The organism is Dyadobacter koreensis (genome assembly GCF_900108855.1).
In the GTDB taxonomy this organism is placed as follows: domain Bacteria; phylum Bacteroidota; class Bacteroidia; order Cytophagales; family Spirosomataceae; genus Dyadobacter; species Dyadobacter koreensis.
Genome location: NZ_FNXY01000008.1, coordinates 112743 through 170413, shown reverse-complemented (window position 1 = coordinate 170413; position 57671 = coordinate 112743). Strand labels below are relative to the sequence as shown.

At 40.5% G+C, this 57671-nt stretch carries 61 protein-coding genes (1 of these 61 only partly in view); 34 read left to right on the top strand and 27 right to left on the bottom strand.

From position 1 onward, the window contains the following. Positions 1-177 carry the end of a 4'-phosphopantetheinyl transferase family protein gene (locus tag BMY70_RS24150; protein ID WP_090339270.1) on the top strand. Its footprint begins 459 nt before the window's first position, so only the last 177 of its 636 coding nucleotides appear in the window; the start codon falls outside the window, past its left edge; its stop codon occupies positions 175-177. On the opposite strand, the gene BMY70_RS24145 is transcribed toward BMY70_RS24150, so the two are convergent. After that, a complete protein-coding gene (locus BMY70_RS24145) occupies positions 174-1028 on the bottom strand; it encodes a transglutaminase-like domain-containing protein (protein ID WP_090339267.1) in 855 nt (284 codons plus the stop codon). The two genes, BMY70_RS24150 and BMY70_RS24145, sit on opposite strands and share 4 nt — an antisense overlap. A 213-nt stretch (positions 1029-1241) precedes the next feature. On the opposite strand from BMY70_RS24145, the gene galE reads away from it, so the two are divergent. The 7 genes from galE to BMY70_RS24110 all read left to right on the top strand — a co-directional run bounded on the left by galE (position 1242) and on the right by BMY70_RS24110 (position 8213). Then, positions 1242-2261, top strand: coding sequence for a UDP-glucose 4-epimerase GalE (gene galE, locus BMY70_RS24140; protein ID WP_090339261.1), 1020 nt, complete (start codon positions 1242-1244; stop codon positions 2259-2261). After that, positions 2258-3313 carry a dTDP-glucose 4,6-dehydratase gene (rfbB, locus tag BMY70_RS24135; protein ID WP_090339828.1) on the top strand — a complete coding sequence of 352 codons (1056 nt, stop codon included), beginning with the start codon at positions 2258-2260 and terminating at the stop codon, positions 3311-3313. Before galE ends, rfbB begins: the two co-directional genes overlap by 4 nt. A gap of 99 nt (positions 3314-3412) precedes the next feature. Beyond that, positions 3413-4279, top strand: a complete 867-nt coding sequence (gene rfbA / locus BMY70_RS24130) for a glucose-1-phosphate thymidylyltransferase RfbA (protein WP_090339258.1) — start codon at positions 3413-3415, stop codon at positions 4277-4279. 94 nt (positions 4280-4373) lie between these two features. After that, complete coding sequence (locus BMY70_RS24125; protein ID WP_090339255.1) at positions 4374-5018, top strand: O-methyltransferase; 645 nt, start codon at positions 4374-4376, stop codon at positions 5016-5018. 35 nt (positions 5019-5053) lie between these two features. After that, positions 5054-7279 carry a LysM peptidoglycan-binding domain-containing protein gene (locus tag BMY70_RS24120; RefSeq protein WP_090339252.1) on the top strand — a complete coding sequence of 742 codons (2226 nt, stop codon included), beginning with the start codon at positions 5054-5056 and terminating at the stop codon, positions 7277-7279. A gap of 15 nt (positions 7280-7294) precedes the next feature. After that, a complete protein-coding gene (locus tag BMY70_RS24115) occupies positions 7295-7891 on the top strand; it encodes a DUF3109 family protein (RefSeq protein WP_090339249.1) in 597 nt (198 codons plus the stop codon). Beyond that, positions 7848-8213 (top strand): MGMT family protein, encoded by a 366-nt coding sequence (locus BMY70_RS24110; RefSeq protein WP_090339246.1) that lies wholly within the window; start codon positions 7848-7850, stop codon positions 8211-8213. Before BMY70_RS24115 ends, BMY70_RS24110 begins: the two co-directional genes overlap by 44 nt. 72 nt (positions 8214-8285) lie before the next feature. Here BMY70_RS24110 and BMY70_RS24105 read toward each other — a convergent pair whose 3' ends face one another. The 4 genes from BMY70_RS24105 to BMY70_RS24090 all read right to left on the bottom strand — a co-directional run bounded on the left by BMY70_RS24105 (position 8286) and on the right by BMY70_RS24090 (position 11809). Then, positions 8286-8684 carry a hypothetical protein gene (locus BMY70_RS24105; protein WP_090339244.1) on the bottom strand — a complete coding sequence of 133 codons (399 nt, stop codon included), beginning with the start codon at positions 8682-8684 and terminating at the stop codon, positions 8286-8288. A 239-nt stretch (positions 8685-8923) separates the two neighbouring features. Beyond that, positions 8924-9502, bottom strand: coding sequence for a hypothetical protein (locus tag BMY70_RS24100; protein WP_090339242.1), 579 nt, complete (start codon positions 9500-9502; stop codon positions 8924-8926). Between the two features lie 270 nt (positions 9503-9772). Next, positions 9773-10261: a GtrA family protein gene (locus BMY70_RS24095; RefSeq protein WP_090339241.1), complete on the bottom strand. Its 489-nt coding sequence runs from the start codon at positions 10259-10261 to the stop codon at positions 9773-9775. Between the two features lie 90 nt (positions 10262-10351). Beyond that, positions 10352-11809, bottom strand: a complete 1458-nt coding sequence (locus BMY70_RS24090) for a sodium:solute symporter (protein WP_090339240.1) — start codon at positions 11807-11809, stop codon at positions 10352-10354. Positions 11810-11916: 107 nt separating this feature from the next. On the opposite strand from BMY70_RS24090, the gene BMY70_RS24085 reads away from it, so the two are divergent. Genes BMY70_RS24085 through BMY70_RS24075 form a run of 3 tightly spaced genes read left to right on the top strand, consistent with a single transcriptional unit; the run spans position 11917 to position 13579 of the window. After that, positions 11917-12192 (top strand): ATP-dependent Clp protease adaptor ClpS, encoded by a 276-nt coding sequence (locus tag BMY70_RS24085; RefSeq protein ID WP_090339239.1) that lies wholly within the window; start codon positions 11917-11919, stop codon positions 12190-12192. Between the two features lie 35 nt (positions 12193-12227). Continuing rightward, entirely contained in the window at positions 12228-12842 is a 615-nt protein-coding gene (gene recR, locus BMY70_RS24080) for a recombination mediator RecR (RefSeq protein WP_090339236.1), read from the top strand. Between the two features lie 26 nt (positions 12843-12868). Further along, positions 12869-13579, top strand: coding sequence for a superoxide dismutase (locus tag BMY70_RS24075; RefSeq protein ID WP_090339233.1), 711 nt, complete (start codon positions 12869-12871; stop codon positions 13577-13579). A 66-nt stretch (positions 13580-13645) separates the two neighbouring features. Here the strand turns inward: BMY70_RS24075 and BMY70_RS24070 are convergent, their stop codons facing one another. Then, positions 13646-14992, bottom strand: a complete 1347-nt coding sequence (locus BMY70_RS24070; RefSeq protein WP_143072157.1) for a tetratricopeptide repeat protein — start codon at positions 14990-14992, stop codon at positions 13646-13648. Positions 14993-15193: 201 nt separating this feature from the next. Between BMY70_RS24070 and BMY70_RS24065 the strand changes: the two genes are divergently transcribed. Continuing rightward, complete coding sequence (locus BMY70_RS24065) at positions 15194-15739, top strand: TlpA family protein disulfide reductase (RefSeq protein WP_090339230.1); 546 nt, start codon at positions 15194-15196, stop codon at positions 15737-15739. A 78-nt stretch (positions 15740-15817) separates the two neighbouring features. On the opposite strand, the gene azu is transcribed toward BMY70_RS24065, so the two are convergent. Both azu and BMY70_RS24055 read right to left on the bottom strand, forming a co-directional pair. After that, positions 15818-16390, bottom strand: a complete 573-nt coding sequence (azu, locus tag BMY70_RS24060; protein ID WP_229209754.1) for an azurin — start codon at positions 16388-16390, stop codon at positions 15818-15820. Between the two features lie 24 nt (positions 16391-16414). Further along, on the bottom strand, positions 16415-17017 hold the full coding sequence (locus tag BMY70_RS24055; RefSeq protein WP_090339227.1) for a hypothetical protein: 603 nt from the start codon (positions 17015-17017) through the stop codon (positions 16415-16417). A gap of 103 nt (positions 17018-17120) precedes the next feature. Here BMY70_RS24055 and sucD point away from each other — a divergent pair, with 103 nt between their 5' ends. From sucD to porN, 8 genes are all read left to right on the top strand, one after another. After that, positions 17121-17999 carry a succinate--CoA ligase subunit alpha gene (gene sucD / locus BMY70_RS24050; protein ID WP_090339224.1) on the top strand — a complete coding sequence of 293 codons (879 nt, stop codon included), beginning with the start codon at positions 17121-17123 and terminating at the stop codon, positions 17997-17999. A gap of 63 nt (positions 18000-18062) precedes the next feature. Beyond that, complete coding sequence (locus tag BMY70_RS24045) at positions 18063-19244, top strand: DUF4271 domain-containing protein (RefSeq protein WP_090339222.1); 1182 nt, start codon at positions 18063-18065, stop codon at positions 19242-19244. Positions 19245-19286: 42 nt separating this feature from the next. Further along, positions 19287-20069, top strand: a complete 783-nt coding sequence (locus BMY70_RS24040) for a uroporphyrinogen-III synthase (RefSeq protein WP_090339219.1) — start codon at positions 19287-19289, stop codon at positions 20067-20069. A gap of 135 nt (positions 20070-20204) precedes the next feature. Beyond that, complete coding sequence (locus BMY70_RS24035) at positions 20205-21179, top strand: PorP/SprF family type IX secretion system membrane protein (RefSeq protein WP_177197127.1); 975 nt, start codon at positions 20205-20207, stop codon at positions 21177-21179. 373 nt (positions 21180-21552) lie between these two features. Continuing rightward, entirely contained in the window at positions 21553-22623 is a 1071-nt protein-coding gene (porK, locus tag BMY70_RS24030; RefSeq protein WP_090339218.1) for a T9SS ring complex lipoprotein PorK/GldK, read from the top strand. Positions 22624-22739: 116 nt separating this feature from the next. Next, on the top strand, positions 22740-23555 hold the full coding sequence (gene porL / locus BMY70_RS24025; protein ID WP_090339215.1) for a type IX secretion system motor protein PorL/GldL: 816 nt from the start codon (positions 22740-22742) through the stop codon (positions 23553-23555). A 93-nt stretch (positions 23556-23648) separates the two neighbouring features. Next, positions 23649-25241: a type IX secretion system motor protein PorM/GldM gene (gene porM / locus BMY70_RS24020; protein WP_090339213.1), complete on the top strand. Its 1593-nt coding sequence runs from the start codon at positions 23649-23651 to the stop codon at positions 25239-25241. Between the two features lie 48 nt (positions 25242-25289). Then, positions 25290-26327, top strand: coding sequence for a type IX secretion system ring subunit PorN/GldN (gene porN, locus BMY70_RS24015; protein WP_090339821.1), 1038 nt, complete (start codon positions 25290-25292; stop codon positions 26325-26327). A gap of 193 nt (positions 26328-26520) precedes the next feature. On the opposite strand, the gene BMY70_RS31500 is transcribed toward porN, so the two are convergent. Both BMY70_RS31500 and BMY70_RS24005 read right to left on the bottom strand, forming a co-directional pair. Next, a complete protein-coding gene (locus BMY70_RS31500; RefSeq protein ID WP_177197126.1) occupies positions 26521-27120 on the bottom strand; it encodes a hypothetical protein in 600 nt (199 codons plus the stop codon). Between the two features lie 119 nt (positions 27121-27239). Continuing rightward, positions 27240-27905, bottom strand: a complete 666-nt coding sequence (locus BMY70_RS24005; RefSeq protein ID WP_310590659.1) for a DUF4230 domain-containing protein — start codon at positions 27903-27905, stop codon at positions 27240-27242. Between the two features lie 50 nt (positions 27906-27955). Between BMY70_RS24005 and miaA the strand changes: the two genes are divergently transcribed. Then, the gene (miaA, locus tag BMY70_RS24000) at positions 27956-28876 is read left to right on the top strand and encodes a tRNA (adenosine(37)-N6)-dimethylallyltransferase MiaA (protein ID WP_090339204.1); all 921 of its coding nucleotides are present in this window, start codon (positions 27956-27958) and stop codon (positions 28874-28876) included. 50 nt (positions 28877-28926) lie between these two features. Here the strand turns inward: miaA and BMY70_RS23995 are convergent, their stop codons facing one another. From BMY70_RS23995 to BMY70_RS23975, 5 genes are all read right to left on the bottom strand, one after another. Then, positions 28927-29232, bottom strand: a complete 306-nt coding sequence (locus BMY70_RS23995) for a rhodanese-like domain-containing protein (protein ID WP_090339202.1) — start codon at positions 29230-29232, stop codon at positions 28927-28929. 29 nt (positions 29233-29261) lie between these two features. Next, complete coding sequence (locus BMY70_RS23990; RefSeq protein ID WP_090339200.1) at positions 29262-31136, bottom strand: T9SS type A sorting domain-containing protein; 1875 nt, start codon at positions 31134-31136, stop codon at positions 29262-29264. Beyond that, positions 31114-31911: a PASTA domain-containing protein gene (locus BMY70_RS23985; protein ID WP_090339198.1), complete on the bottom strand. Its 798-nt coding sequence runs from the start codon at positions 31909-31911 to the stop codon at positions 31114-31116. The genes BMY70_RS23990 and BMY70_RS23985 overlap by 23 nt, the downstream gene beginning before the upstream one ends. Positions 31912-31980: 69 nt before the next feature. Further along, on the bottom strand, positions 31981-32574 hold the full coding sequence (locus BMY70_RS23980) for a riboflavin synthase (protein ID WP_090339195.1): 594 nt from the start codon (positions 32572-32574) through the stop codon (positions 31981-31983). Positions 32575-32791: 217 nt separating this feature from the next. Then, entirely contained in the window at positions 32792-33826 is a 1035-nt protein-coding gene (locus BMY70_RS23975) for a PD-(D/E)XK nuclease family protein (RefSeq protein ID WP_090339189.1), read from the bottom strand. Positions 33827-34026: 200 nt separating this feature from the next. Here BMY70_RS23975 and hisB point away from each other — a divergent pair, with 200 nt between their 5' ends. From hisB to BMY70_RS23955, 4 genes are all read left to right on the top strand, one after another. Further along, the gene (hisB, locus tag BMY70_RS23970; RefSeq protein WP_090339187.1) at positions 34027-35151 is read left to right on the top strand and encodes a bifunctional histidinol-phosphatase/imidazoleglycerol-phosphate dehydratase HisB; all 1125 of its coding nucleotides are present in this window, start codon (positions 34027-34029) and stop codon (positions 35149-35151) included. A 368-nt stretch (positions 35152-35519) separates the two neighbouring features. Beyond that, a complete protein-coding gene (locus BMY70_RS23965) occupies positions 35520-35795 on the top strand; it encodes a hypothetical protein (protein ID WP_229209753.1) in 276 nt (91 codons plus the stop codon). 130 nt (positions 35796-35925) lie between these two features. Further along, a complete protein-coding gene (can, locus tag BMY70_RS23960) occupies positions 35926-36570 on the top strand; it encodes a carbonate dehydratase (RefSeq protein ID WP_090339181.1) in 645 nt (214 codons plus the stop codon). A 45-nt stretch (positions 36571-36615) separates the two neighbouring features. Further along, positions 36616-38193: a SulP family inorganic anion transporter gene (locus BMY70_RS23955; protein ID WP_090339179.1), complete on the top strand. Its 1578-nt coding sequence runs from the start codon at positions 36616-36618 to the stop codon at positions 38191-38193. A 76-nt stretch (positions 38194-38269) separates the two neighbouring features. Here the strand turns inward: BMY70_RS23955 and BMY70_RS23950 are convergent, their stop codons facing one another. The 8 genes from BMY70_RS23950 to BMY70_RS23915 form a co-directional block, all read right to left on the bottom strand. Beyond that, a complete protein-coding gene (locus BMY70_RS23950; protein WP_229209752.1) occupies positions 38270-38749 on the bottom strand; it encodes a hypothetical protein in 480 nt (159 codons plus the stop codon). Positions 38750-38769: 20 nt separating this feature from the next. Beyond that, the gene (locus BMY70_RS23945; protein ID WP_090339174.1) at positions 38770-39210 is read right to left on the bottom strand and encodes a hypothetical protein; all 441 of its coding nucleotides are present in this window, start codon (positions 39208-39210) and stop codon (positions 38770-38772) included. A 55-nt stretch (positions 39211-39265) separates the two neighbouring features. Continuing rightward, positions 39266-39808 (bottom strand): RNA polymerase sigma factor, encoded by a 543-nt coding sequence (locus tag BMY70_RS23940; RefSeq protein WP_090339171.1) that lies wholly within the window; start codon positions 39806-39808, stop codon positions 39266-39268. Between the two features lie 236 nt (positions 39809-40044). Continuing rightward, positions 40045-41001 (bottom strand): transketolase family protein, encoded by a 957-nt coding sequence (locus BMY70_RS23935; protein WP_090339168.1) that lies wholly within the window; start codon positions 40999-41001, stop codon positions 40045-40047. 67 nt (positions 41002-41068) lie between these two features. Then, positions 41069-41926, bottom strand: a complete 858-nt coding sequence (locus BMY70_RS23930) for a transketolase (RefSeq protein WP_090339166.1) — start codon at positions 41924-41926, stop codon at positions 41069-41071. Positions 41927-42053: 127 nt separating this feature from the next. After that, entirely contained in the window at positions 42054-42512 is a 459-nt protein-coding gene (gene bcp / locus BMY70_RS23925) for a thioredoxin-dependent thiol peroxidase (protein WP_090339164.1), read from the bottom strand. Positions 42513-42514: 2 nt separating this feature from the next. Next, positions 42515-44467 (bottom strand): M23 family metallopeptidase, encoded by a 1953-nt coding sequence (locus BMY70_RS23920; protein WP_090339161.1) that lies wholly within the window; start codon positions 44465-44467, stop codon positions 42515-42517. A 31-nt stretch (positions 44468-44498) separates the two neighbouring features. Then, positions 44499-45110, bottom strand: coding sequence for a fumarylacetoacetate hydrolase family protein (locus tag BMY70_RS23915; protein ID WP_090339158.1), 612 nt, complete (start codon positions 45108-45110; stop codon positions 44499-44501). Positions 45111-45433: 323 nt separating this feature from the next. Here BMY70_RS23915 and BMY70_RS23910 point away from each other — a divergent pair, with 323 nt between their 5' ends. From BMY70_RS23910 to BMY70_RS23900, 3 genes are all read left to right on the top strand, one after another. Next, positions 45434-46060, top strand: a complete 627-nt coding sequence (locus BMY70_RS23910; protein WP_090339155.1) for a C40 family peptidase — start codon at positions 45434-45436, stop codon at positions 46058-46060. A 120-nt stretch (positions 46061-46180) separates the two neighbouring features. After that, on the top strand, positions 46181-47404 hold the full coding sequence (locus tag BMY70_RS23905; protein WP_229209751.1) for a hypothetical protein: 1224 nt from the start codon (positions 46181-46183) through the stop codon (positions 47402-47404). Next, the gene (locus BMY70_RS23900) at positions 47401-49059 is read left to right on the top strand and encodes a DUF8832 domain-containing protein (protein WP_090339154.1); all 1659 of its coding nucleotides are present in this window, start codon (positions 47401-47403) and stop codon (positions 49057-49059) included. The genes BMY70_RS23905 and BMY70_RS23900 overlap by 4 nt, the downstream gene beginning before the upstream one ends. A 78-nt stretch (positions 49060-49137) precedes the next feature. Here BMY70_RS23900 and BMY70_RS23895 read toward each other — a convergent pair whose 3' ends face one another. After that, a complete protein-coding gene (locus BMY70_RS23895; protein ID WP_090339151.1) occupies positions 49138-49794 on the bottom strand; it encodes an HAD family hydrolase in 657 nt (218 codons plus the stop codon). Between the two features lie 344 nt (positions 49795-50138). Here BMY70_RS23895 and BMY70_RS23890 point away from each other — a divergent pair, with 344 nt between their 5' ends. Next, positions 50139-50600 (top strand): hypothetical protein, encoded by a 462-nt coding sequence (locus BMY70_RS23890; RefSeq protein WP_090339148.1) that lies wholly within the window; start codon positions 50139-50141, stop codon positions 50598-50600. Positions 50601-50612: 12 nt separating this feature from the next. Then, positions 50613-51089, top strand: coding sequence for a hypothetical protein (locus BMY70_RS23885; protein ID WP_090339145.1), 477 nt, complete (start codon positions 50613-50615; stop codon positions 51087-51089). A gap of 72 nt (positions 51090-51161) precedes the next feature. On the opposite strand, the gene BMY70_RS23880 is transcribed toward BMY70_RS23885, so the two are convergent. Next, positions 51162-51632: a Dps family protein gene (locus BMY70_RS23880; RefSeq protein WP_090339142.1), complete on the bottom strand. Its 471-nt coding sequence runs from the start codon at positions 51630-51632 to the stop codon at positions 51162-51164. A 244-nt stretch (positions 51633-51876) separates the two neighbouring features. Between BMY70_RS23880 and ispF the strand changes: the two genes are divergently transcribed. Together ispF and BMY70_RS23870 are read left to right on the top strand one after the other, a co-directional pair. Continuing rightward, the gene (gene ispF / locus BMY70_RS23875) at positions 51877-52365 is read left to right on the top strand and encodes a 2-C-methyl-D-erythritol 2,4-cyclodiphosphate synthase (RefSeq protein ID WP_090339139.1); all 489 of its coding nucleotides are present in this window, start codon (positions 51877-51879) and stop codon (positions 52363-52365) included. 86 nt (positions 52366-52451) lie between these two features. After that, on the top strand, positions 52452-53597 hold the full coding sequence (locus BMY70_RS23870) for an amidohydrolase family protein (RefSeq protein WP_090339136.1): 1146 nt from the start codon (positions 52452-52454) through the stop codon (positions 53595-53597). 104 nt (positions 53598-53701) lie between these two features. Here BMY70_RS23870 and BMY70_RS23865 read toward each other — a convergent pair whose 3' ends face one another. Beyond that, positions 53702-54820, bottom strand: coding sequence for a tetratricopeptide repeat protein (locus tag BMY70_RS23865; RefSeq protein WP_090339133.1), 1119 nt, complete (start codon positions 54818-54820; stop codon positions 53702-53704). A 146-nt stretch (positions 54821-54966) separates the two neighbouring features. Here BMY70_RS23865 and BMY70_RS23860 point away from each other — a divergent pair, with 146 nt between their 5' ends. Both BMY70_RS23860 and BMY70_RS23855 read left to right on the top strand, forming a co-directional pair. Next, positions 54967-56211, top strand: coding sequence for a M16 family metallopeptidase (locus BMY70_RS23860; RefSeq protein ID WP_090339130.1), 1245 nt, complete (start codon positions 54967-54969; stop codon positions 56209-56211). 77 nt (positions 56212-56288) lie between these two features. Continuing rightward, positions 56289-56609, top strand: coding sequence for a hypothetical protein (locus BMY70_RS23855; RefSeq protein ID WP_090339129.1), 321 nt, complete (start codon positions 56289-56291; stop codon positions 56607-56609). A gap of 11 nt (positions 56610-56620) precedes the next feature. Here the strand turns inward: BMY70_RS23855 and BMY70_RS23850 are convergent, their stop codons facing one another. After that, positions 56621-57541 carry a glycoside hydrolase family protein gene (locus tag BMY70_RS23850; RefSeq protein ID WP_090339127.1) on the bottom strand — a complete coding sequence of 307 codons (921 nt, stop codon included), beginning with the start codon at positions 57539-57541 and terminating at the stop codon, positions 56621-56623. Positions 57542-57671: the final 130 nt, after the last annotated feature.

The window sequence follows — 57671 nt, the reverse complement described above, 5'->3', positions numbered from 1 at the left end:
TACAAATTATACGGAAAAAAGAAAATCAGCTTCAAAAACTCGATATATATTAAACCGTTTAATAATTCGCAGACGCTCATTCAAGGTGAGTTGACGGACGACGACGATGATCTTAAAATTCATTCACCAATTCACGTGCGGTGGTTTGAAGATTATTGCCTCGCCGTATCGATTTAAATACTATCGTCGTCAAATGTTTCCAGCGTTGAGCGAAGAATATCTTCGATTTCTTTTATTTTCTCCTGCTCTCCTGTTTTTTCGTAAGATAAGATCAGGTTTCGAAGCACACGTTGAATAATTTCCAGATTTGTGCAAGGATGGTAGAAAATATCTTTCGGTTTGATGTTCAGCTGAGCGATATAATGATCAATATCTGTTTTGGAAAAAATAATTCCGCGGTTGAATACATTGATATAAAACTGCGTGTTCTCACTTTTGTAAGTCAACACAAACAAATTCGGGAGATTTACACCATATACCGGCAGTCCAAGTTTTCTCGCGATCAATAAATAAATAACACACAAAGTGATCGGATTTCCCCGGCGGTTTTCCAGCACTACATTGATCATCGAGTTCGACGGCGAATGAAAACTCTTTGTATTTGCCGCAAAATTCATCGTCCCAAAAAAAATGCTATTGATCCTTTTAATCTGATCAATCGGATTCATTTCTTCCTGAAACTGTATCCAGATATCATAGTAAAGCTGCTCAACCGTAGTTTTAAGGTTTTCCAGCGATAGTTCAGGATAATGATATGTTGATAAAATCCACATCCCTTCCAGCAAATCAAGACCACCGCCATTTTTCCAGGCCTGAAGTCTTTCGTTCATGATGCTTAATTGAAGCTCATGAATCAGTTCTTCCAGCTTCCGTTGAAGAATTGGGTTAAAGCTTTCCTCCCATTCTGTTTCCAGAAAAGGAATGACGTTTCCACCTAATGATAAGATCTTCCCCTCAACGTGCTGTATTACTTCATGATCCTCGTCATCAAGTAAAGATATCAGCGCTTTTATTTCTCTCTTGTTCATTTTTTGTCGAATCTGCTTTTAACAACCAACGGATAAATAAAAACATTTTTTTTTTATGGACGTCAAATTTTCTACTTTTGCCCGGAAAAAAATTGTATTTTGAATAGGTGTTTTTCAATTAATATTCATTCAAATTATAGTTTTAGGAGTGCTAGATGAATCTTTACAGTACAATTTTCAAACTTACCACCTATTCTATTTAAGATCATTCCTATGAAAATTCTTGTTACCGGCGGAGCTGGTTTTATAGGTTCACACACTGTTGTAGAGCTGCATGAAGCGGGATTCCAACCCGTTATTCTTGACAATCTCTACAATTCCAATAGCGAAGTACTCAACGGAATTAAAGGCATTACGGGAAAAGAATTCCCCTTTTATCAAATCGATTGTAATGATATCGAAAAAGTAAAAGCTGTTTTTGAAAAAGAAAAATTTGACGGAGTTATCCACTTCGCGGCCTATAAAGCTGTTGGCGAATCGGTTGAAAAACCGCTAGACTATTACGAAAATAATATTCTTTCGCTTCTTGTGTTACTTAAAGTAATGAAGGAATATAATGTCGACAAATTTGTTTTCTCATCTTCATGTACCGTTTACGGGCAACCTGATGATCTGCCAGTAACCGAGAACACACCTCGCAAACCTGCAACATCACCTTATGGAAATACTAAGGCTATCGCCGAAGACATTATCAGAGATCATGTTCATTCTGCACCTGGAATCAAGGCAATTTCGCTTCGCTATTTTAACCCGATCGGAGCACACAAAACTGCATTGATCGGCGAACTGCCCAATGGCGTTCCAAGCAACCTTGTTCCTTTTATCACACAAACTGCGGCCGGACTCCGTAAATCACTGACTGTTTTTGGAAACGATTACGACACCGCTGACGGCACTTGTGTCCGTGATTTCATTCATGTGGTAGATCTTGCGAAGGCGCATGTAAAGGCACTGCTTCTTTTGGATGAAGAAACAGAAAAAAATTATTATAACGTATTTAACGTAGGAACTGGACAGGGTTATACCGTTTTAGAACTTATTAAAACCTTTGAGAAGGTAACGGGCGAAAAATTAAATTACTCAATCGGGCCCCGCCGTGAAGGTGATGTGGAGAAAATTTACGCGCAATCAGATAAAGTTAATTCCATTATGAAATGGAATGCAGAAAAAACCATGGCAGATGCACTTCTTGACGCGTGGAACTGGCAATTAAAAATTACACAAAAAAAATGAAAAAAATATTAATTACTGGTGGTGCCGGTTTCATAGGTTCACACGTAGTACGCAGATTCGTAGTTCATCATCCTGAATACCATATCTACAACCTTGATGCCCTGACTTATGCAGGTAACCTGGAAAATCTTCGTGATATAGAAAACGCTCCGAATTACACTTTCGTAAAAGGTGATATTGTTGATGCTGAATTCATTGACAAGTTAATTTCGGAGAACGACTTTCACGGAATAATTCATCTTGCGGCCGAAAGCCACGTGGACCGTTCCATCTCTGACCCGATGTCGTTTGTCATGACGAATGTCGTTGGCACCGTCAATTTGCTAAATTCTGCAAAGAAAGCATGGAAAGAGAATCTATCAGACCATAGATTTTATCATGTTTCTACGGATGAAGTATATGGTGAGCTGCATGATCCGGGAACATTTTTCACGGAAACTACAAGTTATGACCCACGGTCTCCGTATTCTGCTTCAAAGGCATCTTCAGACCACTTTGTCAGAGCATATCACAATACATACAATCTTCCGGTTGTTATCTCAAACTGCTCCAATAATTACGGACCAAATCATTTCCCGGAAAAACTTATTCCGTTAATGATCCATAATATTTTGCAAAGCAAACCGCTTCCCGTTTACGGAAAAGGCGAAAATGTTCGTGACTGGCTTTTTGTGGAGGACCACGCAATCGCGATTGATACCATTTTCCATAGCGGCAAAAACGGTGAAACTTATAACATCGGTGGTCATAACGAATGGAAAAACCTTGATCTGGTTCTTCTATTGTGCCGTGTGATGGATAAAAAACTTGACCGTGCGGAAGGAGAGACCGAAAAACTTATCACCTACGTAACAGACCGCGCAGGGCATGATTTGCGTTATGCGATCGATGCTACTAAACTTTCAGAAGAATTAGGGTGGAAACCATCGCTTCAATTTGAAGAAGGTCTGGAAAGAACTGTTACGTGGTATCTGGATAATCAGGAATGGTTAAACAATGTCACCTCAGGCGAGTATCAAAAATATTACGAAGGTATGTACTCCACAAGATAGATTGTAGATTTGAAATCAGTGACCTTGAAGTTTCACATTTTAAACTTTAAGGTCGCGGAGTCATTCCGACAAGAGCTATACAAACATTGAAAGTTAAAAATGAAAGGAATTATTTTAGCCGGCGGATCCGGCACAAGACTTCATCCGCTTACTTTGGCCGTTAGTAAACAGCTTATGCCTGTTTACGATAAACCAATGATTTATTACCCGCTGTCTATTTTGATGCTGGCCGGAATCCGAGAGATTTTGATCATTTCGACGCCACACGACCTGCCTCATTTCGAAAAACTTCTGGGTGACGGAACCCGTCTTGGATGCTCGATCAGTTATGCAGTGCAGCCTAGTCCTGACGGGCTTGCACAGGCATTCATTATCGGTGAAGAGTTCATTGGCTCAGATAAAGTAGCTTTGATTCTTGGAGACAATATTTTTTATGGATCAGGTCTTTCTCAATTGCTTCAGTCAAATAATGATCCGGATGGAGGTGTGATTTTCGCATATCAGGTTCACGACCCCGAACGTTATGGTGTGGTTGAATTCGATAAAGATTTCAATGCGCTCTCAATAGAAGAAAAGCCGGAGACGCCAAAGTCAAATTACGCAGTTCCCGGTTTGTATTTTTACGATAACGATGTTGTAGAAATCGCTAAAAGTATTCCACCATCACCAAGAGGTGAATTGGAGATTACGGACGTAAACCGCGTTTATCTTGAAAAAGGAAAATTGAAGGTCGGCGTTTTAAATCGTGGAACCGCATGGCTGGATACAGGTACTTTTGAATCTTTGATGCAAGCCGGACAATTTGTTCAGGTAATTGAAGAGCGTCAGGGTTTAAAAATCGGATGTATTGAAGAAATAGCCTATCGTATGGGCTTTATCAATGTTGAACAATTAAAAGAAATTGCCAAACCACTGGTTAAGAGCGGATACGGAAAATATCTTCAGGGCCTGGTTGCTCATCTTTGATTTATAAAAAATAAGCAGTTGGTCGTTTGAAGAGTAAAAACTTCGAGGCCAACTGCTTTTATCGTTCATAATACTAAAAAAGCTCATTCAAAAAATGAAGTTTCTGGCTGAGGAAATAGAAGCATATTCCGAAACTCATACAGAGAATGAAAACGAATTGCTCAAATCTCTAAACAGAGAGACGCACGCGAACGTACTCAATCCACGTATGCTTTCCGGGCATCTGCAAGGCCGTTTTTTATCCATGATTTCCAGGATGATACGCCCTGAAAAAATTTTAGAGATCGGCACTTATACAGGCTACTCCGCGCTTTGTCTTTGTGAAGGGTTATCAAAAGATGGGAACCTGATTACTATCGATATTAATGAAGAGCTCGAAACGCTGACACGACGTTATATTGACAAGTCTGATTTTGCTAATCAGATTGATTACATCATTGGAAATGCGGTTGAAATTATCCCTACCCTCGACCATACTTTTGACCTTGTATTTATGGATGCGGATAAAATTAACTACATTTCGTACTTCAACCTTTGTCTTGACAAAGTGAGACCGGGTGGGTTTATTCTTGCAGACAATGTGCTGTGGAGCGGCAAGGTCTTCGATAAAGAATTAAAAAAAATTGACAAGGATACTCAGGCGTTAATGGATTTCAACAAAATGGTACAGGAAGATAATCGTGTATCTAATATTTTATTACCAATCCGTGACGGACTCATGATTCTTCAAAAACTGTAATTCACAACATCAAACAAGCCAAGCTTTCACTTTTTATGAACAGAATTCATAGCGCATACTTTAAACTGACCACACTTATACTCTTGATTTTTGTTCAGGTAAATCTGGCAAAAGCGCAAAGTCCTGAGATTCCACCCAGCGTCTTATTTGGTGGAATAACCGTAAAATTTGACCGCAATGCTCAAAATCTGATCGAAGAGGATATCAGAAGTCTGATGTCAAACAAAAAATTCTGGGAAGAAAAACTTGACAGGGCGATATTATATTTCCCTATCGTTGAAAGCATATTGATGGACGAAGAAGTTCCTATCGATTTTAAATATTTGGCAGTTCAGGAAAGCTCATTCAAACCAGATGTTGTTTCAAGTTCAAACGCCGTCGGGTTTTGGCAATTCAAACCGGAAACAGCGATTGAATTAAATTTGAGAGTTGATAAGGACATAGATGAAAGAAAAAATATCAGCTCATCAACGCACGCCGCTGCATGGTATCTGAAAAAAAATAACCAACAGCTTAATAACTGGGTATCAGCTTTATATTCATACTATCAGGGAGTTGGCGGCGTGAAAAAACTTGTTCCAGCCAACTGGGCATATGCGCGTGAAGTTGTTTTGACTGGAAAAACGGATCGTTATATGCTTCGTTTTTTTGCACATAAAATTGCGCTCGAAGCAGGCCTCGACCGGTACCGCACGAGTAACAATATGGTACTCATCGAGTCTGAATATGGAAAAGGTAAGACATTTGCAGAAATTGCAAAATATCTTGAAATTTCAGAAGGCGATTTAAAAAGTTACAATCGTTGGGTAAGCGATAATAAAATCCCTACTGACAGAGAATATTTATTAACGGTGCCGGTTACAACTAATCAGGTAGCTTTCGTTCGATCGAAACTATCTTTACCGGAGCAAACTCAGCCTGCCGAAACTACGTCAACACTTGCTTCAACAGGTTCTACCGCTGATGCAACTGGATTTCCTAGCCTGAAAAAATCCGGAACACCATCTAATGACAAAGGTGGTTATTCATTTTTCGAGATCAACGGACTGCCAGGTATAGAAGCACGCGCCGGGGATACCGATAAATCACTTGCGAGCGCAGGTAAACTGAGGCCGGCAAAATTCAGAAGATTTAACGATTTGACCGTTGATATGCCTGTAATTCCGGGAAATATCTATTATCTGGCAAAGAAAAATAAAAAAGCCGCCACTCCATTTCACACTGCCAAAACCGGAGATTCCTGGCAGAGTATTTCGCAGCAATACGGCTTGCGTCTGGTAAACCTTTTGAAATACAACCGGACGATCAGCAAAACGTATCCGATACAGACAGGTCAGGTAGTTTGGTTGAACAAAAAACGCCCGAAAAACCAGCCTATTGAAGTTATCAAACAGAAACCTGAGGACAAAGTTACTGAGCCTGCGATTGCATCCGCGCCAGCGAAAACTCAGCCGTCTGCAACCAATGATATTCCTGCTAATGCGGCTGGGCGTAAGAAATATACGCCTGTATTGGTTGATAAAGGTCAGAGCAGTATTGCAAAAGAAAATCAGGCATTTCAGCCAGGTGTAACTCCGGCTGCTCCCGCGAGCAGTACTCCTGTATCAACAGTCGATGTTCCTGTCGTAGCTTCCACGCCATCATCTAACACAAATGACCGCGTGGTCATTATTACCCAGGATGGCAGTGATGGCTCTTTCAAACCAGCTGATGAACCCAAAGCACCCACTGCGAAGCCTGCTGCTAAACCGGCTCAAAAACCTGTTGCGAGAAGATCTGCTGACGCTGATTTATTTTCGACGCCATCTGAAAATGCTTCCAGGATACCTGCCAATACCCAGCCTGCGGCATTTGATAACCCATTACCTCCGGTGAAAGAAAAACCAGCTGTTACTTCGGCACGAGAAACGAATGTATTTCATACCGTTGAAGCAGGACAAACGTTTTACAGCATTTCAAGGCTAAATAATCTTACAGTAAAAGAATTGCTTGCGCTTAATAATCTTGACGATGTTGTAAAATTGAGTGTCGGACAAAAATTAATTGTTAAAAAAGCATCCGGCGTTGCTTCAAGTTCTAAGTCTGGATCGGATGTTACAAAATCTACAAATACATCCGGGCCCAGAACACATACTGTCGCTGCCGGCGAAACACTTTTCCGAATTTCACAAAATTATCAGGTTAGCGTTGATGAAATTCAGAAACTGAACAAACTTTCCGGCAACACTGTTAAGGTTGGACAAAAGTTGAAAATACCATAAAACAAAAAAATTACTGTGATACTTATTGATAATACATGCATCAGCGATGATATTGAGGACCAGTTGTTTGTCTGCAACATAGACAAATGCAAGGGTGCATGCTGTGTGGAAGGTGATTCGGGCGCTCCCCTGGATCCGGAAGAGCTGGAAATTCTCGATCGGATTTACAGCCAGGTTGAGCCTTATCTGACAGAGGCAGGAAAAAAAGTTATCGCAGAGGAAGGTACATACACAACCGATTTCGACGGAGATTATGTAACTCCGGTGATCGACGGAAAGGAGTGTGTATATGCTATTTATGACGAGCGAAAAATTCTGAAATGTGGAATTGAGCAGGCATACAACGACGGAAAAATTGATTATAAAAAACCGATTTCCTGTCATTTGTATCCGATAAGGGTAACGAAATACGAACAGTATCATGCCCTGAATTACGATCGTTGGGAGATTTGTAGCCCGGCGTGCAGTTTCGGACAAGAACTGGGAGTTCCACTTTATCAATTTCTTAAAGAACCATTACTCCGTGCTTATGGAGTCAAATGGTATAATGAGTTAACAAGAGAAATAGATGAGCGCAAAGAAGCCAGAAAAAATTCGGGAGCCAAATCCTAAGAATGACTTTTTTGACAATGTGTACGATGTAGTCAGGCTTATTCCACCCGGACGCGTAACATCGTATGGAGCAATTGCGGCTTATCTCGGTTCCAAAAGAGGCGCAAGGATGGTCGGCTGGGCTATGGGAAACAGTTACACCCAGCATAATGTACCAGCTCACCGCGTTGTTAACCGAAACGGGTTGTTAAGTGCAAAACATCTTTTCGAAACACCGACGGCGATGCAGGAACGACTGGAAAGCGAAGGAGTAGATGTGAAAAATGACGTAGTCCAGAATTGGCAAAAAACATTTTGGGATCCGGAAAAGGAATTGCTTTAACGCACAGATATAAACGAAACGTCGCTGTCAGGATTCTGGCAGCGACGTTTTTTGTTCAGGGTGAAAATTCTTTTACAAAACAATCAGCTTACTCGTAGTAGATGAGATTTCCACCGTTTTGGTGACCTTTGTATTTTTTCCCATCAAAACGAAATAGTAAGTTCCTTCGTTCATACCTTCCATATCAAATACTCTGCGATAAAGACCATCGCTATTTTTTCTCAATACTTCGTGATAGATAATTTTTCCAAAATTGTCACGCAGAACGATGTTCACATTTGCGTCAGGAATTTTATCAATAGCAAGTTTTACTTTACTGGTGTTCGCAACTTTGTAGAGCGAGGCACCGAACGCTGCGGTAGCTTTCGTTTCTTTTTTTTCTGTTCCTTCCTCTTTTGCATACGTGAAAGATAAAGTTGACAGAGCTAACGTCAGAGACAGAACTAATTTGGAGATTGATTTAACTTTCATGGCTAATTATTTTAGAGATTTTTGCCATGCCCTATCGCATGGTTGATTCTATACTAAAAATACTTATGCCAAATTTAATTTCGTTGTGCCAGACCGCAATACGCCAACAACAATCTTCTGATTATCAATTATTTAATCAATATTCAGAACCAAATAAGTCACTCAACGTTCGTCAAATAACTGTTCATAACCGAACAAAATTTTCCGATAACGAACATTTTTTATCGTATGTCGTACTCTTAAATCTTGTTCTTGCCTCTGCTCTCATTTGCAATTTTCTGGATCATAGGTAATCTGCTTGCCGGGATTAGATTTTTGTAGTCCCAAAAAGCAGAAACGCAGACAATTTTCCACTGCCCGTCAATCTTTTCCATAAGTCTGACTTCCTTGCTGTGGTGAAAATTCTTCTCCGGTTTATCACTGTTGAATTGGTCCCAGGTGAGGTAAGCAACGTTGTCGCCATAAAACTTATACATCATATTCTTCCGCTCTACTTTGGGGTGACTTGACAGCGGCTCGGGATTCTCGGATATATATCGTCCGATCTGTTTGTTAATATCCGTCCAACCTACATTGGAATCAAACGTACCGTCGTCGTTACTCCATGCCTGAAACGCATAATCCGTTTGGGCATAATTGGATTTCCATGCTTCGTAATCTCTGGCGAAAAAGGACTGAGTTTCTTTTTCAATAGTCGCGTTGATCGCTTTTTTTTCATTCTCAAGATTTGCAGCTTTTGCAGCCTCATCTTCTTTGGGATCTTTCGAACACCCAAAGCAAAATAAACTGCCAATTAGAACTAATGATATTGCTTTCATAGTCTTGAAATTTAAATTGTTAATATTTAAGCTACGGTTCTCTGATACGCTTCATTTGCTATTCAACTTTTTATAAATTTTGTAAAATAAATCACCGATCACAGAAAGAAAGTTACAATAATTATAGAATTCAAACAAGATAAAAAATGCTTATTTTAACTACTAAAAGTTACTATTAAAGAGAAGATTAGTCAACTTGGAAGGAAGCGGCACAGATAACAGATACATAAAATTGGCAAGGCTCAATTCTTGCGCACGACGATAAAAAAATCATTTGCTAAGCAAACTTTTCAATCTGTCGTAAAAACCCGTATCGTGAAAAGTAAATTTTTTATGCAGGATGTAATTGCTTGAAAAACTGATCCCCATGCAGGCGAGCTGGCTGAATAATTTATTGACATCCACCAGTTTTATCGAAAACGGAATTCTTATTTTATACTGCCCAACTGTCAGCAGTGTCAGTTGATACAAAGCATCTGACCCATATACCGTGATACAAAATGACAATACAGTAACTAACGAGAACTTCACCATCTCCCGGTGACTCTTCGATTTGTTTTTAGTGTTAAAGGCAAAAATTTTGGTAAGAAAAAAACCTGCTACGGACGCAACTAAATAACCCAAAGTCAGAGACTGAACATACGTAATTGCAAACCAGTCTTGCGCCAGTGTACCAATAATCAGCTGGATCAGGGCGCCGGTTGCCGCCACCAGAAAATAGGCAAAGATATCCCTCGTGTTCAGTAAGTTATTTTCCATCAGGCTAATATAAGGAAGCCTCCTAAAAGGCTTGAGACTTTATTTAAACTGCAATTGCTTCCAAAAACAAGGAGCAATTGCAGTTGATAACTATGCAAGGCGTTTTGCCTTCGAATCTGTAAGTAGCCAAAGCCCTATGAAGGTGATCAGACCATTGATGATCAATCTTTCAAATCCGAATTTATAACCATTAAACCACTGTTCAGAATGGTCGTTTATATAGTATGTAAGAATCGGCGCAATAATGCAGACTAAAGGGACCCACCGATCCAAAACCGGCCGTTTCAGGAATAATCCAAAAGTAAAGAGCCCTAGCAACGGCCCGTAAGTATAACCCGCCAGGTCAAAAATAGCCGTAATGACTTCCTTATTATTCATCCTGTTGAAAATAAGGATTACAATATAAAACAAAACGGAGAATCCGATATGCACCCAGAACTTGATACTCGAACGCTTTGCTTCGGGTTTTTTCTCGATTTCCATAAAATCAATGCAAAAAGCAGTTGTTAGTGCTGTCAGTGCAGAATCGGAACTCGCGTAGGTAGCAGCGGTAATCCCCAGTAAAAACGTGATCCCAACAGCTAAACCCAAGTGGTTCAAAGCTAGCATAGGATAAAATTCATCTGTCCTGGCTGTTACCGGGATACCTTTCGCTGACGCATATACGTAAAGTAACGCACCAAGCGACAAAAACAAGAAATTCACAACGACCAAAACTGCGGTAAACCAGAACATATTCTTTTGCGCTTCCCCAATATTTTTGCAAGTGAGATTCTTCTGCATCAGATCCTGATCCATCCCAGTCATCACAATCGCGATGAAGACTCCTGCAAAAAATTGTTTCCAGAAGTTTTTGGAATCGTTAATTTCCCAGTAGAAAATTTTCGAGTAGCCACTGTTCTGAACTGTATTCCACACATCGGAAATCCCATGAAGATCGAGTTCCTGAGAAACCAGCACAATGGTTAGGATAACTGCGGTAATAAGGAAAAATGTTTGCAGCGTGTCTGTAACGATAATCGTTTTTACCCCACCTTTGAAAGTGTAAATCCAGATCAAAAGAATTGTAATGGCAACTGCAACTTCGAAAGGGACACCCAATGGTTTAAACAAAGCCAATTGCAGGACCTGCGCGGCGACATATAAACGAACGGCAGAGCCGACAGTACGAGACAAAAGAAAAAATGCCGATCCAGTTTTATAAGACCAAAAGCCAAAACGCTGTTCCAGATATGAATAAATGGAGATCAGGTTAAGTCGGTAGTACAACGGCATGAGCACGGTACCGATAATCAGGTAACCCAAAATGTAACCGATAACAACTTGGAAATACGAAAATTGTATGTTAGCTACCGCTCCGGGCACGGATATAAATGTAACACCAGACAAGGAGGTACCGATCATACCAAAAGCCACTAAATACCAGGGAGACTGACGATTAGCAGTAAAAAATGTATTGGTATCCGCGCCGCGTGAGGTGTAGACAGACACCGTAATGAGCATTGCAAAGTAGACAACAAGAATTATTAAAGAGACATAGGGATTCATTCACCAGCAGGTTTTAGGGAAACTTGAATATTAAAAGAGGTAATAAAAGGCTTCGAATAATCTCCACTTTTGATTAGATTTGCTAAACAAACAGAAATTTGGTTGTTATGCAAGTGCTTATAGATACAGAAACGGAAATTCTGGAAAAAACGGTAGAAACCGATATAAAGAAACTGGTGGTTTATAACGATGACGTTAACACATTTGACTGGGTTATAGATACTTTAATAGAAGTTTGCAAACATACAAGCGAGCAAGCTGAACAATGTACGCTGATAATTCATTATAAAGGTAAATGCTCCGTGAAAGAGGGCGAATTTGATGAACTGACAGGTATGAGGAATGAAATTTGCAGGAGAGGTATTTCAGCAGAAATTCATTAATCATAAACCGCCGGTTACTTACTTTATTTCTACACATGAATTATCCGTCCCGTCTTATTGAGGATGCAGTCAGTGAAATTTCCCGACTTCCAGGAATCGGTAAGAAAACAGCCTTACGTTTGGCTTTACACCTGCTCAAACGTGATGAACAACAAACCCGCGGACTTTCGGAAGCGCTTTTGAAAATGCGCACTCAGACTTGTTATTGTGTAAAATGCCACAATATCTCCGATGAAGCTTTATGCAACATCTGTAAAAATCCAAAAAGAGACACCTCCATTATTTGTGTAGTCGTGGACACACGCGATGTTTTGGCTATCGAAGCTACGAGTCAGTTCAAGGGCTTGTATCATGTCTTAGGAGGTATCATTTCGCCTCTTGAAGGGATCGGACCGTCGGATCTGAATATTGATTCTCTGCTGAAAAGAATTGAGGAAGCTCCTGCTGATGAGCGCGTCCAGGAAATAATCCTGGCGTTGAGTCCAACGATGGAAGGTGACACGACTGCTTTTTATTTACAAAAGAAACTAAAACCTAGCGAAGTCAAGGTTAGTACAATCGCCCGGGGAATCCCGATCGGGGGAGATCTTGAATATGCTGACGAAATAACACTTGGACGCAGTATCGTCAGCCGGGTGGCTTACGATTGATTGTTTATTTAAAAATCATATGAATTATGAATAGAACAGATTTTTTGCGCACCCTGGCCGGAAGTACTTTGGCTGTTGGTGCAATTGCTGATTATGCATTCGCGGAAACTACATCAGGAATATTACTTGAAACTGCCCCTTTTAAACAGGCTCCCCTACCGTATGATTTCGGAGCATTAGAACCAAGTATCGATAAGCTGACAATGGAAATTCACTATGGCAAACATCATGCTGCTTACGTGAAAAATCTGAATGACGCCATTAAGGGCACTGAATATGAAAAAAAATCACTTGAAGAAATAGTTAAAGTTGCAGGGAAGGCTCCGGCAGCGATACGCAATAACGCTGGCGGACACTGGAATCATACTTTTTTCTGGGAAGTGTTAGGTGCAGGAAAAGGTGCTGCTCCAAAAGGTGCGGTTGCGGATGCTATAAATGCACAGTTTGGTTCTTTCGACAAATTTAAAGAGGCATTTGGTAAAGCAGCAACGACTCGGTTTGGCTCTGGCTGGGCGTGGTTAACTGCGAAAGGCGGGAAATTAGAAATAAGCTCTACTGCCAATCAGGACAACCCTTTAATGGATATTGCGGAAGTTAAAGGAACGCCCGTTTTGGGGCTGGACGTCTGGGAACATGCCTATTACCTTCACTACCAAAATAAACGCCCGGATTATATCGCAGCATTCTGGAATGTTGTAAACTGGGATAAAGTTGCTGAGAATTTGAAAAAAGCATAATATAAATCAAGGGTTGAGAATAAAGACATTTTTCTATTCTCAACCCTTTGTATTTATCCTCAGTCCTTAATTGCAATAGGTACTGATCACTTTGTACGAGGGCATATACCCTAGTTCTCCTGATTTGCTCAGATCAAGACAGCCTTCATTTACTTCTCCGAGACTGTGTTTGATAATTCCTCTTAGATAAAAAGCTTCCGGAAAGTTTGTTTTTAATTTAATAGAACTGCTGAAATCCAGCACTGCCCCCATTTGATCTCCGATCGACGATTTGATAAGTCCGCGTGAAAAATAGGCATCCGCATAGGTTGGATTTAATTCGACCGCTGTACTGATATCCAATAGCGCACCTCGGCTGTCACCACTTTTCGACTTACTGATTCCCCGTATAAAATATGCCTCTGCCCTTTCTGTGGTGAGGTCATCAATTTTAACGTGTTCTTTCACCTGATTTCTTAATTCATCAAGAATTGTTTTATTGATAGGACCGGCATACTGGATTTTCTTCGGATCTGCCACATAAGTATTTTTTAGTTCAATCGCTTTTGTCAAATCCAGAATTGCCCCTTTTTGGTCATTCAATTTATTCTTAGAAAAACCTCTTCCATAGTATGCCTGATAATTTTCAGGTTCCAATTGCAGTGTTTTATCATAATCAGATATCGCACCTTTATAATCTTCTATTTTATTTTTCGCAAAACCTCGTTTGTCGTAATAAGCAGCTTCGTTCGGGCTCAGTTCTATCGCTCTAGTAAAATCTGCGGCAGCTCCCTGAAAATCATTCAACTCGATTTTTGCTGACCCCCGCCCTGCATACGCACCGGCACGTTTAGGACTCATTTCAATTACTTTTGAAAAATCTGAAAGGCTTCCCGCATATTCGTGTAAATGTTGTTTACAGTTTCCGCGTGCATAATAGGCCGCCACATCACTGGGATCCAATACCAGAGCTTTGTCCAGATCTGCCATGGCGCTGCGGTGGTTGTCAAGTTTGGCATAACTTACGCCCCTGTTATAATAAGATTTTGAATCATCCGGATTTAGCTCTATTCCGCGCGTGTAATCCTGAATTGCCGCGCGGTAGTCTTCTTGCATACTCTTGCTGACGCCTCTGCTCTGGTAATAGAGTGCCTCTTTGGGATTAATTTCAATGGCACGGTCATAATCCAGAATGGCTCCGCGATGATCTTTTAAGTTTGCCTTGGCAAGTCCGCGATTGAAAAAACTGGGAGCGTGATCAGCGTTAATCGAGATCACTACACTGTAGGCCTGCAAGGCACCTGCAAAATCACTGGCCCTGGCTTTTGTGTTACCTTCTTCAAAATATTCCGCAGCTGAGCGTTGTCCAAAACTGAAAAGGGGTAAGAATAAAATCGCAATTAAAAATGGAATAGATAAAAGTCTAAGGTTCATGAATGTATAGTTTTTCAATACGAAGGATTTGATTTAATCATTAATCGCATAAAAGTATTCAAATTCCGACTGAGCACCACAAATGGGCACAGTATTTTTTAGACAGGTTAATGTAGAATTAGTATCTGTTATAATATTCTTACTTTTACAAATAGAATTTTTTCTAACGCTCGCTATTTTAAACCATTACCACCATTCACCATGGGTAGTACGCCAAAAAAACTATTAATTTTCGGGTTGTCGATACTTGCATTTATTGCTATTTACTTTGCCCTGTTTGCTCCCAAGGACGAGTTGCCGTCAGAGACGGGAAATGCCGTCAAGGACGAACAGGACAATACTTCAGTATACCTTTCATCGCTGGCTGACCTGAAAGGAAATCCGGTCTCGATGGATAAAAACAAACTGGTATTCCTGAATGTCTGGGCAACCTGGTGCGGACCATGTAATATGGAAATGCCTGGAATTCAGAGATTATTCAATCAATATAAAAACAACGAAAAGATTGCCTTTTACATCGTTTCAGATGAAGATGCAGAGACTGTAAATCCGTTCATTGCGCGCAAAGGGTATGAGCTTCCGTTTTACCAATACGCCGGTACATATCCGGCAGCATTGGATGGAAACGCCATTCCAAGAACTTATATTATCTACAATGGAAAAGTTCTTGCACAGGAAATCGGAGCTTCACAATGGGATCGCCCGGAGGTAATCGACCTGATTGAAAAACAACTGGCCGACATTTAAAAGAAGCCGTTGCAATACAAAAAAAAACGAGGTCCGGAAGTTACCGGGCCTCGTTTTTTTACGATAATATTGTAAGGACTATTCTACGATGAAAGTTCCTTTCATCAACGCATAGTGACCTGGGAAGCTGCAGATATAAGTATATGTTCCTTTTTTAGGAGCAGTAAATTCAATTGTATCGCTTTCGCCGCCGCCAACTAATTTAGTGTGAGCGATGATGCTGGCTTCTTCCGACTTAGGAATATATTCAGTTTCTCTTGCAGCAGCAGCTTTTGAAGCAAATGCAGCAATATCAGTTCCTGTTTTTAGCAATACGAAATTGTGTCCCATAGCAGCTTTGGCAAGTTTACCAGAGTGCGTCAGAGTAAGTTTAACTTTTTGTCCTGCTTTAACTTTAATTTCCTTCACATCAAACTGCATAGCATCGCTACCTTTAATAACGATAGCTTTTGCCTGCTTAACATCGCGTACTTCCGAAGTACCAAGTGATTTTGCCTGTAACGGGCTGACAGAAACGGCTCCAAAAGCCATAACTGCGGCAAGAAGCAATACGCTGGACTTAATCATTTTCATATTAGGATATGGATAAACTTTATTGTTGAAAATTAACTGGCGCAAGTTAGTATATGGAACAATAAAAAAACAATCCATTAACAATTGTTTGAATATAAAATGTCAGAAAAGGATTTTGTACTGGTCTTTAACTGCTTTCCCGACACATATGAGGGATAGAACGACGATATAATGATTGAGATCAAGCGGGTGCATAGGGAGCGGAATGTTCTGTGCCTTAGCGGCAACTGCCAGAAGCGTCATTGCAAAAACGACCCATAAAGCGCTCTTGTATCGATATGCAAGTCCAAGGCAGGAAGTACACAAGGTTACGATAATACAAAAGGGCTGGATAATCATCGCTACATACTCCACTTTGTAAAAAAGAATACTGGCAAAAAGAAGCAGGCCAATCGAAATAGTGGAAACCAACACCAGATTGCTAATCGGATATCTCATAATCAAACTGTACGAAGCAACGACAAGGCAGACAGCACCTAATGTCATTTCAGCTGATTGCGTTACAGAATGCAGGAATTCCAACTTTTCCCAGCCCGCAAATACAATCAATTCCACACCTGCATTAATCGATATACTTAATAAAAAAATGCCCCATAATAACCTGCTGTTTAAAGACTGCGACTTAAAATATTTCAAAAAAACAAAGGCGGCTGCTGTACTTAAGACAAGGTTCGAAAAGATATGGGAATTCGTCAGTATATTCATGGGCGATTTTAATATTATCGATAAAGCAATTTACAAATTATAGTTTCATTTTGCTACTTCGTCCTTTTCGAGCTACTTTTACCAAAAAAACTGATTTACCAACATGAGCGTTTTAGTTAATAAAAATTCTAAGATTATAGTTCAGGGATTTACGGGTTCTGAGGGTTCTTTTCATGCCCAGCAAATGATCGAGTACGGAACTAATGTAGTCGGCGGTGTAACGCCAGGCAAAGGAGGACTTTTCCACCTTGACAGACCTGTGTTCAATACAGTAGAACAGTCTGTTCGTTCTACAGGCGCTGACGTAGCAATCATTTTCGTGCCGCCGGCTTTTGCCGCTGATGCTATTATGGAAGCTGCTGACGCAGGTATTGGCGTAATCGTTTGTATAACTGAAGGTATTCCTACGAAGGATATGATGCAGGCGAAACAGTATATCCAGGGTAAAAATGTCCGTCTGATTGGTCCTAACTGTCCGGGTATTATCACTGCTGAGGAATGTAAAGTGGGTATCATGCCAGGCTTTATCTTCAAAAAAGGAACTGTCGGTATTGTTTCAAAATCCGGAACATTGACTTATGAAGCCGTTGATCAGCTTACACGTGCCGGCCTTGGACAAACAACAGCAATCGGTATCGGTGGTGATCCGATTATTGGAACTACTACCAAGGAAGCTGTTGAATTACTTATGAATGACCCTGAAACAGAGGCTATTGTCATGATCGGTGAAATCGGCGGAAGCATGGAAGCTGATGCTGCAAATTATATCAAATCGACTGGCAACCTAAAACCTGTTGTAGGATTTATTGCTGGTAAAACTGCTCCGAAAGGACGTCGTATGGGCCACGCTGGTGCGATCATCGGTGGAGCTGACGATACTGCCGAGGCCAAAATACGTATCATGGAAGAATCCGGTATCTTTGTTGCAGAATCACCTGCCCTGATCGGTGAAACTATGCTTTTGGCTTTGGGAAGAAAATAATAACAGTATCACAATATAATATTTTATGAAAGGGCTGGGGAAACCCCGCCCTTTCTTGTAGCAATGAAGTCAATTCATTCACTGCTTTTCCTTGTCGTCATTACGGCATTGCTTTTCGCCGGCACCGCTGCCAGGGGAGCCGAGAAGGCTTTGCCACCTGAGCAGTTTTTCCCTGTTTATGATTATCAGAATGACTGGCTCGTTTACAGTAACCAGTACAAGAATTATGTGCCATTTTCCAAAGGCATTAATGAAGGCACACGATCCGTCAGTTTGTATGTCGATCTCTTAAAGAATCGCCGGTATTTTTTATTAGTAAAGGCAGAGAATGAAAGTTACTTGTTCCTGGAAGGTGCTTTACAGAAAAAACTGCTTAAAGACGAATGGCTCGAATTGAATATCGACAGCCTTTTCCGTATCTATAAAAAGGAAGAATTGTTACTCTCGGTTTATGGCAACGCAGGTATTGAAGATAAAAGCGTACTGATATGTAATAAAAAACAACAGGATTATGTCGGCTCGCTTGAAAAGACTGCTTCAACACTTATCAATATAAAGCCAATAAATTTTTCGCCTTTTAGTAATTTTTCTATTCTGGCAATGCTGATCATTCTTATCCTGAATGTTTGGATTTTCAACCTGAATCCAATGGCTTTCTCACGTGTGATCAACCCGCTGGAATTTTTCAATAATGACCCGAGAGAGCAGCTCTCGAAATTGAATAAACCATACAGCAATAATGTCATATTTCTTGTCATTACAGTCTCAATGCTGATGGGTTTTGTACTAATGTTTTTTTCGCACAACAAAGTAAATCTATTCTCTGTCTCCACAATTTTATCAGAAGAAACCAACACAATTCAGTATCTGATAGATTTTTTAATGCTTTCCCTAATCTTTTTTTTACTGACTTACGGCAAGTTTATTTTTATGGTTTTGGTGGGACAAATGCTAAATCTCGATAAACTTGTTGACACACTGTTCCTAAAAATAATACAATCCTCATACTACTTTTATATTGCATTGTTTCTTCTTGTTTTTATGCTAAGCATAGACAATGCCAGATGGCTTATTCCACTCCGTCCATACATCATGTTCCCCTTCCTGATTTTTTATGGAATTCGGTTCATTACGCTGTATATCGTAAGCAAGCCTCCAACTTCATTTATTAATCTCTATTTATTTTCGTACCTTTGCGTCATCGAAATAATCCCGTTGATTATCGGCATAAAGTTCGCTATGTAAGTTTCAGGGATCATTTTGAAATTAAACTAATGAGAATTATACATGAGTGAGACCATCAAATTTGATCAGGATCGGCTCAAAAAGGTTACCAGCATTCTGGTAAGCCAATCAAGGCCGGCCGACGAAAATTCCCCTTATTTTGAAATAGCTAAGAAGTATGGTATCAAAGTGGATTTTCGGCCATTTATCCAGATAGACGGAATCTCTTATAAGGAGTTTCGTAAACAAAAGATTAATATCCTGGATCACACGGCAGTGATTTTCACCAGTCGTAATGCTATTGACCATTTCTTCAGGATCTGCGCCGAAGGGCGCGTGGAGGTTCCTGCTACCATGAAATATTTCTGTATATCAGAACAGACAGCGAACTATCTGCAGAAGTATATCGTAATCAGGAAACGCAAGATTTTTGCAGGTACCAAGACAGCGGTAGAGCTGATTGAGCTCATCCGTAAACACAAGAAGGAAAAATTCTTGTATCCATGCTCAGACGTGCGTAAAAATGAAATTCCTGAGTTTGCAGATACAGAAGAGTTTCAATTCACCGAAGCCACTATGTATCAGACCGTTTCATCCGATCTTTCTGATCTGGAAGACGTCTATTATGATATCATTGCATTCTTTAGTCCGTCAGGAATAAAGTCTTTGTTCGACAATTTCCCGGATTTCAAACAGAATGTTACACGCATTGCTGCTTTTGGCCCAACAACTGCAAAGGCCGTTGAGGATGCAGGTTTAATTCTTGATATTCAAGCACCTTTACCAAACGCTCCGTCAATGACTGGTGCTTTGGAATTATATATTCGTAAAGCCAATAATATATAACATATTTTACGTAGTAGAAAGGCCGGGAAAATTTCCCGGCCTTTTTTATTATTATGTCAATTTTTTTCCTGAATATGCGTTATTGAAATAAACCTCTGAAGCACTCAAGTGTTCTTATAAACAAAATCTATACGCATGACCTTAACGTTTATCTACCGTAACATACAATGGGGCTGTTTAGTAGGTATAATATTATTTATATCTCCTGGTGCATTTGCTCAAAAAGATGCTCAGTTCAGTTTATTTTCGTTAAATCAGCTTTACCTTAACCCAGCCGCTGCCGGTGCTGACGGACTAACTAAGTTCAGCCTGACGCACCGATCACAATATGCCGGCTACCAGGCAACAAATGAAGACGACGGCGGCGCACTGTCTACCCAAATGTTTTCGTTCAGTATGCCGATTAAAAATTTCGGTATCGGCTTTTATGCGCTGAATGACAAGAGTGGTCCGCGTAACGATCAGGATTTTAAACTTTCAGCATCTTATCATTTTCCCCTTGCGGGCGGCAATTTACATATTGGTGCAAGCGCCGGACTTTTCCGTCAGTCACTTGACTATGGAAAATTGAGGGCCCGTGATCCTGATGATCCCTTAATACAAACAGGTACTATTTCAGAAATAAATCCGGATTTCGCTGTGGGGGCTCGTTATGTCAGCGACGCCTTCTATGTAGGTGCTTCTTTAAATCATTTGTTAGAACCAAAATATCAGCTCGGGTCTGAAAACGCCACAAATCCGCTGCCTAAGACCGTATATTTAAATGCGGGAGTCAATATAGAAGTCGGGTATTTATTAGACGTTCAACCTATCGTTTTGGTTAAATCCGATATTACCACTGTCTCCCTTGAAGGTGGAGCAACCGTAACGTTTAATAAAAGATATTGGGCAGGGGCAACTTACAGACAGCAGGATACTTATTTCATCGTTATGGGAGGAATTTACCTGTTGCCGGATCAATCCTTGAGATTATCTGGCGCCTATGATATGGTTATCGGCGGAAATAAAGTAAAATCCCCTTCTTCTTTTGAAGTAATGTTATCCTATGCACTACCTTCTCCACAATTTGGAAAGAAAACCATTATCAGAACTCCTCGTTTTAGATTTTAGTAAAAATAGTGAGTTTTAGACGCAACAGACAATCAACATAATATCCAATCAAAAAGCAAAACATTGCAATTTGACCTGGAAATTAGGTTTTATTTTATCAGGTTTTTAAAAATACGGTCAGACACATGTCGTTCAGTTTGCAAAACTTTGATTTATATTTGTAAAATTTTTGAGTGTTATACCAACAACTGGCATTCTTACGTTAAGTCGAATAAAATGAATGATGTAATCTCAGATGTACAGGGAAGCATTTCTGCCTCCCGTAGGATTCATTTGAAATGCCCGTTACTTTTGTTTTTATTTTAAGTATACTATATATTAATCGATTGACGTTTTTAGGCTAACATTTATTCTTTCAAATATCAAAACCACTATGAATGTTAAAGTGATCTATCGGGATGGAGTCAAAAGTTTGCTTTTGATAGCTGCTCTTATGCTGATGCAAAGTTGCGGATTTATCAAAAATAAATTTGGCAAGGGAGGAAAAGAAGACGTCGGTATTTCGAACGGGGAAATTACGGCGACCGCGCGTAAAGGCTTTAAACAAACAACACCTGCCGGAATGGTAATGATACCTTCGGGTTCATTTACAATGGGACAGGCGGATGAAGACATTGCTTCATCTATGAACAACATGAACAGACGCGTGACTATCAGTTCCTTCTTTATGGACGACACCGAGATCACAAACAATGAATATCGTCAATTCGTAAATGCCCTTCTTGTAGACTCAGTTTCCGTACTGGGTGAAGAAGAGATCATGACAAAGTATTATCCTGATACTACGGCATGGAAAAAAGATTTTGCTTATTCTAACGGAGATCCATTTGTAGAATATTACTATCAGCATCCAGGTTTTGATACTTATCCTGTTGTAGGTGTAAGTTGGTTAGGCGCTCAATACTTTGCTAAATGGCGTACAAACCTTTATCACGATTTTCAGAACAAAGAAGGGATGTTCAACTCAACTGGCTTCCGTCTTCCTAGTGAAGCTGAGTGGGAATGGGCAGCGCGTGGAGGCCGTGCAGTAGCAAAATATCCATGGGGTAATCCATACACGATGAACACAAAAGGTTGCTTCCTGGCAAACTTCAAACCGCAGCGTGGAAACTATGACGCGGACGGGTATCCTTACACTGGTCCGGCTAATGCTTACAATCCCAACGATTTCGGTTTGTACAATATGGCCGGAAACGTTGCAGAGTGGACGCTCGATGCATTCACCGATAACGCAACGGCTATTGTATGGGATATGAACCCGAGATACGATAATCCTGACGAGCCTCGTAAAGTTGTAAAAGGCGGATCATGGAAAGATGTTGCATACTTCTTACAAACAGGTACACGTACATTCGAGTACGAAACAGAACGCAGAGCATTTATCGGCTTCCGTTGTGTGATGGATAACGTAAATGGCCGTGCCGGTGGACGTGCACGTCGTTAAAAAATCTTACGCAAAGAAGTTGCAGCTGATTCAGGCTGCACTTTCTTTGCGTCATCGTTTTAAACAATTCAACAAATTTCAATAATCACTATTCACTATAACCGATTTCAATTCGTATGGCTAAGAGTAACGGATCTAGTTTTTTATGGGATAAACTAGTACCAACAATATACAGCGCGGGTGCTGCAGTTGTTATTTTGGGAGCTTTATTTAAAATCCAACACTGGGATGGAGGTAGTGAAATGCTTACGCTGGGTTTAGGAACAGAAGTTGGTATTTTCTTATTATACGCACTACAAACTCTAACACAATCAACTAATTCAGATCCTGATTGGACACGTGTTTATCCAGAGCTTGCTGATGATTACAATGGTCCTGCGATCACGCGAGGAACTACTGCAACAGGAAGCGGCATTACTGCCAAATTGGATAACATGCTTGATAATGCGAAAATATCACCGGATGTATTTGACAGCTTAGGAAAAGGATTTAGAAATCTTTCAGAAACAGTTGGTAAAATCACCGATTTGACTGACGCAACAGTAGCTACAAATGACTACGCTAAAAACGTAAAGTCAGCTTCTCTTGCCATGAACGATATGAATAAGTCTTATGGCGTTGCAATAACGGCAATGACTTCTATGGCCGATGCTACAAAAGATGCACAGTCATACCGTGACCAGTTTCAGCAAATCACTAAAAACATGGGTGCTTTGAACGCTGTTTATGAACTTGAACTTCAGGACACAACAAAACATCTTAAAGCGATGAATGCATTCTATGGCAACTTGACTGCTGCGATGGAAAATATGGCTGATGCTACCAAAGAATCACAGGTGTTTAAAAATGAGATGTCGAAATTGACTACAAATATCTCTTCACTAAACAGTATTTATGGTAATATGCTGACTGCAATGCGCGGTAATGCATAATATTCATCCAGACAAACTGAGTTGTAAACCCGAAAGGCACATCTTGTTTGTTATCTAAACTATTTAATCACTGATAACTGATTACTGAACAATATGGCAGGTGGAAAAGAAACACCCCGTCAGAAGATGATTGGAATGATGTATCTGGTTCTTACAGCAATGCTCGCATTGCAGGTAAGTTCAGCCATTATAGAAAAATTCATGCTACTGAACAATTCTTTGGAACTTTCTTCCGGAGCAGCCAATAAAATAAACCAGGAGACCGTACTAAAAATTAAGGCAGCAGTTGAAAAAGCAGGAAATCGCGGAGCCGACGTTGCTGTCTTGAATCAAGCTGATGAAGTACGGAAAAATTCGGCTAATATAATTAATGAAATAAACAGTCTGAAACAGGAGATCATTACCAATGCTGGTGGAGGATTGAATGAACAAGGAGGTATCAAAAATCCACAGGAAGAAGGTAAGGTTGCAGAATTGATGATCGGTGGACAAAAAAACGGAAAGGCTTACAAATTGAAACAAAGCCTGGATAACTACACGGGTCAATTGAGCCAGTTGACTCCGACCAAATTCCAGTCACTTGCTTTGGATGGTAAGGACGATCCGATTACGAAAACAAGTGTTGATCAGAAAAACAAGGATTTTGCTGAATTGAACTTTGCTCAAACACCGGTTGCCGCTGCATTGGCAGTACTAAGCCAGAAACAAACTGATATTCGCAGAATGGAAAGTGAAGTTTTGAGCTTTCTTGCGAGTAAAGTTGGAGCTGCTGATATCAAGTTTGACCGCGTTTTGGCCATGATCAGTGCTGATGCCAAAACTGTTGTCGCTGGTACAAAATTCAAAGGAGATATGTTTATCGCTGCTTCCGCTAGTGGAATAACGCCTCGTATGAGTTTGAACGGCGCCGGAGTTAAGGTTGAAAATGGTGTTGGTAAAATTGAATTTACTGCGCAAGGTGGTGGATATAATGCAGAAGGTATTGCTCGTCGTGAATTATCCGGATCAATCTCCTTCCCTACTCCATCAGGACGTGATACTACCGTTAACCTTAGGCAGGAATATTTCGTCGTTAAGCCTACTTATCAAATTGAAACAGGAACTTTACCTCCCTTGTATTTGGGTTGCGCGAATAAGCTGAGTATCCAAAGCCCTGCGTTAGGTGCCCTTTGGGCTCCAAGTTTCTCAACTGACGGTGGAGAAATTATCAACAGCGGCCAGAAAGGTAAATTTACGATTGTACCAAACAGAGCTCAGCTTAACCTGACAGTTAGTAACCAGGGTAACGTTCTTGGAACTGAACCTTTCCGGGTAAGACTTGTACCGAAGCCAACTATTGAGATTCGTGTTAATGGAACTGCACTGGATGAACGTCGTGGTATCGCAGCAAGTGCAGCACGTAGCGTTCAGGTGGTAGCATTACCTGATGAAAGTTTTAAAACATTTTCTCCGGAAGACGCTCGTTTTCGCGTTTCTTCGATTCAGGTTTCATTGGCAAGAGGTGCAAGACGTATTGGAAATCCGGTCAGTTTAAATGGAGGAGGCTCTATTTCTTCACTGGCACAACAAGCTGAGCCTGGTGATCGTTATGTGATTGAAGTATTAAAAGTAGAACGTCAAAATTTCAAGGGAAATGTTAGCGAAGTTGAAATGGGTCAGCTAATCAGATCTGTTCCGCTTAACTAATCATGGTATTGCTGATTGGATAGGATAAAAATATAAGCAATGAGAAGAATGAACGGAAAAACAATTGCATGGTCAATTCTGTCCCTTACAATGGGGTCCACCATGGTATTTGCTCAGGAGAAGGAAGACTCTACCGCGAACCAATTTTCGTCACATCCAATCAGTGATGGTGACGTAATGATGAAAAGAACGTTATGGAGACGAGTGGATCTTAAGGAGAAACAAAACTCTTCTATGTTCTCTAAAAACAACGAGATCACAAGATATCTATTGGAAGCGGCAAAAGCTGGTCTTATTGACGCTTACACAAACGATTCTTGTACTACTAAACTATCGAGTGATCTGATCCATAAAAAACTGCTTATACCAAATCAGACAGCGGGTTTGTCTGCTGAGGAAATTGCCGCTGGTTTTGGTAAACCAGCTACTAACGGCGGTGGATGGGATGATAAACCAAAGGTAGACGCTAAACCGACTGAAAAAGCTGTGGCGGCTGACGATGGATGGGGAGCACCTGCTAAAAAAGCTGCGGTGGAAGACGATGGCTGGGGAGCACCCAAGCCAAAGAAAAAAGGAGCAAAGGGTAAGGCTATAAAAGAAGAGCCACCGGTTGTTGCCGCAGCACCGGTTGATACTTTCCAGGTAGCTGCAACGATGGCGACTGAGGAAGAGTTTTTCCCGGATCAAATTAATTTGATGGAGGTTAAGGAAGACTGGACTTTTGACAAAAAACGTTCTCGTTTGTATATGGACATTCAGGCAATCACATTGCTGATTCCTTCGGACATGAACGCAGCGACAGGTCTTGAATTACCCATCGCTTCGTTCCGTTACAAAGATGTTGAACGTCTTTTCAGAAGTGATCCTAAAAAGTACATCTGGTACAATAATAAAAACACAGCTCAAAATAAAAACCTTGCAGATGCCTTCGATTTACGCTTGTTCTACGGACGTATTACAAAATACTCTAATGCCGCTGACAAATCGTTTATTGACATCTACAAAGGAGATAAAGAAGCTCTTATCAAGTCTTTGAACTACGAACAGGAGTTGATGGAACTTGAACATGGTCTTTGGGAATATTAATTCCCGATTCTTTTACAACAAAAACGGAGATGCCAGTTTAGCGTCTCCGTTTTTGTTATTCTAGCCAGATATAAAATTTTCAATATAGAAGTTATATAATCGCGAGCTGAAACGATAACCCAGGACAAAATCAGTACCGGACAACTAAAAGTCCCGATCATTTGGAACGGGACTTTCAAATTTCCACAAAAGTTTACTTCTTTTTGTACAGAATTGTTTTCTTAGCGACGCTATCATTTAAGCCAAGTGCTGAAATTGTCTCTTCATAACTTTTCCAATTAACGTCCGCTGAAAGTCTTGCTCCACTTGAAGCAGGCATCAACACGATTCGTATATCATCAAAGTTTCTCGTTGGTGCTGTATCTGTATCCTCAGACCAACCAGTTGTCAAGATGTCGAGAAAGAAAGTGGCCTGGTCAACCCCATGCACAAACGTAAAATTGCTTACGGTAGAGCCTTCGAATTGAATTATACCCGGAAGTGGCCACCACACACCAAGTGATTTTCCATAAACCATCACAACCAGGCTACTATCATATGCTGCCTGATCAGCTGCGGAAAGGTTTTCTGCCAGCACGAAAGAAAGGTCTCCATTGGTTCCGGTCCCTGAAACTGCACCAGTTGTTAAAATAAATGCAGAAGCTGATCCTCCTTCACCTGCGGGTCCGGCAGGACCTGTTGCTCCTGTTTCCCCCTTTTCTCCTTGTGGTCCTACCGCCCCATCATCACCTTTACAACCTGCCAAAAATGCCATGAAGCATACGCAAACCACCAATAATAATTTTTTGTACATAAAAGTAAAAGTTTAAGAATGAGTAATAGTTATTAAGTAAAGATTGAATTTATTAGGTATACGCTACAAAATGGTAAAGTGATGAATTTGTAACATAATATTTTATCAGAAGAATCAACTCAGCTATCAGACTTCTTGTTCAAAGAATCTATTCCAGCGTCGATCGGTTTATATGCTGTATATTCATCCAGAATATCCTTGTTTGACTCTGGTAACTGCATATCTATTTTCCAGTTCATTGTTGCAGCAAGCTGGAACATCATCAATTGAACCTGATTGGTCGCAATGCGTGGAAGATCACTTTGCAACGCCTTTTCATTCATCGTCTGCTTTGCTTCATTTAAAATTGAAGTATAATCGTCGCTTTGAAATCTGTTAAGCCAGCCCTGCTCAATATCGTAAAATTTGTAATCCGTATCCATTGAAAGAACTTCTGGCTCCGGAAAATAATCAATGACCATTTTTTTCTCCAATCCCTCGATATGATAACGAAGTTTTCCAAAATCATATCCAACCAGCACCTTGGCTTTCGCAATTATTAATGCCTTCTTTTTGTCCTTAATCAAATTCCAGATGTTCTTGTCATGCTGATAATTATAAATTTCTGTGAAGTAGCCCTCTGCCATAACTACCTTAAAAACCTTCTCAATTCTTTCCAGTAAAATTGTAGCTTCCCGTTGCGGTTCCGAATTGCTGCCAAGCCGCCGCGACCAGAAATAATAGGCGCCCGCCCCAAGGCTTCCTCCCAGCATAACGGATAAAATAAAAAAAAGTAGTGTGCTCATTTCCATGATGTGTATTTTTGTGTTTACTAAAATCACATAAAAAGTCCAGAATGCCAAACAGCCAGGCAAAATACCTAATTACCGTTGCCGGTCCCACTGCGGTGGGAAAAACTGAACTTTCGATCAGGCTCGCCCAGGCATTGGAGACTGAAATTATCTCCGCTGACTCACGACAAATATTCCGGGAATTATCGATTGGTACGGCAAAGCCAAACGAACAGGAATTGAGTGCAGCACCTCATCATTTTATCAATTCCCATTCCATAACCGAATCGTATAGCGCCGGTGATTTTGAACGAGACGCGCTCAGCAAACTGGACGAGCTGTTCAAGAGTCATAATTTTGTTTTGATGACAGGCGGTTCAGGCTTATACGTTAAAGCTGTTTGCGAGGGACTGGATGCGTTACCAGCACCTCTCGAAGGTCTTCGGGAGGCATTAACCATGCGTCTGGAAAACGAAGGCCTCGAAGTTTTACAAGAAGAAATTACTGCAATAGATCCGGATTTTGGAGCTACAAAAGAAATTCATAATCCTCAGCGTGTTGTTCGCGCCCTGGAAGTTTTCAAAACAACCGGAGTTCCCATTTCTCAATATCAGCAAAAAAATATCCAGCAGCGCCCATTCAGACAGATTCTGATCGCCCTTGACCGCGACCGGAAAGAATTGTATGAACGCATAGATCTGCGAATGGATCTAATGTTAAAAGAGGGATTGGTTGAAGAAGCAAAAAGTGTTATCCAATTTCGGGATTGCCACGCTTTGCAGACCGTCGGTTATAAAGAAGTATATGCCCATCTGGATGGTTTATATGATGAGAAGGAAATGATTCGCCTTTTAAAGCAAAATTCAAGAAGATATGCAAAAAGGCAACTAACCTGGTTTCGCCATCAGGGCGACTTCAACTGGTTTCGTCCGGATCAATTTGACGAAATATTAAATTTCATTAAGACAGAAGCCGGTTTAATCTAGATCTTGTAGTAAGATCCGGATTAGACCGGCTTCGGCTGGATCGGCTTAATTTATGCTTCTTCTTCTAACTCTCTGTAAGCAAGAATTCCTCCCAAAACGTTACGCACATTTGTGAAACCCAGTGATTCCAGATATTTAGCCGCTTTTCCGCTTCTTGCACCAGAACGGCAATGGATTATTATTTCAGAATCCTTCAAAGGCTCCAGCTCCGCCACATGATCAGGCAATTCGGCCAAAGGAATCAAAATTGCTCCCAGATTATCTTCTTCAAACTCATGTTCTTCACGCACGTCGTAGAAATTCAATTCTTCACCGTTGTCCAAACGTTCTTTTAATTCCTCTACTGTGATATCCATAATAATTTTGTTATAATACTTCTTAAAATCTATTTTACTATCAACATTTTTTGCACAAAAGATCGTTTCCCATCAGAAGCTTTTAATAAATACATTCCGTCCGGTAAATCACGGATCGTTACAGACAATGTTCCGCTTTGAGGCGTAAGCGTCTGAGCAAGAGCTCCCGTTATAGAGAAAATATCTATTTTCCTTATCTGCTTATTTTTCCAATTTAAGACGCCGTTGTTCGGATTGGGAAAGAAGTAAGCATCTTTTTCAAATTCCTCAGTCCCTGTAACCACACCAGCTGCTTTCCCGCCCATATAAGGACGCAGCATTATGCTACCATTTAATCCGGTGTCTTTTACCCATTCAGTACCTAAATTAAAAAATACCTCATTCCTGCCTAATAAAGAATTGCGGTCAAAACCTATACTCAAAGGCTCTTCATTGATTTGCAGCCATCCTACGTAAAAAGTATCGGCTACTGCAACCGGATTATCAAATGCATACTGAACCAAACTGTCCCGACTGGCAGGATATCTGGCGGCCACTGCTTTTTGAACGACTAGCTGATCAGGTTTCCCATTTTTATTGTTCCAAACTTGCAATGTGAATGATTGTCCTGAAATATCTTTATTAAAAGGAACGATAGACATCCGTATGCCAGCCAGCGTATCGGGTTTTGAAAGTGCAAACCTGACAACAGCACGTGCAAGCCGCTGGTTAATCTGAACACCATATTCTGCACCTCCGTCGTCGTACGCGTAATAATCACTTAAATCAGCGCGCGCGCTGATTGTATCATTTCTTCGAAGATTCACAGATGGAATCGTCGGATTTTGATCGTCCGTTGTAATCAGATTGAATTTATAACGCAGCTTTAAAGCTTTCAGCGATTTGTCTTCCGCGATCTGATTAAGCGCAATCGACTTTTTCTGAGTCTGACTTCCGCCTATAAAAACAGATGCCGAACCGTTATAATTTTGAAATTGCTTCCCGGTAAGTTCATCCTTAACCGTAAATGTATACGTTGTAAAATTAAAATTATTGAATAAATTCAGAATATCTGTCCCGACAGAATCAGCCGTTGCCTGTCTTGGATTCACCCAAAATTGCTTCAAGGGCATTGAAGTATATTTTTTCAGAAAGGGCGTCAACGGTTTTCGAACAGCAATGTCTTTGATAAACCGGTCATTGATCGATCTGCCCTTATTCAGATAAAGATAATCCAGATGCCAGGTATCGTAAGCGCCGGAAAGCCTGCCATAAGCCCGAAATCGAAATTGGAAATCTGCATGCAGAAACGCAGCATTTCTTACAGGAATGAATTCCTGTTTGAATAAGGAATCGTAAACCATTCCGTTTTGCTGCCATACCGAAACCCATTGTTTGTTCTGGTTTAGAAATTCGAGACGCAAAGTATCATTTTCATCCGGAAATTCTCCGAGCCCCTTTGCAAGCCAGTAAAAGCTCAAATAAACAGAATCGCCTGGCGTCAATCCCCCGAGATTAATCGCAACCGAGGTTAGTGTATCAGTATTTCCCTGAGAAAGTTGATTGGTATAATTATAGGGCACGCCACTTGAATTTAACCCATCAAAAGTGGCCATATTGACAGACGGATGCGTGGTTGCCAGCGTATTATTGACGTAAACACCACTCCCTGACATCCAGAAAGCAGGATCGGGACGCGAGGAAGCGGTGGTTGAAAAGTCGTCAAAAAACGGCAGATTTATAGAAGCCTGCATCCTTGCCGACTGTTGAGTTGTTGATTCCGGATTTGGATTTTGACTAATCGGGACAAGCCTTAATTGCCCATACACATTATTGAACTGAACGGTCGCCAGTATCCAAAATGTGATTATCCAATATTTAAAAGTTTCTTCGAAAATTGCTTTATGGTTGTGTGCTTTCTCCATTTGTGGCATTTGGTTCCGCGCCTGCCGGAATTACCCAGAGGTCAATTACATCGCCGATTCGAACTTTACCGCCTCCTTCAGGATTTTGTTTTGCCACCGTACCGGGAATCTGGCCTTCTTCCGCCGTGATTTCCATGACCTGACCAACTTTTAATCCTGCTCCAACGATCTGGACTTTGGCTTCGTCCAATGGCATTCCAATAACAGAAGGTAATTCAAACTGGGCAGAACCCAAGCCTTCGCCCAGTTCAAGATCGATTTTTGACCCTTTGGCGATAGGCTGGCCGGGTAAAATTTCAACGCCTTTATACATTTGTCTTAAAACGGCATTTTGCGCCATATCCGGCACATAAGAAATTGTTCCTTCTTCAAGACCCAGACTTTTAAGCTGCATCTGCGCACTTCTGTGCGTCATATCTGTCAGCTTCGGCATTTTAATAAGCGGTGCTGTCAAAGCGACAACGGTAATATATATTTTTCTTCCTTCCTTAACTTTTGCACCGGGTTTCGGATATTGTTGAATAACAGTCAACGGAGGAATATTGGCAACATAAGTTGAATCCACTTCATATCGAAGATCACGACTATCCAGAAAATCTTCAATTTCACTCAGATTTTTTTTACGCAGATCCGGCACAGTGATCGCTTCTCCGTGATTTGTTGTGAATGGAAGATAAATGAAGAAAAAGCCAAGAAAAAATACCAGTATAAGTGATACTACAATGCCTATATGTACGAAAAGATCCTTGCGGGATTGTGTGCTAATTTTTGCCATGGAAAAACATGATGCGGTAACTTTCTAAAAACGGTAAAAATAGAAGGAATATTTCAAGATGCAAACACCCTAAACGGTATATGAACCGAGAATTCGTTTGATATATTTTCCAAGAATATCAAATTCAAGATTGACCGTGTCACCTTCCTGCAACTGATGAAAATTGGTAAAAGAATAAGTATAGGGAATAATGGCCACCCGAAATGAATTAGCCTCAGAATTAAAAACTGTTAAGCTGACGCCATTAATGCAAATCGATCCTTTTTCGACAGTCATATTTCCCAGTGACGCGTCATATTCAAAATCAAAAAGCCAGCTGCCATCGCGCTCTTCAACACGCTTGCATATTGCCGTTTGATCCACATGCCCTTGAACAATGTGTCCGTCAAAACGGCCATTCGCTGGCATACACCTTTCAAGATTTGCTTTGCTCCCTTCTTTTAGCTGACCCAGATTTGTTTTGTTTAAAGTTTCCTCGATCGCCGTCACCTGGTATGTATCTTCTTTAATGGATACGACTGTTAGACAAACGCCATTATGATTCAGGCTCTGATCGATTTTCAATTCAGGAGTCAAGGTTGAACGTAATGTGAAAGTTTTGTTAGTGCCTTCCGTTTCAACTTTTAGAACCTCTCCTATGGTTTCAACAATTCCTGTAAACATTCTGCTAAAATGAATTAATTTTCAACGTAAATGTACAACTTCTTTGGAGACCTTTTTTAGGTGGACTTGCTGATTGGTATTATTTAGTTTGTGAATGTCTTTTAATCGTTTTTAGATGGAATAAGTGTTAGAAACTTAGAAGAATTGTATAAAATTAAAACTAATAAAATAGTATCACTTTAAGCATAGTAGGATAAACCTTTACTAAAAGAATTAGCTATCCTGACTTTGTACCGATTTCAGGAGGTCTTAATTCTTTGGGAAAGGGGATATATTTTAATTTCCAAAACTTCTTAGAATATGGGACTTCAAGATTGTCGAAATTTCCAGTTTTATGACCACAATATGCACTAACTACACAATTGGCACATTTATTCGCATTCCTCTTGGACACATCAAAATCAGTAATTCCTGATATTAAGAATTTTCTTAACTCCTCAAATACTGATGTAATATGAGATCGAGTTACCGAAGATTTTATTATTTTTTTAACATAGCACGCATGTATATTTATGCTTCCATCACCATAAAAGTTGTATTTCCAGTATACAAGATATCCATATTGAATGTCAAAATCAGATATACCATGTAAATAAGACACTGTTTGATTAATGTGATTTAGATGAAATGAAGTTGGATCATCCTCATCATCATCGCACTGATACTGGAATTTTTCTTCGACTACAAAATATTTATCATTTTCACTTAAGAAAATATAGTCAGGTTGTCCTACATAATTCCCCTTGGAGCTCTTAAAGTATATTTTTTCTTCGCCTTTACCATCTTTGTAATGACCACTAAATACCATTGCGGATTTTTTTAGATCCTCAAAAAAAAACATATTCTGTTGTTTAATAAACTGATCTAAAATGGAGCGTTCATTCAATTCACCACTTTTAGTGTTTGAATATTTAAATGTTGAAATAATAGGGCTAATCTCATGTTGTTCAGTTCCTTTAATTGCTGATTCATTTTTTGGTAGATAATAAGTTTTAGAAATTGCAAAACTTGCTTTACAATAAGTAAAATTTGATAAGTCCGTTGCCGAAATATATTTCGTAGCAAAGGGTTTAAGCTCGACTTCAAGACTCCTTTTTAAATTATATTCATATAATAGGGAATCAATAATATATCCACTTTTTGAGTGAAAAAGCCGAAATGTCATATACATCAATAGAAAGTCATCATCTAAGAATCCTAATCTATTTATAAGATATTGTTGAAATATACTTCTCTTGTTTATTTCTTCCACTGTTAATACAAATTTATAATCAACTTGTGTTGTTACACATTCCCAATATCAACAAAATTACTCTATCAATACTAAGCAGCCACCGCAGTTTCTTTTAATTTAAACGCTAGTTTACGAACTTCGTGGCGGATAACAGGCAGCGGCCTTTTTCCTTTACCCCAATTTGTATCAAATCGTTTGAGCCTTAGTATCCTATTTTAATGAAAAAAGTATTATTTATTGATCGCGACGGAACGATTATCGTCGAGCCACCAACAGACTTCCAGGTTGATTCACTTGAAAAACTGGAATTTTTACCAAAAGCAATTTCCAATCTTCGAAAAATAGCAGAAGAGACCGATTATGAATTGGTTATGGTTACTAACCAGGACGGACTTGGAACAGGTTCTTTTCCGGAAGACACCTTTTGGCCGGCGCAAAATAAAATGCTTCAAACATTAAAAGGAGAAAACATCGAGTTTACGGCGGTACACATCGACAGAAGTTTTCCGGAAGACAACCTGCCAACAAGAAAGCCCGGAATCGGCATGCTGACCTCCTATTTCTCTGAGGAATATGATCTCGCTAACAGTTATGTAATCGGAGATCGTCTTACGGATGTTCAACTGGCGGTAAATCTGGGTTCGAAAGCAATATTTATTGGTTCGGAACTTGCGAAAGATGGTGTATCACAAGAAATGAAATCAGCCGTCTCGTATGTTTCAACGGACTGGGACGCTATTTATGAACACCTGAAATTACCGGCGAGAACGGCCTCAGTACAAAGAAATACGAAAGAAACCCAGATTACGATTGACCTGAATCTTGACGGGAGCGGAAGATCTGAAATTCATACCGGACTTGGATTTTTTGACCATATGCTTGACCAATTGGCAAGACATTCCGGAGCTGACCTGACAATTCATGTAGAAGGTGATCTTCATATCGATGAACATCATACGATTGAAGACACGGCACTGGCTTTGGGTGAGGCTTATCGAATTGCTATCGGAGACAAACGTGGGATCAGTCGCTACGGATTTTTATTACCGATGGATGAAGCGCTGGCACAGGTTGCAATCGATTTTTCTGGCCGCCCATGGATTGTATGGGATGCCGAATTCAAGAGAGAAAAAATTGGAGAAATGCCGACAGAGATGTTCTTCCATTTTTTTAAATCTTTTTCTGATACTTCGTTATCAAACCTGAATATCAAAGTTGAAGGCCAAAATGAGCATCATAAAATCGAATCGATCTTTAAGGGTTTTGCGAAAGCAATTAAAATGGCTGTTCGCCGCGACCTGAAAGCGCTTGATTTTATGCCCTCTACCAAAGGAGTTTTATAATTTTTTAGAGGAAGCTGGTCAGGCATTTACTTTTTTTCTTTAATTTTGTTCATATTCAATTACGCTTAATCAGATATTATTATGTTCATGACGATTATAATGATAGTTTTTTATGTGGTTCTGTTGGGGTCAGCGTTTCTGGTTGGACGCTGGTTAGAGAATCACGAAAAAAGCTATAAGCCTTGATATAAAAGGGAGTTTTTCAAACTCCCTTTTTTTATATCGAAGCGTCCAAAATTTGGCAAAAAAATATCAATTCGATAAATTTGGTATACCAATGGGACACTTCGAACGTTTAAGCGGTAATCTCTGTTGATTTATTTAACCATCATTGTCTGTAAGTTTTGCTAAAAACACTTTGTCTGATATTGCTAACGACCTTTCTCATCTGTAAAGCCACAGATGCTGCTAGTCTTCTGTTGGCAAAGGAAAAGGCAAAAGTTATATGTGATTCAGGCACTTGCGATAATGAAAATACCGAAGAAGCTGAAAAAATGATAGACGATCAGTTATTGGTCGATCATCGCGTTTCTCTACATCACTCTACGGCGGCGGTTGTTCTTCAAACTGCTTTTTCGTATACCGTAGGTTTTGAAAATGAGATTTATAGAAATCTCCTATCTCCCCCACCCGAATTAAGCTAAGTTTCTTATCGATTTAACGCGCTGACATTCTTTAAATGTCGGTAAGGTTTATGCCTTCTTCCAGATCGGCATCAGTCTTCTTTTTCAGCTCCATGCTGTAACTTTTTCAACGATAATTACTTAGACAATCATGAACAGTTCATATCATCAGCTTTTCGACAACAATAAAAAATGGGTCGAGCAAACAAAAAAACGTAGCCCGGATTTTTTTAACAATCTAGCGGCAGGCCAGTCGCCACAGTTTTTATGGATCGGCTGTTCCGACAGCCGGGTGCCGGCAAATGAGATTACAGGAACATTTCCAGGAGATATATTCGTACATAGAAATATTGCGAATATGGTAATACACACAGACATTAGCATGTTAAGTGTATTAGATTACGCTGTCAACGTTTTAAAAGTAAAACACATTATTGTTTGCGGTCATTATGGTTGCGGCGGCGTCAATGCGGCTATGGGGCACAAACAGGTAGGTCTGATTGACAATTGGCTTCGTCATATCAAAGACGTATATCGCTTGCATAAAGATGAATTGAATGCCATCGAAGATCCAGGTAAAAAAAGCGACCGGCTCGTTGAACTGAACGTTCAGGAACAGGTTTATGGCTTAACCAAAACTTCGATCGTACAGAATGCCTGGGCAAATGGAAAATCACTTCAGGTTCATGGAATTGTTTACGATGTAAAAGACGGCGTTCTGACAGACCTTGGACTGACAATCGAGAATAACGAAGACATCGAAGATGTTTATCGTATGGAAACTGAGGTTCTGTAATTTTAAGCTATAAAATAAACGTTTTTTATTCTTCGAATAATCTCTATGTCAGCTAATAAGAATAATCTGTTCTCAAATCTTAAATACGATTTCCCAGCAGGATTGGTCGTTTATCTGGTTGCGCTGCCGCTTTGTCTGGGTGTAGCTCTGGCATCGACCGGACGGCCTGATCTATTGTTTTCGGGAATAATTTCCGGTGTGATCGGAGGAATCGTTATAGGTAGTTTGAGCGGCTCCTCGCTTGGCGTATCAGGCCCGGCTGCCGGACTTGTCGTGATTGTGTTGACTGCCATTGAAACACTTGGCAGTTTCGAGGCCTTTTTGCTTGCCGTCGTACTGGCAGGCGCAATACAACTTCTTGCCGGATTTTTAAATGCTGGGATTATCGGTTATTATTTTCCGTCCTCTGTCATAAAGGGAATGTTGGCAGCTATCGGGATAACGCTGATCTTAAAGGAAATACCTCACGCATTCGGTTACGATGCTGACTTCATGGGCGATGAAGCTTTTAGTCAGAAAGACGGCCAGAATACGTTTACCGAGGTATTTAATGCAATCAGGTATAGCAGTACCGGTGCTATCATCATTTCGGCCATTTCACTTGGACTCCTCCTCCTGTTCGACAGACCTTTCATGAAAAGAATTCAGCTCTTCAAGTTTTTACCTGGCGCGCTGTTCGTAGTTCTGATCGGAATTGTCTTAAACGCGGTGTTTATCAATTTCTTTCCCTCGATTGCGCTGAGCGGTGAACATCTGGTTCAGCTTCCGGTAGCGTCTAGCGCATCTGAGTTTATCAGTTTCTTCAAATCTCCGGATTTTACCGCAATCAACAAAGTCGAAGTATATACTGTGGCCTTTACACTCGCCATTGTAGCCAGCCTTGAAACTTTACTTTCAGTTGAAGCTACCGACAAACTTGATCCATATAAACGTAATACACCAACCAACCGTGAATTGAAGGCACAGGGAATCGGTAATATGGTTTCCGGACTAATCGGCGGATTACCAATTACACAGGTAATCGTCCGTAGCTCTGCCAATATTGAATCAGGGGCGAGAACAAAAATGGGAACCATAACACATGGTTCGATTTTACTTCTTTCCGCTATTTTTATACCAAAATTCCTGAATTATATCCCTCTGGCGTCTTTAGCGGCGGTGTTGTTATTGGTAGGTTATAAATTATCAAAAGTCCAGCTTTACAGCGGTATGTACAAGTTAGGCAAGGAGCAGTTTATCCCTTTTATTGTAACAATTATTGCCATTTTAAGCACTGACTTATTGAAGGGGATTGCAATCGGTATGGTAGTTGCGATATATTTTATTCTGAGAAAGAACTACAAACATTCTTACCACTACAAGAAAGAAGAATATAAAGACGGAGACATCATCACGATCGTTCTTTCCGAGGAAGTTACATTTCTGAACAAGGGAAGCATAGGGCATACGTTAGACCATCTGCCCGAAAATTCGAAGGTGATTATTGATGGCTCCAAGTCGATGAGTATAGACTATGACGTTCTTGAAATTATCCAGGAATTTAGAAAACATGGCGCTCCGGCAAAAAATATAATTGTAGAAACCAGAGGTATTGAGTCCGTTGCTTCGGTTGGCGGACACTAAATCGAGAACTTCGTTACAAACTAAAAATCCCCGCAAAAGACTAGTCAATTGCGGGGATTATTTTTTGCAGAATACTTTATTCGTTAGATTTTTGCTCTTTCCTTTGTTTCAGACGCTGAATAAGCATATCGTTAAATGTTCGCTCTGCTTTGTACAACTCAATAACCTGACTCGCGGAAATAACCTTTAAAAATCGATTTTGGTATTCTTTTTCAAGGTCAAGCTCTTTTTGTTTAAGCTCTTGAACTTCCTTTAAATTATTCAAAACCTGATCATCTGTTTTACCTTCGGCTTTCTTATCATTGATAATTTTGCGCTGTGCCCGATGAATGTCTTTTCTCTTCTGAGAATACTCATTATAAACCGGCCAAAAACCTGTGGCTTGTTCAGGCGATAAATTCAGTCTATTGGTAATAATCGCAATTTTAGCATCCTGAATTTTCTGCATTTCCTCTCCCGACGGACGCTGCGCCAAAGCCGTGGCTGTTGAAAAGAGCGTAAACAGCAACATTAAACTCAATATCTTAACGTTGGTTTTCTTTTGTAATGGGTTCATTTCTTTTAGGTCATTAAATGTCAAATTTTTTCGGAGGCGGAACCTGATTCAATAATTTGCTGGCGGATAAAATCTTCGTCCAAACCATCGAGATAATACATAACAGTCGAATCTGTATCGAAAGCTTTCTGCACCACCTGATGTTCGCTCAAATCATAGTAACTGATATTCTGATCTTCCAGATACGTCACAATGGAAGCGTCGCTGATTGAACTAAGCGGTTCCTGTCCAAGGGATCCCTGACGTTCCGGGAAAGTTACCCACACCATAACAAGTAAAAAACTCATTGCAGCCACCAAGCCGGCAGACCTCTGCCAGTTCCATTGAATTAATGGCTTACGAGCAACTTCATTAGGTATTCTCGACTGAATGATTTGGGGTAAATTTTCAAAATAGCCATCAGGTACTGCAAAAGGCGTTTCCTTTTTTAGATCATCTAACCGTATGTGCTTTTTGTCCATGACTATACGTGTTTCTTTGTCTTACTAATCTTTGACTTAATGACTTACAAATGGTTTAATCTGTTTCGTTTAAAAAGTCTTCTATTTTTTTAACAGCCCAATGGTAAGATGCTTTCAACGCTCCGACCGATGTTCCCGTAATCTCTGATATCTCTTCATAAGGCAACTCTTCGTAATATTTCAAATTGAATACAAGTCGCTGTTTTTCAGGCAATTTTAATAATGCCTTTTGCAATTTAAGCTGGATTGCATCTCCACTTATCAACGGATCTGCTTCCAGTTTTTCGCTTAATTCGTTTTCAACATCATAAATTGGCACAAAGAAACGTTTTCGTTTTTTATTCAAAAAATTAATTGCTTCGTTGCTTGCTATACGATACAGCCAGGTATAAAACTTAGAATCTCCTCTAAAATTTTCCAATGCGGTCCACGCCTTGATAAATACATCCTGGGTTATATCGTTAGCATCATCATGGTCGACCACCATTTTGCGTACCAGCCAATAGACTTTTTGCTGATACTTGCGCACCAGTTGATTGAAAGCGTTTCTCCGCGTTTCGGGATTTTCAAATAATGCTAATAATTCTTCGTCAGACATTTATACTCAGTCCTAGTCTGATTGTTTGATAAAAGGGTTAAACCTAAAACGATCTTTACCTTTTCAAAATACAATGGTGGTTATTGATCTCTCTAAAAATCAATAATAGTTTATTTTTTTGTTCAGGGCAAATAAAATTCGAGTCTTGTACATAAGTAGAATGTTATCTTACTTATATACAAGACTCAAAGGTATTCCGGTTCCAATGGTAAGTTTAAATTACCCTATGACCGATATTATTTTTTCTTAGCGATTGCACGTTTGGCAGCTGCAACGATGTCCGCAGCTGTCAGACCGTACTTTTCCATCAATTGAGCAGGTGTTCCACTTTCTCCGAAACTGTCATTTACGGCAACATATTCCTGAGGAACAAGGTCATTTTTCACGATTACCTGTGCAACACTGTCTCCTAGTCCACCGATGCGGTTATGCTCTTCAGCAGTAACAGCGCAACGAGTTTTTGCAATTGATTTCAGAATTGCTTCTTCATCAAGCGGTTTGATTGTATGGATATTGATAATTTCGGCGCTGATACCTTCCGCTTCCAACTGCTCACCAGCCTGGATCGCTTCCCAAACCATATGGCCTGTGGCAAAGATACTAACATCCGTTCCTTCGTTTACCATCCATGCTTTTCCAATTTCAAATACCTGGTCAGCGTCTGTGAAAATTGGAATAACCGGACGACCAAAACGTAAATACACAGGCCCGTCGTAATCCGCGATCGCGATCGTTGCAGCTTTTGTCTGGTTGTAATCGCAAGGATTGATTACCGTCATACCAGGAAGCATTTTCATCATCCCGATATCTTCAAGGATCTGGTGGGTTGCACCATCTTCTCCCAAAGTAAGACCTGCGTGAGAAGCACAAATTTTCACGTTTTTACCAGAATAAGCAACGCTCTGACGGATTTGGTCATAAACACGGCCCGTAGCGAAGTTGGCAAAAGTTGTTGCAAAAGGAATTTTACCACCGATAGTCAAACCAGCTGAAACACTGATCATGTTTGCCTCTGAGATACCACACTGAACAAATCTTTCAGGATTTTCTTTGATGAAAGGTTCCAGTTTCAAAGAACCAACAAGGTCAGCACAAAGTGCAACCACGTTTGGATTCTTCTGTCCAAGTTCATGCATCCCGGCGCCAAAGCCCGAACGGGTATCCTTTTTTTCGGTGAAGGTGTATTTTTTCATTATGAATGTTTTCTAATATTTATCAAATAAATGGACATCAACGGGTAAGTTATCAGGATCTGCAATCTCAATAATCCCCCATCGACTCTTCCAACTGCGCCAATGCTGCTGCCAATTGTTCGTCGTTTGGCGCAACACCGTGCCATTTGTGGCTTCCCATCATGAAGTCAACACCATAACCCATTCCGGTATGAAGAAGAATCATAATTGGTTTCGCATGTCCGGCTTTGCTTTTCGCTTCGTAAAGTGCCTTTACAACAGCAGCCATATCGTTTCCTTCTTCCACTTCCATTACTTCCCAACCGAATGCTTCGTATTTTGCACCAAGATCACGGTTGTCCATAACTTTTGCTGTCGGACCGTCAATTTGCTGACCGTTTAAGTCTATGATCGCAATCAGGTTGTCAACTTTGTGGTGAGGCGCAAACATAGCCGCTTCCCAAACTTGGCCTTCCTGCTGCTCGCCATCGCCCATCAGGACGTAAACAAGACTATCATCTTTGTTCAATTTCTTAGAAAGTGCCGCACCAATTGCAACAGACATTCCTTGTCCTAATGAACCGGAAGCGATACGAATACCTTCCAGATGCTCATGTGGAGTCGGGTGTCCCTGAAGTCTGGAATTCAACTTACGGAATGTTGCCAGTTCAGGTACAGGGAAATAGCCTTTACGAGCCAAAACACTGTACAACAACGGAGAAATGTGACCATTTGAAAGGAAGAAAAGATCTTCTCCTTTTCCATCCATGTCAAAAACGGGTTTACCGTCTTCTTCTTTTAATTTCATGCGTTCGAAATACAACGCAACTAACAGATCTGTGCAACCCAGAGATCCTCCCGGGTGTCCCGACTGGCAACCATGTACCATGCGAACGATATCCCGACGAACTTGTGCTGCAACTTTTTCTAATTGTTCAATTTCCATTTCTCGATTATTATTTTTTATTGGAGCGTAATACAGCTGGATTAAACTTCCGCTATCCCGATCATGATATGGATCATGCAAAGAGAGGCGAATTACGGATTAAAAATTATTAATAGTTGACTTTTAATTAGTCATTTTTACTCAAAATTTGATCAGTATGGTTCTTTGTATCCACTTTCTGAATAATCTCGGAAATAATCCCGTTTTCATCTATGACGAAAGTTGTACGTGCTGTCCCCATATAAGTTCTGCCATACATGCTTTTTTCTACCCAAACCCCATATGCTTCTACAATCGTATGATCAGTATCAGCTAACAATGGAAATGGCAGATCAAACTTCTTGATAAATTTCTGGTGCGACTTTTCATCATCCACACTGACTCCCAGAACTGTGTAACCCTTACTTAAAAGTGAATCGTAATTATCACGAAGATTACATGCCTGAGCCGTACAGCCCGGGGTATCGTCTTTTGGATAAAAATAAAGAATTACTTTTTTACCTTTGAAATCGGAAAGTTTTACTTCGTTTCCGCTCTGGTCTTTTGCCAAAATTTCCGGAGCGGGATCACCCGTCTGAAGTGCCATAATTATTTTCGTTTTCGTTTTTTAGGTGCGATCACCGGTTCAACTAAATCAGTTTGCAAGATAGTACTATTTCCGGCGCCATCTGTCACTTCAAGTGTTAGTTCTCCCTCGAAAAGTTGTGTTTCATCCAGTTTCTCCGACCATATCAATCCGGTCTTGGCTTCATAGTTCATCAAAATCCACTGATCATTGATCAATGCAGTGAAACGATCGATACCAGACATCCCGTCGCCAATATAAGCCCGGACTCTTTTTTTACTATGCTCAACCAGTCGCACCCTTGGCGGAATAGTGTCTTTCTGGATCACAAACGTGCCCAGCTCTTTTGTTTTAAAAGTGATCTCGTCTCCTTTCCACACTCCGCCCAGATAGCGGTAACTGTAACCTGTATAGCGATAAATTCCGCTTCTGTCCTTATTTGCCGGAGTTTCTTCCGGTCTGAACGTAATCGTTATGTTGTCACGAAGCGGTGTGCCTTTGTCATTAACTGTCAAGGCATTATAATTTTGCTGACCTGTAATATACAACGTATCAAACAAACTTGTCTCCTGAAAATCGATCGACCAACGGTTGCCTTTATAGCTGGCAATTCTGCCCGGAGAGATTTTAGCGCGCAGGTAAGTTCTTGCCATTGTGTTACCAATCTGAACCGAATCCGGCATATATTCCCTTAAATCAGCAAGAAAAACAGCCGACTCGTTTTCATACAAATCAGGAGACTTTTTTACCTCTTTTCCATCGACATAAAAAGTTGCCAGAGGCAATGGACTTCTGTAATATTTAGCCCTGACTTTCAAAGTATTTCCACTAATTTCAGTCTGAATCCATTCTGGTTTCACTTCGGTATCGTAAAGCGGCAACGGCTGACTTTCTGTTTCTCCTTTAATCTTAAAAACTAAAACAGAAGAATTTTCGTAAGAATCAAAAACTTTGATCTTCACCTGATGAACAAGGGTATCTGCAATAAAAATTTTGCCTTTATAAGCGCCTGTTTTGTATAGATTAAACACATTTCCGTCAGGAACATAACATTTTAAATAGCGCTGCCCTGTTTCCTGTTCTGTTTCGTAATCGATCAGGTTGTTATAGTCACGGGTTGCCGCATTCGGAAAAATTTCCATGTTGTATGCGAAAACTTCATTGTCATCCATCTTGATTTCAATGCACTGCAAGCCATATCGAAAACCAGTTCCCGTCATCATATCATGTGCCATCAATTCCAGACCAATCATTCCTGATGCGGTAATCGTTGCCGGAATTACGAACGTTCCGTCTTTTTGACGAACCGGAGAATAGGCTTGTCTGTCGAACTTACCATTGACACGTCCATTAATATCCAAAGGACGAACAGCGAGAGCTACAAACTTAGGCGGCGTAACGTCTTTGATCTCATTAAAACCAAAGAAAAGCGGATTCAGATAATTGTCCCTGGAATCCCGGATTTCAAAATGCAAATGCGGTCCCGCCGAACCACCGGTATTTCCTGACAGTGCAATCAGTTCTCCTTTTCTGAAAGCATATTTTCCTGGTTCAGGAAAAAGGTCAATTTCGAATGTCTGCTTTTTATATTGCTCGTTACGGACGTAGGCTGCCAGAGAATCACTGAACTTCTGCAAATGCCCATAAACTGTCGTTTGTCCATTGGGATGCCGCAAATAAATCACATTGCCATATCCTGACCGCTGCACGGCAACTTTAAAAACATAACCTTCCGCTGCTGCATATACAGGCAGACCTTCCACTTGCTGTGTCCGGATATCTACGCCTGCATGAAAATGATTGGTGCGTAAATCTCCCAAACCGCCCGCCAAAGAATTTGACAGACCCGGCCGGATCGGAAACTGATAATATCCTTTGGGATATGATTGTTTCTGAGCCGAAGCGGGAGAAATTATGCCTGAAAATAAAAAGAATAAGAAACCGGTCCGTAAGATCGCCAGATGATTATTTAACATGCAAAATGAGTCTGATAAATTAACTTTTTCCCTACTTCACTCCCAACTCCAAAAGTTTTTTACCTTCTATGTATGCCGTCAAACGATCCCCGATTTGCACAGGTCCGACACCTTTCGGCGTTCCAGTAAATATCAGATCTCCTTTTTTCAACATAAAATATTTTGAGACAAATGAGATCAGATAATTGATACGATATAACATCATGGAAGAATTCCCGCTCTGGCGCGTTTCGCCGTTCAGTTCCAGGCTAAAATTGATATTCTGAATATCTTCAAATTCGGAAATCGGGACAAATTCAGATACTGGGGCAGAACCGTTAAATGCTTTTGCAAGCTCCCAGGGCAAGCCTTTGCCTTTTAGTTCAGATTGTAAATCGCGGGCCGTAAAATCAATTCCAACACCGATTTCATCGTAATATTTATGAGCGAATCGCTCTTCAATGTTCTTGCCAACACGGTTTATTTTAACAACCAATTCAACTTCGTAGTGAACATCTTTTGAAAAATCAGGATAGAAAAAAGGCTCTCCTGCACGGATCTGAGCGGTTTCCGGCTTCAGGAAAATAACCGGCGCATCTGGACGGGCATTATTAAGTTCTTCAATATGATCCGCGTAATTACGGCCTACACAAATAATTTTCATTAAAAATGATTTGAGATTTATAGATAGTGGTATCAGAAATTATTCAATAAATAAATCTGGTCAATGACAAAACTACTGACAAAGCGCGCAGTCACATAATATTTCGGTCATTTTTTAATATTGTCAAAGATGGATAAAATTTGAAGCTCAACTAATTATGTAATTCTTTCGCGCCATTTCCTGAATCGATCCTACAATTTTTGTTGAAAGTAGCGTTATTTGTATAGGTGAAGTCATTATATCAAGTAACATTTTGTGAAATAATACGTCTTCACAGTGACATTCCTGGCTGTGCCGTTTAGTTAATCAACAAAAAGTAATTCATGAAGAAGCAGATTTCCTTTTCTTTCATTTCAACGATTTGCCTTTTCGTCTTATCCTTTATACTATTTTCCTGCGATACCTTACGAAAAAGTCCTGCCCCAACAGCTCAAAAGCGGAAACCACCAACAACTGCCAATAGAAGACCGGCAACACCCGCAGGCCGGCGCCCCGCCACGGCAGCACGAACTGCACCTGCCAAACCAACCTACACCCGTCCAGCCGGAAATTATTCCAAAGAAATTCCACAGGTCGTTGAAGTCGCCCGAACCTATTCCGGCACTCCTTACCGATCTGGTGGTAATGATAAAAATGGAATAGACTGCTCTGGACTTATCTGTTCCGTTTATTCTGAAATTGGAATAAAAGTGCCCCGAATATCCTGGCAACAGTCTGAATTCGGGACAGAAGTTGGAAGTATTGAAGAAATAAGAGCGGGTGACTGGTTGTTTTTTGTGCCCGAAGCTGGCAAAGAAGGTTACGTGTCCCATGCAGGAATTGTTACGGATGTACGCAACCAAGACGAGATTTTTTTCATCCATGCTTCAACATCCCGGGGTGTCCGCGAAGACAATCTGTTTTCTACATATTTTAAAGGAAGATTTGTGAAGGCGATGCGCCCTTTTTGAAATAATCATTAAGAAATTAATCAAGTAGTAGTACCTTACCTATATCTTTTAAGTACATCATTAACAGTATCTTAAAATTTACTCTCAACTACCCGAAACGCTTCAACCTCCTTTCTAAGCATGGAAACGACAATAGATCCGCCAGCAAATCCCCCCGGTCGGGTCATAGCGCTGCATCACGGAAACGATAAGATCCCGCCTTATATTTATGCGACTGTTTTTTCTTCGTTTTGTGTTATTACAGGACTTATCTGGGACATTTGCTGGCACCTGAGCATCGGTCGCGACGGTCTCCTGTCGCCACCGCATTTGATCATTTATTTGGGTGCCATAGTATCCGGATTGTTTTCAGGATATGAAATTTTAAGAATTACCTTTCTTGGAAAACCAGTTGAAAAATCAAAAAGCGTAAAAGTCTGGGGATTTTTTTACAGCTCTCTCGGAGCTTTATTTTGTGTTTGGGGCGCACTCGCGATGCTGACTTCCGCTCCTTTCGACGATTGGTGGCATAATACCTACGGACTCGATGTAACAATCCTTTCTCCGCCTCATACTGTTCTCGCACTTGGTATCATCAGCGTCCAGTTCGGCGCGATGATCAGTGTTATCTCATTGAAAAACCAGACCAGACATTTTTTTAGCGACAATCCTGCGAGAAAAAAAGTTAGAAATAAAATACTTTTCTGGTTGTTTTCTCTTTCTGCCGGCTTTTTACTTACCATGTGGTATACCTTGCTTTCAGAAGAAATGGGAAGCAGAAATACGCACACATCGGATTTTTATGTTGTCGCCTGTGTAGTTTTCCCATTTTTCCTGATGGCGCTGGGAAAAGCTGTAAAACATAGATGGACCATTACTGCCGTCGCGGGAACATATACATTGCTGATGTTGCTGACACTCTGGATTATTCCGCTTTTTCCGGCAGAGCCAAAACTTGGTCCGATCATTAATCACATTGACCATTATCAGGGATTTAAATTTCCACTGCTGCTCATTGTGCCTGCAATTTTCACCGATATTCTGAGAAACAAATTCGCATATCTAAATGACTGGTTATTAGCACTGATTTTAGCAACGGCCTTTCTTCTTACTTTTTTCGTCGTGCAATGGCCATTCGGTACATTTCTGGTTGAATCTCCGTATGCCAGAAATTGGGTTTTCGGCAGTCATTACTGGTATTTTGGAAGTAATCCAAACTGGGAATTTCGCTATAAATTTCCACCGTGGGGGCTGGAAACAACGCCTGAACTTGTAAAAGGTTTGGCAATAGCCTGGGTAAGCTGCCTGATATCTACACGAATCGGATTGAAATGGGGAAACTGGATGAACAAAATTCAACGATGAAAAATTTACTATACGTTATCGTCATCCTGCTGGTTTCGACCAGAATTTCTGTTGCGCATGTCGGTAGCTCCGGCGTACTGATGCAAGGACAGGCCGGACCTTATAAAGTCTTGATTGACGTAAAACCGCCTGATGTTATTCCGGGAACTGCCAAAATCAGTGTTTTTGTAGAAACCGGGACTCCCGGAAAAATATTGGTACGTCCGATCTATTTTCGCTCGGGAGATCAGGGAGCGCCTTCGTCGGATGAAATTTTTTCAGTGCCCAACCAGCCGGGGCAATTTCAGGGTGACGTCTGGTTAATGCAAAGCGGTTCTTCGAGTGTTCAGATTAAAATTTCAGGAAAAGAAGGCGACGGTGAATTTATTGTTCCCATTGTAGCGGTTTCAACTGCGCAAAGAGAAATGCCGAAGGAACTTGGAATTGGACTTTCGATTCTTGGACTTCTTTTGTTCTTATTGATGGTCACAGCAATCGGAGCCAGTGTGAGCGATGGCTTATTACGTCCGGGAGAAGTTTTGTCTTTGAAACAAAAACGTAAAAGATGGATAAACATGGGCATCGCGACATTGGTATGCGCATTGATACTGTATGGAGGAAGCAGTTGGTGGAATAGCTGGGCAGAGAATTACAAAGAATTTATGTATAAACCTTTACGAGGAATTTCCAGCATCCGAAAAGAAGATAATCAGCGGATTTTTGAATTAAAAATTGATACTACTGACTGGTTGGAAAGAAAAAGAGGATCTTTATTAAGCACGCTAATTCCTGATCATGGAAAATTAATGCACGTGTTTCTGGTTCGTACGCCGAATATGGATGCTTTCGCACATATGCATCCTGAACGCGTCGACAGTACAACTTTTCAATCCTATCTCCCGAATTTACCCAAAGGAAAATATCTCGTCTATGCAGACATTGTACAGTATTCAGGCTTTGCCGAAACGATTGTTGACACAGTCGATATTCCTGAACATGCGTTGAATTCTGCTGATTTAAAAAGGACAGCCGAAGAAGATACTTATGTTGTTACGGATCCGATCAATGCGCCGGGACAAATACCGATGGATGAAAATGTTGTGATCTGCGGTAAACCAGGAACGAAAACCGTTTTTAAAGACAGTTCTTACGCGATCTGGGAAGGGAAACCTAATCGCCCTCTCGAAGCAGGAAAACCATATTTATTAAATTTTGAAGTATTTAATCCGGACGGTACACCAACTTTTCCGGAACCTTATCTCGGGATGATGGGACATGTTGCCGTTTTCCGGTCGGATGGTTCAGTTTATATTCACTTGCACCCAACCGGGACCTTTGCGATGGCAGCCGAACAAACGCTCAAAAACAGATTAACAGATACCACAAAACTGATCGGCAGGCCACCGGCTGTCTTATTTAAAGATAGTATCGACCGCTATCTTGCCAAATTAAAAGCAATGTCCACGATCGAACGTGAGGAAACGCTGATGACGGAAATGGGAATGTATAAGCAAGATGGCGGATCCATGAATGGAATGGAGCACGGTAACCGAATTTCCTTCCCTTACTCTTTCCCCAAAAAAGGACGTTACCGGATTTTTCTGCAAGTGAAAAGAAATGGTCAGGTTTTAACGGGCGCATTTGATGCGCAGGTAACCGACTCAACAACTTTATAGATTTCTGGCAAATCAAAAGAAGTCAACTTTTCACTGAGAAAAGCTGACTTCTTTTGCTTTGCAAATTTCAATTTCTTTTCAGAACAAATCTGCAATTTTCTCAAACGAAAGTTCAGAATAGTCATTGATATAAAAACTGCACGTCGGCAATTCGTCTTCGGTATGGGAAGTCAGCACACCAACTACTTTCATTCCAGCATTTAATCCGGCAGAAACACCTGAAAAGGAATCTTCAAAAACGACGCATTGATCCGGCTTGACGCCGAGATTTTTAGCAGAGGTAAGATATACTTCCGGATCAGGCTTGTGTTTTTTCACATTTTCACTTGCCAGAATGGACCCCATTTTTTGTCGTAATGGCACTTTACTCATAATCAATTCGAGATTGGCCAGCGGCGCAGAGGTTGCAACACCGAGTTTTACACCATTTTTATATAAGTCATCAATAAAGGAAATAATGCCTTTAATCGGATCAATATGAGGCTCGTAAATTTTTCTGAACAAACTTTCTTTTTCATCTTCCAGCAAACGAAGCTCATCGCCTTCAATTGTTCTTTGCAAGAAATGAGTTAGGATGTAACTATTGCTTTTCCCGAACATATGCTGAGCAAATTCCTCGTCGGTCGGAGCCAGGTTCCGGGTCGAAAAAAACGCACGAAAAGCCATGGAGTGGTAAGGGTTGGTATGGACAATGACACCGTCCATATCGAAAATGACTGCAATTTCTTTTTTCATTCTGAAAATTTAACGACCAAAAACTAAAACAATAATAGAAATTACTTCGTCAACAACTTCACGAAGTAAATCAAATACTTTGATTTTTTGATTGTAGAAATACTTGTAAATAAATTTGTGCCGTTTAAATCGAAATTAAGCACATATCATAGTTTATCGCAAAAAAATTGCTAATAGCGTTGCCGATTTATCGATATAACTTTTTAATTTAGCCCTGATATGTTTGTAATATCTGACAATCTCATTTTCTACAATTATATAATAATCAGCGGAATAACAATTAGGTTTTCTTTATTACAACTTTTCTGAATTATACCTTACCCTATCCGCAAAATCAGCGTTATATGAACGAACTTGAACGTTTAAATGACAATTCCGGTCATCCATCTGTGGCTAAACAAACAGGGCCAATGACGTCGCTGGAAGTTTACGACAAATATGGCGCTATGGCCTATGGAATTATTTTGCAGATTATTCCTCAGCCAAACTTAGCCCAGGAAGTATTGGTCAATGTTTTTTCCTCACCGCTGTTACAGTCTTGTAACAGTTACCCTTTTACTTTCGCAGCTTGCGTTATAAAGTTGGCCCGGTCTAAGGCGGTGGAGGCCAAAAGAAAATTGATGACAATCGGTTCTTTCAGTGCTGATGGAGTTCACAAAGAACAGGAAACAACACCGGAGCTAATTTTTGACCTTGCTTTTCGTCAGGGTTTTTCTCCGGAAGAAGTTGCTGAAAAGTTAAACATCTCGAAGTCAGATGTGCTAAAAGCTTTTCATGAATTTTTCAAATCCTTTCCTCACGCTTAATTTATACAAACTTTGAATACGCAGGATTTTATAGAAAGTGGTGTTTTGGAATCTTACCTCTTGGGTTTCGCCACGGAGGAAGAACAACATGAGATTAATCAGCAAATCCTGACCAGCTCAGAATTTTCAGAGTATGTCGTGGAATTTGAAAGAAATGCCCAGAGATATTTTCTTCAAAATGCAGTGCCACCACCGCCGGCTACCAGAGAAATTATTCAGCTTCGTGCCAGCAAAACAGATATTGAAAAAGCAGGAAAGCATACCTATTATGATATTCCCCGAACAGAACAAAAGAAGGAAGAATATCTGAACGTTGAAGTAAACGATACATATATCAAAGTCCACAAATGGTGGCGCCCCGCTTTTATCGCGGTTTTTGTTTTATCGAAAGTATTTTTGATCGCAGGTTTATATTATTATTTTAAATCAGCCAGTCAGGAGAAAGAAATCGAAAAACTGAGAACAGAAATTTCACTACCGAGACGTTGATAATAATGCCAATAAAAAATCCCTGCAATCAGAATGTCTGATTGCAGGGATTTTTGCTGTATTTATTATGATCTATTTCAAAAAAGCGCGTAACATCCAGGCCATTTTTTCATGCTCACGAAGTAAACCGGTTACGTAATCACTCGATCCCAAATCTTTGTATGTGTCCGCAAATTCAGTAATCAGTGTCCGCAAAATTCGGATGATCGTTTCATGGTCATTCAAAAGATTATTCAATTGTTCTTTTGGCTCCACGGTATATTCCGGTTCAAGCAAATCCGTAAGTTTCAAAATATCGACCAGACGGGCTTCTGAATAATGTCCGATTGCACGGATACGTTCGGCAATATCGTCCAGAATTACCTGGATCTGCTCATATTGACCTTCAAATAATTTATGTAATTCGAAGAAATTCATCCCACCGATGTTCCAATGATAATTGCGCGTTTTGGTATAAAGTACAAATTCATTCGCTAATAATTTGTTCAGCTGAAATGCAACAGCTTCTGTGTTACTGTCTGAAATCCCGATGTTCGTTTTCATTCGCTTTGTGATAAGTGATAAGATAATGCTCGATTTCGATACCCGTAAACCGTCTATTTTACAACAAGAATATCGACTATGCAGTTTACATATTTATCAAAAAGATTGCTAAATAATTGATAAAATATAGCTCAAATCCCGGGTCAGCCGGCAGCTTATTGTCTGATAGATATTTCATATACAATGTTGTCTTTCACAATTTCAATCACCAACTTGCGATCTCTATCAATTAATCCAATTTTGCATGTTTCCCTTTCGAATCGGACAAGGTTATGACGTTCACCAATTAGTTGAAGATCGCCCATTTTGGCTTGGGGGTATATTAATTCCACATACACATGGAGCAAAAGGTCACTCGGATGCAGACGTAGTTTGTCACGTATTATGTGACGCCCTGCTTGGAGCTGCCAATATGCGGAATATAGGGTATCATTTTTCAGATACTGATCCTCAGTGGAAAGGCGTCGACAGCAAGGTGTTGTTAGCAAAAGTCTTGGAAATGATCCGAGAGAAAGGTTTCGAAGTGGGTAATGTTGATGTTACTATCGTATTGCAACGTCCGAAACTGAATCCTCATATTCCGGAAATGAAAACTTGCTTAGCGGCAGTGATGAAAGTTTCCGAAGAAGATATTTCTATAAAAGCGACCACTTCCGAGCATCTGGGTTTCGTGGGAAGAGAAGAAGGAATTGCGGCGCACTGCGTCGCGTTGATTTATCGTCCGGAAAAATAATCGTCAAGATAAATAGTTTAGTAAACATAAGAGCCGCGCCAATCCAGTTTCCAACCTGCGGTATAATCCGCCTCAAAACATTTGCTATGAACTTATCCAGACCTTCACTCCTATTTTTTCTATCAGTTGCCAGTGTTTTAATTTGCTGTTCGCGGAAAGCATTTGCACAGGAGATTCCTCAGCCTTTGGGTTTTGAAGAATATGATCCGGTTTCAACTTTAAAAGTTGAAGAGCATAAGATCAGACGGGCAAAATTTCCGTTTATTGATGTTCATAACCATCAATATCAGATGCCAACGCAGGATTTGAAAGCACTGGTCGCTCAAATGGATAGCCTGAATATGGGTATCATGATCAACCTCAGCGGACGGGGATGGTCGCAGGAATGGAGCGAAGGAACTGCAACATTGAAAGGTTCTCTTGAAAATATAGCGAAAAACGAACCGAAGCGTATCGCCTTGTTTACTAACCTTCAATTTAAAGGATTTGGAGAAAAAGACTGGACTGAAAAAGCAGTAAAACAGTTGGAGGCCGACATTAAAATGGGTGCCAGAGGATTAAAAATCTATAAAAATCTGGGTTTCAGCGGTATTAAAGATGATAAGGGAAACCGGGTTGCTGTGAATGATTCAAGACTTGGTCCTATCTGGAAAAAATGCGGTGAATTAAAAATTCCGGTATTGATCCATACCGCGGACGTTCCTTCTTTCTGGGACCCGATGGATCGTTACAACGAACGCTGGCTTGAATTAAAGACACACCCGGGCCGTCGCCGCGGCGCAAATGACCCTGTTCCATTTGATTCACTAATTGCGGAGCAGCATTATATTTTTAAAAATAATCCGAAAACGACATTTATTAATGCGCATATGGGCTGGTATCCTAATAATCTAAAAAAGCTGGACAGCCTGATGACAGCCTTGCCAAATATGTACGTTGAAATTGGTGCCGTGATCGCCGAACTGGGACGCCAGCCAAGAGCTGCGAAAAAGTTTTTTGATAAATGGCAGGACCGGGTTCTTTTTGGAAAAGACAGCTGGGTGCCTTCTGAATACAGTACCTACTTCCGGGTTTTGGAAACCGAAGATGAATATTTCCCCTATCACAAAAAATACCACGCTTTCTGGCGTATGTACGGCATGGGACTTTCGGACGAAGTTTTAAAAAAACTATATTATAAAAACGCGTTAACGATCATTCCAGGATTAGATAAGTCACTATTTCCGAAATGATTTTTTGAATACCTGACAAAATTCCCGGTTACAAGAAAAAGACAGGCTTGCCAGATAAACGCTGACAAGCCTGTTTCATAAATAATTGATACCTGCGATGAATACTATTTAAATGCCTTCGCCTCTTTCACGATCGACTTGTACTCCGCCTTTTCCAAAGCTTTTTTATAGTATTCTTTTGCTTTATTTTTATTCCCGGCGCGGTTAGCAATCCGTGCCAGTCCGGCATAAGACATTGCATAATATTCGCGGGTATACTGGTCGTCATGCGGTGTCCGCAAAGCTGCCAGATAAGATTTTTGCGCTGCGCTATCGTTTTTCACATCCTTTTCATAAATAATCCCCTGAAAAGTATTGTAAGCAACCGGATAAAATCCTTTTGTGTTTGCTTTCAGCATATTCATGCCTTTCTCCGCCTGGTCGAATTTCCCGGTAAGCAGCAAAGCTTCTGTGTTAACCATATTGAATATCTGATTCTTGGGATACCAGTCGACAAGTTTTTGAGAGTAACTCTGCGCTTTTGCAAAGTTCGTTTCGTGCTCCAGATAAATATGAGACAGATAAAAACAAGCTTCCGCTCTGGTGATAACTCCATGACGTGTAGCTATGTCAACTTGTTTTAATCCCAAAGCTTTATCACCATTTTTAAAGAAAATCATCAACGGCTTCACCATTGCGTGATCTTCGGGATATAGCTCAACATAATAATTATACATCCCGGATGTGAAATAAAACTCCGGATTTTTTTCAGTTAATTTCAGACCGGTGATCAGCGCGTTGTATGCTTTTTTGGCTTCCCCCGCAGCGCTCATCAATTCTCCGTTATAATTGTACATCATCGCGATGTAGCCACGTGCGACAATGGTATAAAAAACCGCTTCGGGATCGGTGCTGTTCTTGCCATATTTCTTCGTAATGGCGTCCAGACATTGATTCAGCTTGGCGACATATTCCTTGGATTTTGTCGGATTATCCTTAATCGGTAGATATTGCCAGTACATTACGAAAGAATCCAGAATATAGGAAACCGGGTGATTAGGGTATTTTTTTTCTACCTGATTCAAAATGGCATTCGCTTCTGCATATTCGTAATTATAAATATGATCCAGTCCTTTTTGAATTAATTTGAGAGAAGCCGCGTCGTTCAACAACTGGGCTTCGGAAGGTTTTGAAGAAATAAAAAACAGAACGAATAATAAAATGCAACGCAACGTAAATTTCATGACTATCAAGTATAACGGTGTAAATGGTTTGGTGGAGTCCCACCTGAGCATTAGCTTTGTTTATAACCACAAAACCTGCGTACAGGTTTCTCCTGTTTTTGTTTATTTTGAGGAGACAACCTCAGTTACTATTTATTGACATACTTATGATTCGCTACGAGCACTTTACGCTAGACAATGGTCTGAAAATATATGTTCATGAAGATTTCTCGACGCCGATGGCGGCGGTTAATATTTTATATAATGTAGGATCGCGGGATGAAGATGAGGAACGTACCGGTTTTGCGCATCTTTTTGAGCATTTGATGTTTGGAGGGTCAAAAAATATTCCAAACTATGACATCCCGGTCCAGACCGTAGGAGGCGAAAATAATGCCTTCACATCACCTGATATCACAAATTATTATATCACACTTCCAGCCGATAATGTTGAAACAGCTTTTTGGCTGGAATCCGACAGAATGTTAAGTTTGTCTTTTGATCCAAATGTGCTGGAAGTTCAGCGTAAAGTGGTGATTGAAGAGTTCAAACAGCGATATCTGAACCAACCCTACGGCGATATGTGGCTAAAACTGCGACCGCTTGCTTATCAGAAACATCCTTACCGCTGGGCGACAATTGGAAAAGATATCGAACATATCGAACGTGCTACTATGGAAGATGTTCAGGATTTTTTCTTCCGTTTTTACAGACCGAATAATGCTGTTATGGTTGTAGCGGGTGCCGTAAAATTGGAGCAGATAAAACAATTGGCAAAAAAATGGTTTGCCGGAATCCCTGCCGGAGCACCTTATGTTCGCAACATCCCAAAAGAACCCAGACAGACCGTAGCCCGTCACATGGAAACTTCCGCGGCTGTTCCTTTGAACTCACTTATTAAAGTTTTCCATATGCCGGGTCGTTATGAAGACCAATTTTATGCGTCCGATTTGTTAAGTGATATTTTGGGAAGAGGAAAATCATCGCGACTTTATCAGGCTCTGTTGAAAGATAAACCACTTTTCAACAGTATCAGCGCAAGCACTACATCTTCGCTGGATCCTGGCCTTCTTCTGATTAAGGGAAATCTGAACCCAGGTGTCACACTGGAAGAAGCTGATGATGCGGTTAAATATCTGCTGAGTAAAATCGTTGCGACAGGTGCCACGGACGAAGAAGTGACAAAAGTAAAAAACCAGACTGAGGCGACATTGGCATTCTCGGAAGTCGAGCTTTTGAATCGTGCAATGAACCTTGCATTTGCTGCGAACGCGGGAAATGTGGACTGGGCAAACGATGATGCGGAAATTATCAGGAATATGAAATCGGAAGATTTGCACGAGGCTGCGAAAAATATTCTGCGACCGGAAAATGCATCGACGCTTTATTACCGTGCCGAAGAAAGTGTTTAACTAGTTACCTGCCAGAAATTATCTGAACCGGAGTATTTCTGGCAATTTTTTCTACTTCTAATTTAAACAGCTGGTTAATGACATTACCACAAACTTATTTACAAACAGGCTGGGGCGATTCTGTTGACGACGTCGACATGGAAGACGTAAGCTGGGCGATCTCTGAGACGATCGAAATGGATGACGAACATGGTGTCTTCTGGGTTGGAATCTTTGTCGGGGATTTTGAAGTTACACTGGAAGCAAAAAAAGACCTCACCGTTACCGGTATTTTCAATGAAGATGAGGATGAAAACGTCGAGGCAAAATTCGCAAACTGGATTGAAATAGAAGAGTTATATAAAGTTTTTCTGACAAAAGATTTTGATCAGGTGCGGGCAACGCTCAAAGCCAGATAGTTTTTTAACGATTATTTAAGAAAGTAAACATTGACTTCCGGATGCATGGTATACATCCGGAAATTTTTTCCATCATTTACCAAAATGCCGCTGGACTTATTATCTTTCAAAATTGGGTTCGCTCCATACTTTTTCCAGTGAATCAAATCCTTTGATACCGCCACATTTGTTGTCCATTCCCGCCAGTCTTTAAAAGCAGATGCATGATAGTAAGCGTAGTATGAACCTTTGTATTTGATTACCTGATTAAACGCGACTGCAAATTGATCATAAGCTTCCGGCCCGGAATTGAGCACAGGCTCGTCCTGCACATTTGTCCAAATCTTCAGATCTTTTGATGTGGCCAGCCAGACATCTGCATCATTTCTTTCGTAAAACAAATACCAGGTACCACTTTCTTTCCATACCGTTGGAGTACCATAAGGCCCCTTTGAAATCGGATTACCATTTTTCAAACGAATATCCAATGCCCCTTTGTCTTCCCAATGGATCCTGTCCTTGGAAGTTAACAGGCGCGCAATGTCGTCTTTACTTTCCGCGAACATGTAATAAACCCCATCAGATTTCCAGACGAAAACATCTTCAACCCAATTAGCTTTATAAATAGGATTTTCAGGATAACGTGTCCATTTCAAGCCGTCCGACGAAGTTGCTAGACCCAGATATTTCATCTGTTTCCCCGTTCTTTTAGTATATCCGGTATACCACATGTAGTAGGTATTTTCTTCTTTCAAAATAAATCCTCTCTCCCGAATCTGCTCGTCCCAAGTCGTTGAATCGGCAGTTCCTTTAAATAGCGGATTATCTTTGTAAGGTTTAAAGTTTACGATTTCGGATGGAAAATCGTTTATATTTTTTAGTCCCGATGGAGCAATCCATCCAACATACAGTAGTGCAGTCGAAAGAAGGAAATAATACTTTTTATTCATCATGGATATTAGCCTTTTTCGAATAAATCATTGGCATTGCTAGTTTTTGTAAATTAGTACCTATTTTTTACTAATTCAGGCTATCAAAATTCGTAAATGATCATTATCGAATGGAACACTCAAACCGTGAATT

Excerpts from the sequence above, each read along its gene's own strand:
- BMY70_RS24145 (WP_090339267.1), bottom strand. The coding sequence starts at position 1,028 with ATGAACAAGAGAGAAATAAAAGCGCTGATATCTTTACTTGATGACGAG.
- galE (WP_090339261.1), top strand. The coding sequence starts at position 1,242 with ATGAAAATTCTTGTTACCGGCGGAGCTGGTTTTATAGGTTCACACACT.
- rfbB (WP_090339828.1), top strand. The coding sequence starts at position 2,258 with ATGAAAAAAATATTAATTACTGGTGGTGCCGGTTTCATAGGTTCACAC.
- rfbA (WP_090339258.1), top strand. The coding sequence starts at position 3,413 with ATGAAAGGAATTATTTTAGCCGGCGGATCCGGCACAAGACTTCATCCG.
- BMY70_RS24125 (WP_090339255.1), top strand. The coding sequence starts at position 4,374 with ATGAAGTTTCTGGCTGAGGAAATAGAAGCATATTCCGAAACTCATACA.
- BMY70_RS24120 (WP_090339252.1), top strand. The coding sequence starts at position 5,054 with ATGAACAGAATTCATAGCGCATACTTTAAACTGACCACACTTATACTC.
- BMY70_RS24110 (WP_090339246.1), top strand. The coding sequence starts at position 7,848 with ATGAGCGCAAAGAAGCCAGAAAAAATTCGGGAGCCAAATCCTAAGAAT.
- BMY70_RS24105 (WP_090339244.1), bottom strand. The coding sequence starts at position 8,684 with ATGAAAGTTAAATCAATCTCCAAATTAGTTCTGTCTCTGACGTTAGCT.
- BMY70_RS24100 (WP_090339242.1), bottom strand. The coding sequence starts at position 9,502 with ATGAAAGCAATATCATTAGTTCTAATTGGCAGTTTATTTTGCTTTGGG.
- BMY70_RS24095 (WP_090339241.1), bottom strand. The coding sequence starts at position 10,261 with ATGGAAAATAACTTACTGAACACGAGGGATATCTTTGCCTATTTTCTG.
- BMY70_RS24090 (WP_090339240.1), bottom strand. The coding sequence starts at position 11,809 with ATGAATCCCTATGTCTCTTTAATAATTCTTGTTGTCTACTTTGCAATG.
- BMY70_RS24085 (WP_090339239.1), top strand. The coding sequence starts at position 11,917 with ATGCAAGTGCTTATAGATACAGAAACGGAAATTCTGGAAAAAACGGTA.
- recR (WP_090339236.1), top strand. The coding sequence starts at position 12,228 with ATGAATTATCCGTCCCGTCTTATTGAGGATGCAGTCAGTGAAATTTCC.
- BMY70_RS24075 (WP_090339233.1), top strand. The coding sequence starts at position 12,869 with ATGAATAGAACAGATTTTTTGCGCACCCTGGCCGGAAGTACTTTGGCT.
- BMY70_RS24070 (WP_143072157.1), bottom strand. The coding sequence starts at position 14,992 with ATGAACCTTAGACTTTTATCTATTCCATTTTTAATTGCGATTTTATTC.
- BMY70_RS24065 (WP_090339230.1), top strand. The coding sequence starts at position 15,194 with ATGGGTAGTACGCCAAAAAAACTATTAATTTTCGGGTTGTCGATACTT.
- azu (WP_229209754.1), bottom strand. The coding sequence starts at position 16,390 with ATGGATTGTTTTTTTATTGTTCCATATACTAACTTGCGCCAGTTAATT.
- BMY70_RS24055 (WP_090339227.1), bottom strand. The coding sequence starts at position 17,017 with ATGAATATACTGACGAATTCCCATATCTTTTCGAACCTTGTCTTAAGT.
- sucD (WP_090339224.1), top strand. The coding sequence starts at position 17,121 with ATGAGCGTTTTAGTTAATAAAAATTCTAAGATTATAGTTCAGGGATTT.
- BMY70_RS24045 (WP_090339222.1), top strand. The coding sequence starts at position 18,063 with ATGAAGTCAATTCATTCACTGCTTTTCCTTGTCGTCATTACGGCATTG.
- BMY70_RS24040 (WP_090339219.1), top strand. The coding sequence starts at position 19,287 with ATGAGTGAGACCATCAAATTTGATCAGGATCGGCTCAAAAAGGTTACC.
- BMY70_RS24035 (WP_177197127.1), top strand. The coding sequence starts at position 20,205 with ATGACCTTAACGTTTATCTACCGTAACATACAATGGGGCTGTTTAGTA.
- porK (WP_090339218.1), top strand. The coding sequence starts at position 21,553 with ATGAATGTTAAAGTGATCTATCGGGATGGAGTCAAAAGTTTGCTTTTG.
- porL (WP_090339215.1), top strand. The coding sequence starts at position 22,740 with ATGGCTAAGAGTAACGGATCTAGTTTTTTATGGGATAAACTAGTACCA.
- porM (WP_090339213.1), top strand. The coding sequence starts at position 23,649 with ATGGCAGGTGGAAAAGAAACACCCCGTCAGAAGATGATTGGAATGATG.
- porN (WP_090339821.1), top strand. The coding sequence starts at position 25,290 with ATGAACGGAAAAACAATTGCATGGTCAATTCTGTCCCTTACAATGGGG.
- BMY70_RS31500 (WP_177197126.1), bottom strand. The coding sequence starts at position 27,120 with ATGTACAAAAAATTATTATTGGTGGTTTGCGTATGCTTCATGGCATTT.
- BMY70_RS24005 (WP_310590659.1), bottom strand. The coding sequence starts at position 27,905 with ATGAGCACACTACTTTTTTTTATTTTATCCGTTATGCTGGGAGGAAGC.
- miaA (WP_090339204.1), top strand. The coding sequence starts at position 27,956 with ATGCCAAACAGCCAGGCAAAATACCTAATTACCGTTGCCGGTCCCACT.
- BMY70_RS23995 (WP_090339202.1), bottom strand. The coding sequence starts at position 29,232 with ATGGATATCACAGTAGAGGAATTAAAAGAACGTTTGGACAACGGTGAA.
- BMY70_RS23990 (WP_090339200.1), bottom strand. The coding sequence starts at position 31,136 with ATGGAGAAAGCACACAACCATAAAGCAATTTTCGAAGAAACTTTTAAA.
- BMY70_RS23985 (WP_090339198.1), bottom strand. The coding sequence starts at position 31,911 with ATGGCAAAAATTAGCACACAATCCCGCAAGGATCTTTTCGTACATATA.
- BMY70_RS23980 (WP_090339195.1), bottom strand. The coding sequence starts at position 32,574 with ATGTTTACAGGAATTGTTGAAACCATAGGAGAGGTTCTAAAAGTTGAA.
- hisB (WP_090339187.1), top strand. The coding sequence starts at position 34,027 with ATGAAAAAAGTATTATTTATTGATCGCGACGGAACGATTATCGTCGAG.
- can (WP_090339181.1), top strand. The coding sequence starts at position 35,926 with ATGAACAGTTCATATCATCAGCTTTTCGACAACAATAAAAAATGGGTC.
- BMY70_RS23955 (WP_090339179.1), top strand. The coding sequence starts at position 36,616 with ATGTCAGCTAATAAGAATAATCTGTTCTCAAATCTTAAATACGATTTC.
- BMY70_RS23950 (WP_229209752.1), bottom strand. The coding sequence starts at position 38,749 with ATGAACCCATTACAAAAGAAAACCAACGTTAAGATATTGAGTTTAATG.
- BMY70_RS23945 (WP_090339174.1), bottom strand. The coding sequence starts at position 39,210 with ATGGACAAAAAGCACATACGGTTAGATGATCTAAAAAAGGAAACGCCT.
- BMY70_RS23940 (WP_090339171.1), bottom strand. The coding sequence starts at position 39,808 with ATGTCTGACGAAGAATTATTAGCATTATTTGAAAATCCCGAAACGCGG.
- BMY70_RS23935 (WP_090339168.1), bottom strand. The coding sequence starts at position 41,001 with ATGAAAAAATACACCTTCACCGAAAAAAAGGATACCCGTTCGGGCTTT.
- BMY70_RS23930 (WP_090339166.1), bottom strand. The coding sequence starts at position 41,926 with ATGGAAATTGAACAATTAGAAAAAGTTGCAGCACAAGTTCGTCGGGAT.
- bcp (WP_090339164.1), bottom strand. The coding sequence starts at position 42,512 with ATGGCACTTCAGACGGGTGATCCCGCTCCGGAAATTTTGGCAAAAGAC.
- BMY70_RS23920 (WP_090339161.1), bottom strand. The coding sequence starts at position 44,467 with ATGTTAAATAATCATCTGGCGATCTTACGGACCGGTTTCTTATTCTTT.
- BMY70_RS23915 (WP_090339158.1), bottom strand. The coding sequence starts at position 45,110 with ATGAAAATTATTTGTGTAGGCCGTAATTACGCGGATCATATTGAAGAA.
- BMY70_RS23910 (WP_090339155.1), top strand. The coding sequence starts at position 45,434 with ATGAAGAAGCAGATTTCCTTTTCTTTCATTTCAACGATTTGCCTTTTC.
- BMY70_RS23905 (WP_229209751.1), top strand. The coding sequence starts at position 46,181 with ATGGAAACGACAATAGATCCGCCAGCAAATCCCCCCGGTCGGGTCATA.
- BMY70_RS23900 (WP_090339154.1), top strand. The coding sequence starts at position 47,401 with ATGAAAAATTTACTATACGTTATCGTCATCCTGCTGGTTTCGACCAGA.
- BMY70_RS23895 (WP_090339151.1), bottom strand. The coding sequence starts at position 49,794 with ATGAAAAAAGAAATTGCAGTCATTTTCGATATGGACGGTGTCATTGTC.
- BMY70_RS23890 (WP_090339148.1), top strand. The coding sequence starts at position 50,139 with ATGAACGAACTTGAACGTTTAAATGACAATTCCGGTCATCCATCTGTG.
- BMY70_RS23880 (WP_090339142.1), bottom strand. The coding sequence starts at position 51,632 with ATGAAAACGAACATCGGGATTTCAGACAGTAACACAGAAGCTGTTGCA.
- ispF (WP_090339139.1), top strand. The coding sequence starts at position 51,877 with ATGTTTCCCTTTCGAATCGGACAAGGTTATGACGTTCACCAATTAGTT.
- BMY70_RS23870 (WP_090339136.1), top strand. The coding sequence starts at position 52,452 with ATGAACTTATCCAGACCTTCACTCCTATTTTTTCTATCAGTTGCCAGT.
- BMY70_RS23865 (WP_090339133.1), bottom strand. The coding sequence starts at position 54,820 with ATGAAATTTACGTTGCGTTGCATTTTATTATTCGTTCTGTTTTTTATT.
- BMY70_RS23860 (WP_090339130.1), top strand. The coding sequence starts at position 54,967 with ATGATTCGCTACGAGCACTTTACGCTAGACAATGGTCTGAAAATATAT.
- BMY70_RS23855 (WP_090339129.1), top strand. The coding sequence starts at position 56,289 with ATGACATTACCACAAACTTATTTACAAACAGGCTGGGGCGATTCTGTT.
- BMY70_RS23850 (WP_090339127.1), bottom strand. The coding sequence starts at position 57,541 with ATGATGAATAAAAAGTATTATTTCCTTCTTTCGACTGCACTACTGTAT.